At 71.3% G+C, this 56,137-nt stretch carries 53 protein-coding genes and 2 pseudogenes (2 of these 55 running past the window's edge); 28 read left to right on the forward strand and 27 right to left on the reverse strand.

Translation table 11 applies throughout. The features are described 5' to 3' along the window. The 8 genes in view from BLU79_RS15195 to BLU79_RS48235 are tightly spaced (at most 2 nt apart) and all read right to left on the reverse strand, a layout consistent with a single transcriptional unit that may run on beyond the window. Window positions 1-660: the 5' end (the start) of a V-type ATP synthase subunit B gene (locus BLU79_RS15195; RefSeq protein WP_093906270.1), read on the reverse strand. Its footprint begins 759 nt before the window's first position; only the first 660 of its 1,419 coding nucleotides appear in the window; its start codon is at window positions 658-660; the stop codon falls past the left edge of the window. Next, window positions 657-2,429, reverse strand: a complete 1,773-nt coding sequence (locus BLU79_RS15200; RefSeq protein WP_093906271.1) for a V-type ATP synthase subunit A — start codon at window positions 2,427-2,429, stop codon at window positions 657-659. The genes BLU79_RS15195 and BLU79_RS15200 overlap by 4 nt, the downstream gene beginning before the upstream one ends. After that, on the reverse strand, window positions 2,417-2,944 hold the full coding sequence (locus BLU79_RS15205) for a V-type ATP synthase subunit E (RefSeq protein WP_093906272.1): 528 nt from the start codon (window positions 2,942-2,944) through the stop codon (window positions 2,417-2,419). Before BLU79_RS15205 ends, BLU79_RS15200 begins: the two co-directional genes overlap by 13 nt. Further along, entirely contained in the window at window positions 2,941-3,168 is a 228-nt protein-coding gene (locus BLU79_RS15210) for a hypothetical protein (protein WP_256333314.1), read from the reverse strand. Before BLU79_RS15210 ends, BLU79_RS15205 begins: the two co-directional genes overlap by 4 nt. A 2-nt stretch (window positions 3,169-3,170) precedes the next feature. Continuing rightward, on the reverse strand, window positions 3,171-3,587 hold the full coding sequence (locus BLU79_RS15215; protein ID WP_093906274.1) for an ATP synthase subunit C: 417 nt from the start codon (window positions 3,585-3,587) through the stop codon (window positions 3,171-3,173). Next, window positions 3,584-5,080, reverse strand: a complete 1,497-nt coding sequence (locus BLU79_RS15220; RefSeq protein WP_256333315.1) for a V-type ATPase 116kDa subunit family protein — start codon at window positions 5,078-5,080, stop codon at window positions 3,584-3,586. Before BLU79_RS15220 ends, BLU79_RS15215 begins: the two co-directional genes overlap by 4 nt. Further along, entirely contained in the window at window positions 5,067-6,026 is a 960-nt protein-coding gene (locus BLU79_RS15225) for a V-type ATPase subunit (RefSeq protein ID WP_093906275.1), read from the reverse strand. Before BLU79_RS15225 ends, BLU79_RS15220 begins: the two co-directional genes overlap by 14 nt. Next, a complete protein-coding gene (locus BLU79_RS48235) occupies window positions 6,026-6,526 on the reverse strand; it encodes a hypothetical protein (RefSeq protein WP_093906276.1) in 501 nt (166 codons plus the stop codon). Before BLU79_RS48235 ends, BLU79_RS15225 begins: the two co-directional genes overlap by 1 nt. Window positions 6,527-6,701: 175 nt before the next feature. On the opposite strand from BLU79_RS48235, the gene BLU79_RS15235 reads away from it, so the two are divergent. Next, window positions 6,702-7,562 carry a CBS domain-containing protein gene (locus BLU79_RS15235; RefSeq protein ID WP_093906277.1) on the forward strand — a complete coding sequence of 287 codons (861 nt, stop codon included), beginning with the start codon at window positions 6,702-6,704 and terminating at the stop codon, window positions 7,560-7,562. A gap of 25 nt (window positions 7,563-7,587) precedes the next feature. Here the strand turns inward: BLU79_RS15235 and BLU79_RS15240 are convergent, their stop codons facing one another. The 7 genes from BLU79_RS15240 to BLU79_RS15270 form a co-directional block, all read right to left on the reverse strand. Continuing rightward, a complete protein-coding gene (locus BLU79_RS15240) occupies window positions 7,588-7,833 on the reverse strand; it encodes an acyl carrier protein (protein WP_093906278.1) in 246 nt (81 codons plus the stop codon). A gap of 2 nt (window positions 7,834-7,835) precedes the next feature. After that, window positions 7,836-9,236 (reverse strand): dihydrolipoamide acetyltransferase family protein, encoded by a 1,401-nt coding sequence (locus BLU79_RS15245; RefSeq protein WP_093906279.1) that lies wholly within the window; start codon window positions 9,234-9,236, stop codon window positions 7,836-7,838. A gap of 2 nt (window positions 9,237-9,238) precedes the next feature. After that, window positions 9,239-10,234 (reverse strand): alpha-ketoacid dehydrogenase subunit beta, encoded by a 996-nt coding sequence (locus BLU79_RS15250; protein ID WP_093906280.1) that lies wholly within the window; start codon window positions 10,232-10,234, stop codon window positions 9,239-9,241. Window positions 10,235-10,236: 2 nt separating this feature from the next. Beyond that, the gene (gene pdhA / locus BLU79_RS15255; protein WP_093906281.1) at window positions 10,237-11,322 is read right to left on the reverse strand and encodes a pyruvate dehydrogenase (acetyl-transferring) E1 component subunit alpha; all 1,086 of its coding nucleotides are present in this window, start codon (window positions 11,320-11,322) and stop codon (window positions 10,237-10,239) included. Then, the gene (gene acsA / locus BLU79_RS15260; protein ID WP_093906282.1) at window positions 11,319-13,109 is read right to left on the reverse strand and encodes an acetate--CoA ligase; all 1,791 of its coding nucleotides are present in this window, start codon (window positions 13,107-13,109) and stop codon (window positions 11,319-11,321) included. Before acsA ends, pdhA begins: the two co-directional genes overlap by 4 nt. Before the next feature lie 310 nt (window positions 13,110-13,419). Further along, the gene (locus BLU79_RS15265) at window positions 13,420-14,448 is read right to left on the reverse strand and encodes an alcohol dehydrogenase catalytic domain-containing protein (protein ID WP_093906481.1); all 1,029 of its coding nucleotides are present in this window, start codon (window positions 14,446-14,448) and stop codon (window positions 13,420-13,422) included. 123 nt (window positions 14,449-14,571) lie between these two features. Continuing rightward, window positions 14,572-15,441 carry a universal stress protein gene (locus BLU79_RS15270; RefSeq protein WP_093906283.1) on the reverse strand — a complete coding sequence of 290 codons (870 nt, stop codon included), beginning with the start codon at window positions 15,439-15,441 and terminating at the stop codon, window positions 14,572-14,574. A gap of 233 nt (window positions 15,442-15,674) precedes the next feature. On the opposite strand from BLU79_RS15270, the gene BLU79_RS15275 reads away from it, so the two are divergent. The 5 genes from BLU79_RS15275 to BLU79_RS15295 all read left to right on the forward strand — a co-directional run bounded on the left by BLU79_RS15275 (window position 15,675) and on the right by BLU79_RS15295 (window position 19,492). Next, entirely contained in the window at window positions 15,675-16,496 is an 822-nt protein-coding gene (locus tag BLU79_RS15275) for a universal stress protein (protein ID WP_093906284.1), read from the forward strand. Window positions 16,497-16,784: 288 nt separating this feature from the next. Then, a complete protein-coding gene (locus BLU79_RS15280; RefSeq protein ID WP_371131869.1) occupies window positions 16,785-17,264 on the forward strand; it encodes an Rv1733c family protein in 480 nt (159 codons plus the stop codon). Window positions 17,265-17,305: 41 nt separating this feature from the next. After that, on the forward strand, window positions 17,306-18,697 hold the full coding sequence (locus BLU79_RS15285; protein WP_093906286.1) for a nicotinate phosphoribosyltransferase: 1,392 nt from the start codon (window positions 17,306-17,308) through the stop codon (window positions 18,695-18,697). Window positions 18,698-18,707: 10 nt separating this feature from the next. Continuing rightward, window positions 18,708-18,995: a DUF1876 domain-containing protein gene (locus tag BLU79_RS15290; protein ID WP_093906287.1), complete on the forward strand. Its 288-nt coding sequence runs from the start codon at window positions 18,708-18,710 to the stop codon at window positions 18,993-18,995. A gap of 32 nt (window positions 18,996-19,027) precedes the next feature. Beyond that, window positions 19,028-19,492, forward strand: coding sequence for an Hsp20/alpha crystallin family protein (locus tag BLU79_RS15295; protein ID WP_093906288.1), 465 nt, complete (start codon window positions 19,028-19,030; stop codon window positions 19,490-19,492). 133 nt (window positions 19,493-19,625) lie between these two features. On the opposite strand, the gene BLU79_RS15300 is transcribed toward BLU79_RS15295, so the two are convergent. Next, window positions 19,626-20,297, reverse strand: coding sequence for a CBS domain-containing protein (locus BLU79_RS15300; RefSeq protein ID WP_093906289.1), 672 nt, complete (start codon window positions 20,295-20,297; stop codon window positions 19,626-19,628). Window positions 20,298-20,414: 117 nt separating this feature from the next. Between BLU79_RS15300 and BLU79_RS15305 the strand changes: the two genes are divergently transcribed. Continuing rightward, a complete protein-coding gene (locus tag BLU79_RS15305) occupies window positions 20,415-21,338 on the forward strand; it encodes a pyridoxamine 5'-phosphate oxidase family protein (RefSeq protein ID WP_093906290.1) in 924 nt (307 codons plus the stop codon). Between the two features lie 138 nt (window positions 21,339-21,476). Then, the gene (locus BLU79_RS15310; RefSeq protein ID WP_093906482.1) at window positions 21,477-22,400 is read left to right on the forward strand and encodes an Acg family FMN-binding oxidoreductase; all 924 of its coding nucleotides are present in this window, start codon (window positions 21,477-21,479) and stop codon (window positions 22,398-22,400) included. 23 nt (window positions 22,401-22,423) lie between these two features. Here BLU79_RS15310 and BLU79_RS15315 read toward each other — a convergent pair whose 3' ends face one another. After that, complete coding sequence (locus BLU79_RS15315) at window positions 22,424-23,101, reverse strand: CBS domain-containing protein (RefSeq protein WP_177001028.1); 678 nt, start codon at window positions 23,099-23,101, stop codon at window positions 22,424-22,426. Between the two features lie 204 nt (window positions 23,102-23,305). On the opposite strand from BLU79_RS15315, the gene BLU79_RS15320 reads away from it, so the two are divergent. From BLU79_RS15320 to BLU79_RS15335, 4 genes are all read left to right on the forward strand, one after another. Next, window positions 23,306-24,181, forward strand: a complete 876-nt coding sequence (locus tag BLU79_RS15320) for a universal stress protein (protein ID WP_093906484.1) — start codon at window positions 23,306-23,308, stop codon at window positions 24,179-24,181. 58 nt (window positions 24,182-24,239) lie between these two features. Further along, a complete protein-coding gene (locus BLU79_RS15325) occupies window positions 24,240-26,639 on the forward strand; it encodes a glycoside hydrolase family 65 protein (RefSeq protein ID WP_093906291.1) in 2,400 nt (799 codons plus the stop codon). A gap of 112 nt (window positions 26,640-26,751) precedes the next feature. Continuing rightward, window positions 26,752-27,630 (forward strand): potassium channel family protein, encoded by an 879-nt coding sequence (locus BLU79_RS15330; RefSeq protein WP_093906292.1) that lies wholly within the window; start codon window positions 26,752-26,754, stop codon window positions 27,628-27,630. 508 nt (window positions 27,631-28,138) lie between these two features. Beyond that, on the forward strand, window positions 28,139-28,558 hold the full coding sequence (locus BLU79_RS15335; RefSeq protein WP_093906293.1) for a CBS domain-containing protein: 420 nt from the start codon (window positions 28,139-28,141) through the stop codon (window positions 28,556-28,558). Window positions 28,559-28,575: 17 nt separating this feature from the next. Here BLU79_RS15335 and fdhF read toward each other — a convergent pair whose 3' ends face one another. Together fdhF and BLU79_RS15345 are read right to left on the reverse strand one after the other, a co-directional pair. Next, window positions 28,576-31,257 (reverse strand): formate dehydrogenase subunit alpha, encoded by a 2,682-nt coding sequence (fdhF, locus tag BLU79_RS15340; protein WP_256333316.1) that lies wholly within the window; start codon window positions 31,255-31,257, stop codon window positions 28,576-28,578. Next, window positions 31,254-32,939: an NAD(P)H-dependent oxidoreductase subunit E gene (locus tag BLU79_RS15345; protein ID WP_093906295.1), complete on the reverse strand. Its 1,686-nt coding sequence runs from the start codon at window positions 32,937-32,939 to the stop codon at window positions 31,254-31,256. The genes fdhF and BLU79_RS15345 overlap by 4 nt, the downstream gene beginning before the upstream one ends. Before the next feature lie 224 nt (window positions 32,940-33,163). On the opposite strand from BLU79_RS15345, the pseudogene BLU79_RS49995 reads away from it, so the two are divergent. Beyond that, window positions 33,164-33,274: pseudogene (locus BLU79_RS49995) on the forward strand (universal stress protein); the annotation flags it as partial. Between the two features lie 9 nt (window positions 33,275-33,283). Further along, window positions 33,284-33,455: pseudogene (locus BLU79_RS50000) on the forward strand (universal stress protein); the annotation flags it as partial. A 145-nt stretch (window positions 33,456-33,600) separates the two neighbouring features. Here the strand turns inward: BLU79_RS50000 and BLU79_RS15355 are convergent. Then, window positions 33,601-34,524: a hypothetical protein gene (locus BLU79_RS15355; protein ID WP_256333340.1), complete on the reverse strand. Its 924-nt coding sequence runs from the start codon at window positions 34,522-34,524 to the stop codon at window positions 33,601-33,603. 374 nt (window positions 34,525-34,898) lie between these two features. Here BLU79_RS15355 and dhaK point away from each other — a divergent pair, with 374 nt between their 5' ends. From dhaK to BLU79_RS15370, 3 genes are read left to right on the forward strand one after another with little or no spacing between them, the layout of a single operon-like run. Beyond that, entirely contained in the window at window positions 34,899-35,891 is a 993-nt protein-coding gene (dhaK, locus tag BLU79_RS15360; RefSeq protein WP_093906296.1) for a dihydroxyacetone kinase subunit DhaK, read from the forward strand. Window positions 35,892-35,937: 46 nt separating this feature from the next. Then, a complete protein-coding gene (gene dhaL / locus BLU79_RS15365; RefSeq protein ID WP_093906297.1) occupies window positions 35,938-36,537 on the forward strand; it encodes a dihydroxyacetone kinase subunit DhaL in 600 nt (199 codons plus the stop codon). Continuing rightward, a complete protein-coding gene (locus BLU79_RS15370; protein ID WP_256333317.1) occupies window positions 36,530-36,967 on the forward strand; it encodes a PTS-dependent dihydroxyacetone kinase phosphotransferase subunit DhaM in 438 nt (145 codons plus the stop codon). Before dhaL ends, BLU79_RS15370 begins: the two co-directional genes overlap by 8 nt. A gap of 190 nt (window positions 36,968-37,157) precedes the next feature. Here the strand turns inward: BLU79_RS15370 and BLU79_RS15375 are convergent, their stop codons facing one another. Beyond that, window positions 37,158-37,808 (reverse strand): TetR/AcrR family transcriptional regulator, encoded by a 651-nt coding sequence (locus BLU79_RS15375; RefSeq protein WP_093906298.1) that lies wholly within the window; start codon window positions 37,806-37,808, stop codon window positions 37,158-37,160. A gap of 177 nt (window positions 37,809-37,985) precedes the next feature. Between BLU79_RS15375 and BLU79_RS15380 the strand changes: the two genes are divergently transcribed. The 3 genes from BLU79_RS15380 to BLU79_RS15390 all read left to right on the forward strand — a co-directional run bounded on the left by BLU79_RS15380 (window position 37,986) and on the right by BLU79_RS15390 (window position 40,743). Then, window positions 37,986-38,747 (forward strand): SDR family NAD(P)-dependent oxidoreductase, encoded by a 762-nt coding sequence (locus tag BLU79_RS15380; protein ID WP_093906299.1) that lies wholly within the window; start codon window positions 37,986-37,988, stop codon window positions 38,745-38,747. A gap of 314 nt (window positions 38,748-39,061) precedes the next feature. Next, on the forward strand, window positions 39,062-40,036 hold the full coding sequence (locus BLU79_RS15385; protein WP_093906300.1) for a fibronectin type III domain-containing protein: 975 nt from the start codon (window positions 39,062-39,064) through the stop codon (window positions 40,034-40,036). A gap of 167 nt (window positions 40,037-40,203) precedes the next feature. Further along, on the forward strand, window positions 40,204-40,743 hold the full coding sequence (locus BLU79_RS15390; RefSeq protein WP_093906301.1) for a hypothetical protein: 540 nt from the start codon (window positions 40,204-40,206) through the stop codon (window positions 40,741-40,743). 40 nt (window positions 40,744-40,783) lie between these two features. Here the strand turns inward: BLU79_RS15390 and BLU79_RS15395 are convergent, their stop codons facing one another. Beyond that, complete coding sequence (locus tag BLU79_RS15395) at window positions 40,784-41,356, reverse strand: PadR family transcriptional regulator (RefSeq protein ID WP_093906302.1); 573 nt, start codon at window positions 41,354-41,356, stop codon at window positions 40,784-40,786. Between the two features lie 53 nt (window positions 41,357-41,409). Next, window positions 41,410-43,425, reverse strand: coding sequence for an NADPH-dependent 2,4-dienoyl-CoA reductase (locus BLU79_RS15400; RefSeq protein ID WP_093906303.1), 2,016 nt, complete (start codon window positions 43,423-43,425; stop codon window positions 41,410-41,412). Between the two features lie 158 nt (window positions 43,426-43,583). On the opposite strand from BLU79_RS15400, the gene BLU79_RS15405 reads away from it, so the two are divergent. Continuing rightward, window positions 43,584-44,741: a M20 family metallopeptidase gene (locus tag BLU79_RS15405; protein WP_093906304.1), complete on the forward strand. Its 1,158-nt coding sequence runs from the start codon at window positions 43,584-43,586 to the stop codon at window positions 44,739-44,741. 17 nt (window positions 44,742-44,758) lie between these two features. Here BLU79_RS15405 and BLU79_RS15410 read toward each other — a convergent pair whose 3' ends face one another. After that, window positions 44,759-45,139, reverse strand: a complete 381-nt coding sequence (locus BLU79_RS15410) for a hypothetical protein (RefSeq protein ID WP_093906305.1) — start codon at window positions 45,137-45,139, stop codon at window positions 44,759-44,761. A gap of 123 nt (window positions 45,140-45,262) precedes the next feature. Then, window positions 45,263-46,135, reverse strand: a complete 873-nt coding sequence (locus tag BLU79_RS15415) for a hypothetical protein (RefSeq protein ID WP_093906306.1) — start codon at window positions 46,133-46,135, stop codon at window positions 45,263-45,265. Window positions 46,136-46,404: 269 nt separating this feature from the next. Here BLU79_RS15415 and BLU79_RS15420 point away from each other — a divergent pair, with 269 nt between their 5' ends. Continuing rightward, window positions 46,405-48,486, forward strand: a complete 2,082-nt coding sequence (locus tag BLU79_RS15420) for a SpoIIE family protein phosphatase (protein WP_093906307.1) — start codon at window positions 46,405-46,407, stop codon at window positions 48,484-48,486. Between the two features lie 146 nt (window positions 48,487-48,632). Further along, a complete protein-coding gene (locus BLU79_RS15425) occupies window positions 48,633-49,382 on the forward strand; it encodes a hypothetical protein (protein WP_093906308.1) in 750 nt (249 codons plus the stop codon). On the opposite strand, the gene BLU79_RS15430 is transcribed toward BLU79_RS15425, so the two are convergent. Beyond that, window positions 49,347-50,213: a putative protein N(5)-glutamine methyltransferase gene (locus BLU79_RS15430; RefSeq protein ID WP_093906309.1), complete on the reverse strand. Its 867-nt coding sequence runs from the start codon at window positions 50,211-50,213 to the stop codon at window positions 49,347-49,349. The two genes, BLU79_RS15425 and BLU79_RS15430, sit on opposite strands and share 36 nt — an antisense overlap. A gap of 299 nt (window positions 50,214-50,512) precedes the next feature. Between BLU79_RS15430 and BLU79_RS15435 the strand changes: the two genes are divergently transcribed. The 3 genes from BLU79_RS15435 to BLU79_RS15445 all read left to right on the forward strand — a co-directional run bounded on the left by BLU79_RS15435 (window position 50,513) and on the right by BLU79_RS15445 (window position 52,621). Beyond that, window positions 50,513-51,118 (forward strand): sulfite oxidase-like oxidoreductase, encoded by a 606-nt coding sequence (locus tag BLU79_RS15435; protein WP_093906310.1) that lies wholly within the window; start codon window positions 50,513-50,515, stop codon window positions 51,116-51,118. A gap of 28 nt (window positions 51,119-51,146) precedes the next feature. Next, the gene (locus tag BLU79_RS15440) at window positions 51,147-51,935 is read left to right on the forward strand and encodes a ferredoxin reductase (RefSeq protein ID WP_256333318.1); all 789 of its coding nucleotides are present in this window, start codon (window positions 51,147-51,149) and stop codon (window positions 51,933-51,935) included. Window positions 51,936-52,033: 98 nt separating this feature from the next. Next, complete coding sequence (locus BLU79_RS15445; RefSeq protein ID WP_093906311.1) at window positions 52,034-52,621, forward strand: Rv1733c family protein; 588 nt, start codon at window positions 52,034-52,036, stop codon at window positions 52,619-52,621. 64 nt (window positions 52,622-52,685) lie between these two features. On the opposite strand, the gene BLU79_RS15450 is transcribed toward BLU79_RS15445, so the two are convergent. After that, window positions 52,686-54,062: an 8-oxoguanine deaminase gene (locus tag BLU79_RS15450; protein ID WP_093906312.1), complete on the reverse strand. Its 1,377-nt coding sequence runs from the start codon at window positions 54,060-54,062 to the stop codon at window positions 52,686-52,688. A gap of 102 nt (window positions 54,063-54,164) precedes the next feature. On the opposite strand from BLU79_RS15450, the gene BLU79_RS15455 reads away from it, so the two are divergent. Both BLU79_RS15455 and BLU79_RS15460 read left to right on the forward strand, forming a co-directional pair. Further along, the gene (locus BLU79_RS15455; RefSeq protein WP_093906313.1) at window positions 54,165-55,133 is read left to right on the forward strand and encodes an acetylxylan esterase; all 969 of its coding nucleotides are present in this window, start codon (window positions 54,165-54,167) and stop codon (window positions 55,131-55,133) included. 160 nt (window positions 55,134-55,293) lie between these two features. Then, window positions 55,294-56,137: the 5' portion of a serine hydrolase domain-containing protein gene (locus tag BLU79_RS15460; RefSeq protein ID WP_093906314.1), read on the forward strand. Its footprint extends 323 nt past the window's final position; the window shows 844 of its 1,167 coding nt (coding positions 1-844); the start codon lies at window positions 55,294-55,296; the stop codon falls past the right edge of the window.

Consider the following 56,137-nt stretch of genomic DNA (forward strand, 5'->3'; position numbering starts at 1 on the left):
CACCGGGTCGTCGGCCGTGTTCAGCAGCAGGACCAGTTCTCCGGCCGCGGACCGCTCCTCCAGGGCGTCGCGCACGAAGGATGCATCGGCGTGGGTGAGGCCCATGCCCGCGAAGACGACGCTGAACGCCTCTCCCGCCGCGGTGGCCTGGGCGGCGATCTGGGCGGCCAGCTCCAGATGCGGCAGCCCGGCCACGGAGAACACCGGAAGCTTCTGCCCCCGCACCAGCGTGGTCAGGGCGTCGACTGCCCCGACACCGGTGAGTACCGGTTCGGACGGGGGCTCGCGCCGCACCGGGTTGATGGGAGCGCCACCCACCTCGGCGTCGTGGGCGCCGAGGACGGGTGGACCACCATCGAGGGGCTCGCCACGGCCGTTGCAGACGCGACCGAGCCAGTCCGTGCCGACCGGGACGCGCAGCGGACTGCCCGAGAAGGCCGCCCGGACCCCCTCCGGGTCCATGCCCGCGGTGCCCTCCAGCACTTGCACGACCGCCAGGTCGCGGTCGGCGTCCAGAACCACACCGTGGCACCGTTCGCCCGAGGCGAGGGTGATACGGACGTATTCGTCCCAGCCGACCCCCGAAACGCCTTCGACGATCGCGAGCGGACCTCGAAGCTCGCGCACCGCCGTGTACTCGATCCCGCCGGACAGGCTCATGGCCGCACCTCCCCCAACTTGGCGAGCATGGCGTCCCGCCGCACCGCCACCCCGGCGGCGTCGTGCGGGTCGGTGTCCTCGCCGGCACGCAGCAGGGGACCGAAGTCGATCGCCTCGACCGAGGCCGCCGAGACGCCGGAGTCCACCAGCTCGCGGCAGCGGTCGGCGATCGTGAGGACTGCGTCGGCCAGGGCAGCCGTCTTCTCCGGCCCGCAGTACGCGTCCCGCTCGGACAGCGCGCTCTGCTGCAGTACGCCCTCGCGGACCAGCCTCCCCGCCAGCACGCTGATCCGCTCCCGCGCGGGCAGGGCGGCGATCCCGATCAGGTCCACGAGATCGGCCAGCCGGTCGGCCTCCGCCAGGACCGCTCCCACCCTGTCGCGGCGCCCGGCCCACGCCGGATCGCCGGCCGCCCGGTGTCCGGCGGCCAGAACCGGTACGTCCCGGGAGAAGGACCCGGCCCAGGAAACCGCGGGGTAGTGACGGGCGTAGGCGAGGTCGCGGTCGAGGGTCCACAGGCAGCGGACGAAGCGTTCGGTGTGTGCGGTCACCGGTTCGGTCATGTCCCCGCCGGGCGGCGACACCGCGCCGATCACAGTGACCGAGCCCCGGTTGCCGCCGAGCGTGGTCACGGCGGCGGCTCGCTCGTAGAAGGCCGCGATGGCGGAGGCCAGTCCGGCCGGGTAGCCCTCCTCGGCGGGCAGCGCACCGGTACGGGAGGCGAACTCGCGCAGTGCCTCGGCCCACCGGGAGGTCGAGTCGGCAATGACGACCACATCCAGGCCCATGTCCCGGAAGTACTCGGCGACCGTCATCCCCGTGTAGACGCTCGCCTCCCGGGCCATCATCGGCATGTTGGAGGTGTTGGCGATCGTCACCGTGCGGTCCGCCAGGCGCCCGCCCGAGCGCGGGTCCCGAAGCTCCGACAGTTCGGTGATGACGTCGGCCATCTCGTTGCCGCGCTCCCCGCAGCCGACGTAGACGATGACGTCCGCGTCGCTCCACTTGGCGATCTGCTGGAGCAGCACCGTCTTGCCGGTGCCGAAGCCACCGGGCACCGCCACCGTGCTGCCCCGGGCCACGGGGAAGAGCAGGTCGATCACGCGCTGCCCGGTGTTCAGGGCCTCGTGGCTGTCGACGCGCTCCCGCACCGGACGCGGTCGGCGCACCGGCCACAGAGCGCCGACCGTCACCTCGGTGCCGCCCACCACAGCCACCACAGCGTCTCGCGGGCGGCCCCCGGCCACGGCGATCTCCTCGACCATGCCCCCGCAGCCGGGCGGCACGAGGACCCGCACCCGCGCCGCTCCGGCGTCCCGGATCTCCCCGAGTGCCGCCCCCTCGGCCACCTGCTCGCCCTCCGCCACAGACGGGGAGAAGTTCCAAGTGCGTTCCTCGGCAGCGTGCCGCCCCGCCCCGGGCAGCAGCCAGTCGCCGGCGCCGGACAGGGGGCGCAGCAGGCCGTCGAAGATCCCGCCGAGCAGCTCGGGGCCGAGGCGCACCGACAGCGGACGGCCCTGGGGCAGCGCCGTCTGCCCCGGAGCGAGTCCACCGGTGTACTCGTACGCCTGGACGGTCACCACGTCACCGCTGATGGCCACAACCTCACCGGGCAGCCCGGCCGGGCCGATCGAGACCAGGTCGTACATCGCGATGCCGCCCGTGTACTCCATCTCCACCAGCGGTCCGGTCACGCGCAGGATCCGGGAGACCGGCTCCCGCGCAGTCGCCCGGTGACGCGTCCCGGCAGCTTCCGTCACGGCTCCCACAGGCTCCGCACCGCCCCTCCCATACGATCCAGCGCGCGGTCGGCCAGCGCGGTCAGCGACAGATCGACCCGCCTGCCCGGCGCCTGCGCCAGCACACCCCCGTCGGCGTGCTCGGTCACCTCGGCGGCGGCACCGAGGAGGACACGCGCCCGGTGTTCCAACCGCTCTCGCAGGGACGGGTAGTCATCGGTCCGGCGCAGCTCCCGGACCCGCTCGTCGGCCTCGCGGCGCAGCTCCTCGTACGACTCCCGGCGAGCGGTGAGCGTGCGGGACCTGGCTTCCCGCCTCGCCCTGACGAGGAGGTCGCGGGCGGCGTCCGCACCGTCGGCCTCGCCCTGGCGCCGGGCTTCGTCGAGGATCGTCCGGGCCTCGGTGCGGGCCTGGTCGAGCAGTGCGACGGCCTCCCGCTCGGCACCGGCCAGGAGCGCTTCCGCATCCGTGTGCGCGGCTCGCAGCAGCCCCGCCCGGACCGGCGAGAGTGCGTCGGACGTCTGCTCGGGAGCCGGGGTCGTCATGGCGGCATCACAGCCGTCAGCGGGCGACGCCCCCCGGGCGCCGCAGGGGCCGACTCCAGTGCCTCGGCCGCGGCACGGGTAAGGATCACCAGGTCTACGCCGTCCGGCAGAGTCCGCCACATCCGGCGTACGGCCGTGGGGTCGTCGGCGACGAGCACGACCGCTCCGGCCAGCGCCAGACCGGCCACACGGGACCGCTCTCCGAGGGCGGCGACGCGGCCCATGGTCACGCCTTGCCGATGAGGATGACCGCGACGACCAGCCCGTAGATGGCGATGCCCTCGGCCAGGCCGACGATGACCATGGCACGGCCGAAGAGTTCGGGCCGTTCACTGAGAGCCGCGAGGGCCGCCGCTCCGGTGTAGGCGACGGCGATGCCCGCGCCGATCGTCGCGCCGGCCACCGCGATCGCGGCGCCGATCAGGGCGGCGGAGCCGGAGCCGGACTCCTGCGCCACCGTGGTCGCGGCTTGCGCATTTCCGCCGCCGAGCGCCAGGGTGAGGACCACGGCGGCGGCCACCAGGAGCACGGCGTCAGCTGCGACCATCCACCACAGGGCCGTCCGGCCGGAGCGGCGCAGGACAAGGCGTACGGCGACGAATCCCGCCACGATGACGGGCAGGGCCAAAAACCAGGTGATCACGCTTCCTCCTTCGCCGGGCCGCGCACCACGGCCTGAGCCGCTGCGGGCGGCCAGGCACCGGCGTCCGCCCCCTTGAAGTGCTGCACGGGCAGGTGCCAGGGCCTGAAGGGGCGGCCCTCGCCCTCGAAGAGCCGGGAGAACAGTTCGTAGAACTCCAGCCGCAGCGCCTGGACACCGGCCACCAGGGCCTCCAGCGCGAAGGCCAGGGCATTGCCTACGAGAAACACGAGCACCGCTGCGACGACGCCCACCGGGCCCCGACTCGCCAGAGCCGTCGTGCCATCCCAGACGATCGCCCCCAGCGCCGCATGGGTGAGGCCGAAGGCCGCCAGCCGCGCGAACGACACGACATTCGAGCCGATCCGCACCACCGCGTCGAACAGCTGAATACCGGTCTGCACGGCACCGCCCGGACCACCCGCGGTGGTGGCGTACAGCCCCACCCCTGCCAGCGCCAGCCCGACGGCCGCGATCACGGCGCCCACGACCCCGTACGCAGCCTGGCCGAGCCACACGTACCCCGCAACGGCAGCGAGACCGAGATAGAGCGCCGCCCCGGCTATCCCGGTCGTCGCGTACAGGGCTGCCGCAGGTCCGCCCTCCCGCCACCGGTTCACGATCCCCGCGGCATAGGCGACGGCCAGCAGCACGGCGCCGAGTCCGACGGCGGTGGCCAGCAGCCGCATGGGCTCCTCCAGCGGTTCCAGCCACAGCACGGGCACCACGCCGGTCGGGCCGAAGAACTCGCCGTACGCCACCCCGGCCGAGGTGGCGGCGAGCCCAGCGCCGGCGACGAAGGGCCACAGCATGCGCAGCGCCGCCACTCGTCGCGGCCGGCCCGCTCGCAACATGAGGGCGACGACGACCAGCAGCAACCCGTGCCCGGCGTCGCCGAACATCAAGCCGAACATCACCACGTAGATGATCCCGGCCGGCATGGTGGGGTCAAGATCGGCGTAAGGCACGGTTCCGTACGTGTTGACCAGGGGCGTGAAGGAATGGCGCAGGGTCCTCGTCGGGTAGGCCGGGTGTGTGGTGTCCGCTCCGATCAGCAAGGTCGGCGGATCAACGCCGCGCGGGGTCCGCAACGGCACCAGCGCGCCCCCGACACCGGCGATGCGAGCGGCCGTGACGCCCATCTCCGCTTCGGGGCACCAACCGGCCAGTGCCGCGACCGCGCCGTGGCGGACCGCGCTGCCGAGCCGCTCCTCCAACTGCGCCTCGCCCGCCAACAGGTCCGTCCGGCCCTCACGCTCCAGGCCGTCCAGGTCAGGGGGTGCGTCGCTGAGAACGGGTTGCGCCGGCTCGGTGCGCAACCGCTGGAGGCACGTGGCCGCCGGCCCACGGACATCCGGCCCTCCGTCCCCGGCCAGGTCGATCTCGACGCAGCCCGCCTCGGCGATCCGCACCAGGCTCTCCCGCAGCGCCTTCTCCGGGGCCACGATGGCCACCCTGCGCATCCGGACCGGGGCCGCCGCCTCAGCCCGGAGCATCGAGCACCTCCGCCTGCCAGTCCCCGGGGCCACCGCCCCGGGCGGCCAGTTCCAGCGCGCCGCGGGTCCGCCACGCGTCGACGGACAGCAGTGCCACGGCCCCGACTACCGGCTGCGGCCCGAAACGGGACCGGCGCAGCAGTTCCCGGCCGTCCCGCTCGACCGCGTTCCACCAGCGCGCCTCCGCCCGCCACAGGTCCGCCGCCTCGTCGATGTCGTCCAGCAGCCACCTCGCGGTGGCCGGCAGCGCCTGCCGGAAGTCGGCGTACGACCCCGCGCCCACGGCTCGCGGGCCGAGCAGGCGAGCCGCCCGGCGGACGGAGACGTCCGGCATCCGGCGGCCGACGACGAACGCCTCACGGCCGAACAGCAGGGCAAGTCGGGCCGCCGCCCAGCGCGCCGCGTCGGGAACGGTGGTGGCGAGCCGCAGGGCGGCGGAGACGCGCATACCGGTGGCGACCGCTGCCAGGGAGTCGCCCCCGGGGTCGCCCCAGACGGAGGCCGCCAGGGCGGTACGCAGCTCCGACGGCGTACGGGTGCGGGCGAGCCGTGTCCAGGCCGTCGCCAGCGCGCCCAGGCGGTAGGGCGGGAGGGCGGGGCGTTCGGAGCCCGGCTGTCGCGGGTCGGCTGCGAGTGCCCTGAGGTGACGCTGGGTGTTGGAGAACTCGAACCCGGCAGCGAGCGCCCGGACGGCGTCGGCGCCGGTGGCCGGTTGCCAGCCGGCGAGGACCCGCAGATGCCACAGCAATGTCGCCGAGACCGCGCGCTGGGCCTCGGCCGGCGTCGCCCCCGGGGTGACGTCGTGCCGGTACGGCGTGGCCGCCAAGTAGCGCAGTGCGTCATCAAGGGTGGTGGACGCGGCCACCTCCCCGATACCCTCGGCTCCCAGGCACCTGGTCCGCAGAGCGCGCGCCCGGGTCACGCCGGCCACCCATCCGGCGCCCATCACGGACCACCTCCATGTGGCCTCTCCCGGCCTGGAGCCAGTTGGTCCTCCGGTACGGGTGGCGCCCCCTCCCCCGCCGCGAGGTCCTCGCGCACCAGCACGAGCACACGGTCGGCGAGCGCGGGCGTCCGGCTCCTGGCCCGGTCGCGTACGTCGACTGCCTCCCGTTCCGCCTCTGCGAGGAGCGCCGCCGCCTCGCCCTCGGCCACACGCAACGCCTCCTCGGCGGCGCGTTCCCGCACCCGGTCGGCCTCCGCTCGCGCCGCGGCGACGATCGCCTCGGCCTGCCGTTCGGCACGCTGCCGACGAACCGCGGCGGCTGCCTCGGCCCGCTTGCGTACGGTCCGGGCTTCCGCCTCCGCTTGTTCGAGCAGGGCGAGGGGCGGTGCGAGCTCCGCGCGGAGTTCGGCGGAGCGGTCCGCGGGGACACCGCTCGGTGCGGCCCGGCCGGGCGATGCCGCCGGCCGGAACCGTGTCAGAAAGTCCCGGAAACCCGTCACGAACTCTCCTCCTGGTGGGCCAAGGCCCTGCTTCCCAGTCTCCTTGGTAGGGGATGGCGTGTCGCGCCGCACCGGCCCATCTGTCCCGCAGGCAGGGCCGTTCGGCCCGGAGGCCGCGCCTGCCGATCGATGCGAAACTGACCGCGTAGGTGGACGGCGTCCTCGGGAGGCAGCCGTGAGCGACATCGAGCACAGCTCCACGGAGAAGGAAGTCCGCCGCACCACGCCGGGCCGCGCGTGGACACCCCAGGAGGAACCGCGCCGGGACGCGTTGGGCCGCTACCTCGCGGCAGTCGCCGCCGCCGCGTCGGCGAGGAGCACAGAGGCTACGGAGCAGGCTCCCGGCGGGGAGATACCCCAGCCGCCCGCCACTTCCGCACCGGGACCGTCCGACCGGGAACCTGCCGTACTCCGGGTGAGAGACGTCATGCAGGTGCCGGCGGCCTCCGTCCCCGGCGACCTGCCGTTCCTGGAGGTAGCCCACGCGCTCGCCCGCGAGCAGCTGAGCGCCGTGCCGGTGGTCGACGCCGACGACCACGTGATCGGTGTCGTCTCGGAGTCGGATCTGCTGGCCAAGGCCGCCGTCATGGCGGAACCGCACCGGCACGGGCCTGTCGGCAGGATGTGGATGCACCGCCTGTACGAGAAGAGCCACGGCGACACGGCGGCCACGTTGATGACCTTCCCGCCGGTCACCGTCTATCCGGCGCAGCGAGTGGCGGACGCCGCGTGGACCGCCGCCCACGCCCGGCTGAAGCGGCTCCCCGTGACCGACTATCGCGGCCGCCTCGTCGGTGTGGTGAGCCGGCGCGACCTGCTGCGAGCCCTGATCCGGGACGACGCCGAGATCCGGGCCGAGGCCGAATCCCTGCTCGGTCGGCACCTGCTGGATCCGCGCGTCGTCCAAGTCGCCGTGGAGAACGGCGTGGTGACGATGACGGGGAGACTGGACAAGGCTGTGGTCCCCGAACTGCTGGCATCGGTACGGGGCATCGACGACGTGGTGGATGTCGTCGACGACATCGAAGCGGTCTGAGCCGTGTCCGTCCACGGGGCGCAAGTCACTGCGCATGGGCGACAAGGAAGTCGGCGCTTGCGGACAGCGTGGTGAGCCGGGGCGTGTCCTCGTCCTCGATGCGCACGCCGGACCGCTCGCTGAGGACCTCCACGAAGCTCAGGACGTCCAGCGAGTCCATCTCCAGCACGTCACGGAACGCGTCGTCGGGCCCCAGAGCAGCGATGTCGGCGCCGGGGATGACGCGCGAGATCGATTCCCTGACCATGTCGAGTGCCTCGGTTCGATTCATGTTCACAGCTGCTCCGGGTTCTGCAGGAGGCGGGAGACCGCCGTGAGGTAGCGGGCACCGACGGCACCGTCCGTCGCCCGGTGGTCGGCGGAGAGGGTCGCCGTGACCATGGGTCGCACGCCCAGCAGGCCGTCGACGGCGCACGGCCGGTCGACCACCCGTCCGTAGCCGACCAGGGCCACCTGGGGCGGGTAGATCACACCGAAGACCGTCTCCACGCCCTGGTCGCCGAGGTTGGTGACGGTGATCGTCGCGTCGGACACCTCGGAACCGCGCAGCCTGCCCGCGCGGGCCCGGGTGACCAGGTTCTTCAGGGAGTTCATCAGCTGCGGGAGTGCAAGGGTGTCGGCGTGGTGCAGAGCGGGGGCGACGAGCCCTCCGCCGCGCAGGGACACGGCCACGCCGAGGTGTATGCCCTCGCCCGCCGTGAAGTGGTCCTCGGTCCAGAAGCCGTTGAGTTCGGGGACGTCCCTGGCTGCCAGGGCCGCTGCCTTGAGCAACAGAGCTGCGGGGAGCAGCCGTTCACCAACTGGGCTGCGCCGGTTGTGCTCGTGCAGCCAGGCCATAGCGGCGGCCATGTCCACGGTGGTGGAGAGGTAGTAGTGGGGAATGTCCCGGTTGGCGCGAGTCATCAGGCCGGCGATCGCCCGGCGCATGGCTGCGGCCCGCTCTTCGGACGGGCGGGTAGCAGAAGGCCGTTGAGCGGAAGGACGTCCCGCGGTGGCGCCGGTGGGCGCGGGTGGGGTCGGGGCCGCCGGGCCGGGAGCTGCCTGGCGTACGTCCGCGGCACGGACGGTCGACTCCCTGCCCGTCCCCGTCACCGTGGCCAGGTCGACGCCCAGTTCGGCGGCGAGCCGCCGGGCGAGGGGCGTGGCGCGCACGCGTGGTGGCCGAGGAGCGGCTCGGGCGGCCACCGCTGCCTCGACGTCGGTCCGGGTGACGCGCCCTCCTGGTCCGGAGCCGTGCAGCGTCTCCAGGTCGACGCCGCTGTGCTCGGCGAGATGCCGGGCCAAGGGGCCGGCCTCGAGGTGGCCGGGCTGCCCAGCGACGGACGGTGCCGACGCCGGGACAGGGGCGGGTTCGGGTGGCGGGGAGGGGGGCTCGGTGGGCGCGGAGGGCTCAGTGGTCCTGCCCTTCTTCGGTGCCCGACGGACCGGTCGTCGCTCCTCGGTCGGCCCGATCAGCGCGAGCGGCGTGCCTACCGGGACCGTCGTGCCGGGCTCGACGAGCAGCTCGGTCATGGTCCCGGTTTCGAAGCACTCCACCTCGATCGTCGACTTCGCCGTTTCGACGACCGCGACCGGATCGCCTTTGTGGACGGGGTCACCGGGTCCCACCAGCCATTCCAGCAGTGTGCCCTCGTCCATGTCGGCGCCGAGGGACGGCATGGTGAACTCGGCCATGATCAGTTCACCGCCCGGTGGGCGGCCGCGACGATGTCGGCGGTCTGCGGCAGGGCGGCCTCCTCCAGCCGCCGGGCGTACGGCATGGGCACCTCGGCGCTGCACACCCGCTCGACGGGAGCGTCCAGTTCGTAGAACGACTCTTCGGCGATGCGGGCGGACACCTCGGCGGCGAGGCTTCCCGTCCGCCATGCCTCGTCGATGACCACCGCCCGGTGGGTACGGGCGACCGAAGCGGTGATGGCCACGGCGTCGAGGGGGCGGAGCGTGCGGAGGTCGATCACCTCGGCGCTGATGCCCTCGGCAGCCAGATCGTCCGCCGCCGCGAGGGCCTTGGGCAGCGAACCGCCGTACGTGATCAGGGAGATGTCGGTGCCGGGGCGACGGATCGCGGCGTGGTCCAGGTTCACGGGTGCGGTGGTCGGGAGGAGTTCGCCGGAGACGTTGTAGAGGCTTCCGTGCTCGAAGATCAATACGGGGTCGGGGTCGGCGAGCGCCGGGGCCAGCATGTGGCGCGCGTCCTCGAGGGTGGCGGGGGCGAGGACGCGGATGCCGGGGATGTGCGCGTACCAGCCTTCCAGGCTGTGCGAGTGCTGGGCGGCGAGTTGCCGTCCGGCGCCCGTGGTCATGCGGATGACCAGCGGTACGGGCAGTTGGCCGCCCGACATGTGCAGCAGGGTGGCGGCGTTGTTGAGGATCTGGTCGAGGGCGAGCAGGCTGAAGTTGACGGTCATGATCTCGACGATGGGCCGCATCCCGGCGAGGGCGGCCCCGATTCCGGCACCGACGAACGCGGACTCGGACAGCGGGGTGTCGCGGACGCGTTCGGGGCCGAACTCCTCCAGCAGTCCGAGGCTGACGCCGAAGCATCCGCCGTACCTCCCCACGTCCTCGCCCATGAGGAAGACACGGTCGTCGGAGCACAGGGCCTCCCGGAGTGCCTCGCGCATCGCCTCCCGGTAGGTGGTCTTCGCCTCGTGCGTCCCGTCGGCGCCCATGGTCAACTCACCGCCTCCGCCGAGGAACTGGTGACGTGGCGGAGCAGGTTCTCGACCGGCTCCTCGGGTGCCAGTTCGGCCGCTTCGACGGCGTGGTCGATCTCGCCGGCGATCCGCTGCTCGATCGTGGCGACGTCCTTGTCCCCCAGCTCACCGTTCTCGCGCATGCGGTCCGTGAGCAGGCTGATCGGGTCGCGGGACTTCCACTGCTCGATCTCCGCCTTGTCGCGGTAGCGGTCCGGGTCGTACATCGAGTGGGCGCGGAAGCGGTAGGTGCGCAATTCCAGGAAGTGCGGCCCACTGCCGGCCCGGATGCCCTCGACGGCCCGCCGTGCGGCCTGTTCGACGACTTCGACGTCCATGCCGTCCACGGCCCAGGCGACCATGCCGTAGGAGGCGGCGCGCATGGCCAGATCGGTCTGTGCCTCGTGCCGTTCCAGCGCCGTGCCCATGGCGTAGCGGTTGTTCTCACAGACGAGCAGCAAGGGCAGCTTCCACAACGCCGCCAGGTTCGCGGTCTCGTGGAACTCGCCCTCGGCGAAGGCTCCGTCGCCGAAGAAGCAGCACGTGACGTTCATCCGTCCGCGCATCCGGTCGGCCAGCGCGAGGCCAGCGGCCAACGGGAGTCCGCCCGCGACGATGGCGTTGCCGCCGTAGAAGCGGCGGCTCGCGTCGAACAGGTGCATCGAACCGCCCCGGCCACCGCTGCACCCTGTCGTCCTGCCGTACATCTCGGCCATGACGGCTTCGGCGGTGATTCCGCGGGCCAGCGCGTGGCCGTGTTCGCGGTAGGTGGAGACGACCGCGTCCTCGGGTGTCAGTGCCTCGTTGACGCCGACGGCGACGGCCTCCTCGCCTATGTAGAGGTGTACGAAGCCGCGGATCTTCGCGGCGCTGTACAGCTCGACGCACCGCTCCTCGAAGTGCCGGATGCGCAGCATCGACTCCAGCAGGTCCGTCCGGTGCCCGGTGGCCCCGCGCCCGGACGGAGGTCCGGCACCCGTTTCCCCTTTGGCCGTCTTGGTCTTTTTTCCGGACTTCGGCGGCGCCGAGTCCTTCCGCGTACGGGTGGGGCGGGCCACATTCATGCCGTTCCCTCCAAGGTCGACAAATCGCCCGTGGGCAGGCCGAGTTCCCGCGCACGCAGCACACGGCGCATCACTTTCCCGCTACGGGTCTTGGGCAGGTTCTGGTCGAACGCGATCTCCCTCGGCGCGACGGCGGGGCCCAGCTTTCGGCGGCCAAAGGCCAGCAGTTCCCGCTCCAGATCCGCAGTTGGCTCGACACCGGGACGCAGCGACACGAACGCCTTGACGACGTTCCCGGCGACCGGGTCCGGCCGTCCGATCACCCCGGACTCGGCCACCGCCGGGTGCTCCATCAGCGCGCTCTCCACCTCGAAGGGGCCGATCAGATGTCCCGCCGACTTGATGACGTCGTCGGCGCGCCCCACGAACCAGTACCAGCCGTCCGCGTCCCGTCTGACCAGGTCCCCGGTCAGGTACCAGCCGCCCGCGAACGCGGCGTCGTAGCGCTTTTTGTCGTGCAGATAGCCGCGGAACATCGACGGCCAGCCTGGACGTATCGCCAACTCACCCTCGCCATCGGGGCGTTGAACCTCGGTGACCCGACCGCCGATGACCAGCGCCCGGCCGTCCTCGCCCTGCTCCAGCACCGTCGCGACGACGCCGGGCAGCGGCCTTCCCATCGAGCCGGGACGGATCTCGCTGGCGGCGAAGTTCGCGATCATGATGCAGCCGGTCTCCGTCTGCCACCAGTTGTCGTGAATCGGCAGGCCCAGCACGTCCCGGCCCCACACCACAGCCTCCGGATTGAGGGGCTCGCCGACAGAGGCGATGAACCGCAGCGCCGAGAGGTCGTAGGAACGCGGCAGGTCGTACGGGCCCTGGCGTGGTGTGGCGCGCATGAGCATGCGCAGGGCCGTGGGGGCCGTGTACCAGACGGTGACCCGCTGTTCACCGAGGATCCGGTACCAGCGCCGGGCGTCGTAGTCGCCCTCGTCGACGACCACAGTCACGCCGTGGACGAGCGGGGCGATGATGCCGTACGACATGCCGGTGACCCAGCCGGGGTCGGCGGTGCACCAATACACGTCCTCGGGGTGCAGATCGAGCGCGTACGAGGCCGTGGCGTAGTGCGCGACGACAGCCTCGTGGACATGGACCGCGCCCTTGGGGGTGCCCGTGGTGCCGCTCGTGAAGTGCAGCAGGGCCATGTCGTCGGGCGCGGTCGGCGGGATGGTGAAGGTGTCCGGCGCGGCGGACATCAGGTCGTCGAAGGACACGGTGCCGGGCAGCTCCTCGGCACCGGGGCCGACGATCAGGACGTGTTTCAGTCCAGGAACCGACGCCCGGCGCTCGGCGGCCTTGCGCCGGTACAGGACCGCGGTGGTGACCAGGACCTGAGCGTCGCCGAGCCGCAGCCGCTGCGCCACCGGGTCGGGGCCGAAGGCGGCGAAGAGCGGGCAGAGCACGCTGGTGTTCTTCAGCGTGCCGAGCACCGTGGTGTAGAGCTCGGGGCAGCGGCCCAGCAGGGTGAACACCCGGTCTCCGAGGCCGATGCCGAGTGACCGCAGGACGTTCGCGAAGCGGGCGGTACGACGTGCCAGTTCCGCGTAGGTGACGGTCGAGACGGAGCCGTCGCGGGCGACGCATCGCAGTGCGGCCTTGTCCGCGAGGTCCGACGCCGCGTGCCGGTCGACCGCCTCGTGGGCCATGTTGAGCCCTCCGTCGGGCAGCCCGGCCAGTGCGGTGCGCGCCTGCGACCAGGTGAAGGCGGAGCGGGACTGGTCGTAGTCGGTGAGTCGGGGTGGGACGACCGGTGTGGTGTCCTTGTGGATCGTTTCCCAGTGCATGGGCTGCTCCTCCCGGCACTGCCCCCTGATCTCCAGAGTCGCCGAGCCCGGCCCTGGCTGCATGTCGGCCGGAGGACCGGGCACGATCGGACTGGCGGCGGCGCACCGCGGGCGTCGATGGAGCCGAGGGGGCCGCCCACTTCTTGCGGGCCCGAATCGCACGGTGTGCGGCTGCCGTTCCGCTGCTCCGTGTCTCCTTGCAGCCCTCGGCTCAATTCCATGGCACCGCCGCTCGCCGGCGAGTTGTAGGGCCGGACGGCCCTGACCGAGGGTCCGATCGGCCCGTTCGGCCCCTCTCGGGCCGGGCGGTTCACTCGCGGTGCAGCACGACTTTGAGGGCGCCCGTGGTGGTGCCGTGTGAGAACACCTCGTAGGCGTCCTCCATCCGATCGAGGCCGAAGGTGTGGGTGACCAGCTGGGAGACGGGCAGGCGTCCGAACCTCACCAGCTCCAGCAACCAGGGGGTGGAGGACGTGTCCACCTGGCCGGTGCTGATCGTCACGTTCTTGCGCCACAGGGACTCGAGATGCAGGGTGACCGGTTTGCCGTGCGTGCCGATGTTGGCGATATGCCCGCCTGTGCGGACGGCGCGAGTGCACAGGACGAAGCCTTCCGGTTCACCCGATGCCTCGATGACCACGTCCGCTCCCGGCTCCTCGGAGAGATCGGCGATCATCTGCCCCGGCAGTTCGGCGGCATCCGCGCCCAGGTGGGCGGCGGCTTCCAGCCGGGCGGTGGACAGGTCCACGACGATGATCCGGCGGGGCGAGTAAAGACGCGCGATGGCGACCGTGGCGAGACCGACGGGCCCCGCTCCCACCACCACGACGATGTCTCCCGGGCTCACATGTCCGTTCCGCACTCCGACCTCGTAGGCGGTGGGGAGGACTTCGGCGAGCAGGACGGCATCGCTCAGCGGGAGAGCGGAAGGACGTCGGTGCGTGGAGTATTCGGCGAACGGCACCCGCACGAACTCGGCCTGGGTCCCGTTGATCAGACTCCCCAGGATCCAGCCACCGCCCCCGCGGCATTGTCCGCCCATGTTGTCGCGGCACGCCCGGCAGTGGCCGCAGGCCGAGACGGACGACACGATCACCTGGCTCCCTGGGCTCAGGTCGTGGACGTCGCTGCCGACCTCCACGACCTCGCCCACGGCCTCGTGGCCGAGGATCGTCCCCGGTTTCACCTCGGGGAGGTCTCCTCGCAGGATGTGCAGGTCACTGCCGCAGACGGTGGTGGCGTCGACGCGCACGATCGCGTCGGTCGCCTCCTCGATCGCAGGGTCCGGGACGGTGTCCCAGGAGGTCTGGTCCGGACCGTGGTAGACGAGCGCTCGCACGGTGTTCACTCCCTCGTTCCCTCACCTCCACGGTCACGCCCGCAGGGCTCCCGGGCAACACGGCCGCCCATGCGCCTCAGTCGGATCACCGCGGAGATCCGGTTTCAGTCGTGGAGGTCGGGCTCAGTCATGAGGAACGACAGCGACGGGGCAGTTCCCGTGATGGATGGCGGCCTGGGCCACGGGACCCAGGTGAGGTGCCAGGCCGTGCCGGTGTGCGCGTCGGCCGACGACCAGTAGCGCGGCGCCTTCGGCAACCCGTACCACGGCTTTGGCCGGGCTTGCGAGATGGATGCTGTCGGCTACGTCCACCTGCGGGTACTTCTCGCGCCAGGGACGGAGCGCTTTGCTCAGTTCCTTCTGCGCATCCCGCCTCATCTCTTCGGTGACGTCATGATCCACACCCCAGGGCACGCGGGCATGGAGCGGCACGCTACGTCCGTGGACGGCAAGGAGAGGAACGCCCCTGGCCGCGGCGGTGTGGAAGGCGAAGTCGAGCAGGTCGTCGGAGGATCCGTGCAGTTTCAGGGCCACGACCACGCGGCTCGCCGGTGCCGGGGGTGCCTCCTCCTCCGGGGCCTCGGCGCGGACCAGTACGACCGGCCGCTCGGCCCGTGCCACGACGGGCATGCTGACGTCGCCCAGGAAGTAGCTCTCGACAGGCTCCAGCCCCCGTGAACCGAGCACGATCATCTCGGACTCCGACGCGGCTTGGAGCAGGGCGTTCTGGGCATCTTCGGCGACCAGGTCCCCGACGATGGACAGGCCCGGGTGGTGTGCTTGGAGCTCCGCCTGCGCGGTGTGGACGAGACGCTTCGCCCAGTAGTTCTGATCGACTTCCGAGGGGACGCTGGTCGGTTCCGGTGCCAGCAGTGGCCATGCGTGCAGCAGGCGCAGGGTGAGTTTGCGCTTCTCGGCCTCGTCGGCGGCCCAGCGGGCAGCGGCAAGGCTTTCGGGTGAGCCGTCAAGGCCCACGGTGACGACTGGTTGCATGGCGGCGGCCTCCGTCTCGTACGAAGCTGGAATTGACGGTGAATGACGGTGAACGAGTCCGATGGTCTGAATGCTCCGGACGTCGCCGGCATGCCGAGCGTGATGTGTTCTCACCTTCGAAGCGTGATGTGTTCTCTCCTTCGAGGAGTACCTCAATCTCCTCCGCGGCGCATGTGGACCTGTGGAGGAATGGGCCGGAGAAGTGGAGTCCGGCACGAGAGGAGACAGGGGCGGTGTCGATTCCCCTGGTGGTCGGCGTCGACGGGTCCGAGGCGAGCCTGGAGGCGGTGGACTGGGCCGCCGCCGAGGCGGTCCTGCACGACGTGGCGATCCACCTCCTGCACGCGGCCGCGAGGAACCACGAGGCATCCGAAGTGATCGGCGCTGCCGCGCAACGTGCCAGGAAGGGCGCTCCCGCAGCACGCCTGTCGAGCGAGGTGCTGCATGAGGACGCGGCATCCGCCCTGGTCGACAAGGGACGCAACGCCTTCGCGCTGGTGCTCGGACCCCGCGGGCTCGGAGACCTCGCCGGCATGCTCCTGGGCTCGGTCAGCCTGGCCGTGGCGGCACGAGCGGACTGCCCGGTAGTCGTGGTGCGCGGTGCGGCGGAGCACCGGGGTGCCCGGTTCGGGAGCGTCGTGGTCGGTGTCGAGGACGGGGACGGCAGCGGTACGGCTGTGCAGTTCGCGCTCCGCGAGGCTCGTGCGCGGGGCTGTCGGCTGGTGGCGGTGCACGCTTGGAGCACTCCGTTCGGTGCCCTCACCACACCTCAAGCCCCGCCCTGGTACGCCTTGGAGGCCCATCGACGACCGCCGGAGCAGGTGCTCGACGACGCCCTGCGCGGCGCCGCGGAGCGATACGCGGATGCCCCGGTGGCCCGAAGGGTGATCGAGGGACCGGCACGCCAGGCGCTGCTGGTGGCGGCGTCAGGAGCGGATCTGCTGGTCGTCGGCGCCCGCAGACGACAAGGGCACTTGGGTTTGCAGCTGGGCCTGATCAATCATGCGGTACTGCATCATGCGCCATGCCCGGTCGTGGTCGTTCCCCAGATATGACCGCGCACACCCGGCGGAGACGGATCATGTCGGCGGCCGACCCTTGCGGGGCCGGACGTCCCCCCTGCGGGGACTTTCGGCCCAGTGACCGCACTCCGCTGCCGTTCCATGGTGGGACGGAGAGACGGGGGAACGGACCAGCGACCTGCTGGAGGCCGACTCATGAGTGCACAAGGTTCGCCGTCCGCGTCCGGCCCACCCCCGCCGCACCAGGAGCACGCCCCAAAGGGGGCGAATCCCCTGAGGCGTACGTCCGACAGGGTCGAATCCTGGCTCCGCCGCTTCTTGATGCTCGTGTTCCTCCTCGGCCTGCCGGTGGCCGCGCTCAGTGCCGGGCTGACGGCGTACGAGTCGTCGATGCGTACTGTGCAGACCCAATCGGCGCAGCGGCAGGAGGTCACCGCCCGGCTGACGTCGGACGTCAGGGGCAATGCCGAAGAAGCGAAGCGACAGGCGCAGGTCCGCTGGACCGATGGCAATGGCACGGTGCGGACGGGAACCGCCTGGGTAGAGCCGGGAACGCCCAAGGGCGCGACCGTGCGGGTGTGGGTGGATCTGGACGGAACCATCACTGGTCCTCCGATGAACGCACTCAACGCCAGGACCACGGGATGGTTCGTGGGCGGTATGACGACGATCGGCGTGACCGCCGGGTTCTTCGCGGCGCGGGCAGGCATGCGCCACGTGTTGGACCGCAGAAGGTACGCGCAGTGGGAGGCCGAGTGGGATCTGGTGGAGCCCCTGTGGTCCGCGCGCTTCCGCAGGTGACGGACGGGTAGCTCGGGTGGAGGCTGGAGGAGGTGACCCCGATGTCCGATGCGATGACCACCGATCTGTACGAAGTCACGATGGCCATGTCCTATCTGCAGGAGGGCATGACCGGCCCGGCGACCTTCAGCCTCTTCGTCCGCGACCTGCCGCATGAGCGGGGCTTCCTGGTCGCGGCGGGGATGGAGTCGGCCCTGGACTACCTGTCCAGCCTCCGTGTCGACCCCGAGGACGTCGACGCCTTCGCTTCCGCCCTGCACCGGCCGCCCCGGGATCTTCGGGCCCTGCTCGGCCTGGAGTTCACGGGTGACGTGCGGGCCGTGCCGGAAGGGCGGATCGTGCTGGCGGGAGAGCCGCTGCTGGAGGTGACCGCGCCGCTTCCGCAGGCCCAGTTGGCCGAAACGTACGTGCTCAACCAGGTCAGCCATCAGACCGCGCTCGCCTCGAAGGCCGCGCGCTGCACTCTCGCCGCGGCCGGGCATCCCGTCGTGGACTTCTCCCTGCGGCGGGCCCACGGCCCGCAGTCCGGGTTCCAGGCCGCCCGCCTCGGTGCGATGGTCGGCTTCGCCGGGACCAGCAACGTGGCCGCAGCCACCGCTGTCGGCATACCTGCCGTCGGTACGATGGCGCATTCCTTCGTGGAGGCATTCGCCACCGAGGAGGGAGCGTTCCGCTCCTTCGCACGGTCCCACCCCGGGCCGGTGACCTTGCTGGTGGACACCTATGACACCGAGCAGGGCGTCCGCGTCGCGGCGCGCGTCCTGCGGGACCTGGACCGCGGGCCGGGCTCGGCCGTACGGCTGGACAGCGGCGACCTCGGGGCCCTGGCGGCGCGGGCACGGGCCATCCTCGACGGCGCGGGCATGCGGGACGTGCGAATCGTCGCGAGCGGCGGTCTCGACGAGTACGCCGTGGACGACCTGGTCCGCTCCGGCGCGCCGATCGACACGTACGCCGTCGGTACCCGCGTCGGGGTCTCGGCCGACGCCCCCTTCCTGGACTCCGCCTACAAGATGGTGCAGTACGACGGCCGACCGGTGATGAAGCTCTCCTCCGCGAAGGTCACGGCGCCCGGCCCCAAGCAGGTGTTCCGCCGTCCCGGGTACGCCGACGTGATCGGTCTGGCCGACGAGCAGCCACCTGACGACGGCAGGCCGTTGCTGGAGACGGTGATGCGGGGCGGGCGGCGAACCGGAGACAAGCCCACGCTCGACGCGTGCCGGGCAACGTTCTCCGCGGACCTGGGCGAACTGCCGTCGGCGGCCCGTCGGATCCGTGGGCCGGACGCGCCTCGCGCGACGGTGTCCGAGCTGCTGAGCGCACTCACCGCCCGAGTCCGACGCCGCATCGAGGAGGGTGCGTCGGCCCCCGCCCCACAGCCCTCGGACGCAGAACGTACCGCGTCCGGATCGCATCGGTTCGTACCGAGGTGAGGAGGCAGCGATGCCGCATACGGCTGAATGGAAGGTTCGTCTCCACCTCTTCGAGGACGACGAGGGGACGACGAAGGCACGCGTGGTGCTGGACACCGGCAGCACGACGCTCACCGGCCACGGTTCCGCGCACTGCAATCCGGCGGACATGAACGTGCCTGAGATCGGCGACGAGCTGGCGGCGAGCCGGGCTATGAACGACCTCGCCCAGCAGCTGCTGAACGTCGCCGAGCGCGACATCGAAGGCGTGGGCACGTCCCGGCCGAGCACCCGTGAGATCGCTGGATGGCCCATGTGAGCCCCTGGATCGGAAGGCAAGGAGGACCAGCCATGACACATCCCGTACGACGCAGCAGGGGCGCCCATCCCATGTGGGACCCCTTCCATGAGATCGAGGATCTCCGCACCCGCATGGACCGGCTCATGCATGCGACCTTCCCCATCGCCGGCTTCCCCGAGTTCGGCACCGCCGAGGCATGGGCGCCGCTGACCGACATCGAGGACACCGAGGACGCCTACCTGGTGGAGCTGGAGCTTCCCGGTCTGGACAAGGACCAGATCACCGTGGAGGTCGTCGAAGGCGAACTGGAGGTCCACGGTGAGATCAAGGAGAAGGAACGCGCCGGGGTGGTCCGCAGGCACACCCGCCACATCGGGCAGTTCGACTACCGCACCACTCTGCCGCCGAACGCGGACACCGAGCACGTCAGCGCGGATCTGACCAACGGAGTGCTCACGGTGCGCGTCCCCAAGACCGAGAGGGGAAAATCGCAGCGCGTCGAGATCACCGGCTGAGCCGAGGCCGGGCCGCCCGCTGTTCCGTACCGGGTTCGGCAGGCCGGCGCTCGTTTCCATGAAGGGCCGACGGTTCCGTCGCCGTCGGCCCTCACGCGACCACGGTCCTCTCAGCTGCCGCGTGGACTGCCCCTCAGATGGTCGGCGAACGCCGGGAGTCGTCCGTCCGGTACCCGACGTGCTCGGCGACCGACACCACGCCGTCGACGCTCCGGCACAGCCGCTCGATGACGGGGATCAGGCTCCTGAACTCGACGGAGCCACGGAGGCCGACGTGGCCCTCGTGCACCTCGACGGTCACCTCCGAGGTATCAAGCCCCATCGTCCGGCGCAGCACGTCCTCGGCGATCTCGTCACGGATGGCGTCGTCACGGCGCAGGAAGATCCGCAGCAGGTCGCCGCGGCTGACGATGCCCAGGAGCCGGTCCGCCTCGTCCACCACAGGCAGCCGCTTGACGTGGTGGGTCTCCATCAGACGGGCGGCCTCGACCACGTTCCACTCCGGACGTGCGCAGAGCGCCGGAGCCGACATCAGTTCCTCGGCGCGGGACCCCTCGGCCTTGGCCCGCTCCCATGCCTCCAGACGCGGAACCGGGGTCCGACCGGACGGGTCTGCCTGATCGGCGCTCTTGCGCAGCAGGTCGGCCTCGGACACCACGCCGACGGGATGGTCCCGATCGTCCACCACGGGTACGGCGGTGACGTCGTTCTCCGTCAGCAGCCTGACGATCTCTTTGAACGGCATGTCACGCCGCGCCCTGACGACGTCCCGGGTCATGAGCTCAGCGACCGTTCGGTGGTGCATGTTGCCTCCCGGATACGGGCCGCCTGCCTCGCGGATTCGGGGCTTTCGGCCCCATGCGGCGGCGTGTCGCACGTGGCACGTTGGATACAGCACCATTCTGAGGAGAGGGCGGCAATCATGCGAGCTCACCTCGGCGACCAGCTCGTCATCGAGAGCCCGGCGACCGGCGCCGGCAGGCGTGACGGCGAGATCGTCGGACTCCACCACGAGGACGGAACACCTCCCTACGACGTGCGCTGGTCGGACACGGACGAAGTGACACTCGTGTTCCCCGGGCCCGACGCGCACATCCACCATGTCGGGCATGGACAGCCCGTCACCGCTCACGAACCTTCCCGGCCGTACACGGGTGAGGCGGAGGCCGTCTCCGCGGCCGCCCAGCCGACCGGGACACCCAACCCCGGCGACATCGGCCGGCGCGTGGCCGTCGAACGCCGGAGGCAGAAGCTCAGCCGGGAGGAAACCGCCCGCCGCGCACGAATGTCTCCCGCCTATCTGGCGTACCTGGAGGAACGGCCCGCCGACCCGACTGTGACGACTCTCATCAGGCTGGCCGACGCGCTGGGTACCACCGTCAGCGCCCTGCGCGGAGGAGGGATCGATCTCCCGCCCGGTCAAGGCCACGCCCTGCTGCACCCTCAACTCCGCGACCTCGGCCCGGAGGAATGCCGCACCCTGCTCTCCACACACGGGGTGGGGCGTATCGCGGTGTCGACGTCCGACGGACGCCCTGCGGTCGTCCCGGTCAACTACGAGGTCGTCGACGACACGATCATGTTCCGGACCGCGCCCGACTCCGTGCCCGCGGCGGCTGTGGGAACAGATGTCGCCTTCGAGGTCGACCACCTCGACGAGGCTCTGAGCCAAGGCTGGAGCGTACTCGCGGTCGGCCCGGCAAGCGTCGTGACGGAGCCCGACGCCGTACAGAGGCTCTCGCAACGCGCCCACACCACGCCGTGGCCGGGCGGTCAACGCGAAATGTGGGTGTCGATCCGGCCTACGAGTCTCACAGGCCGCCGCATCACTCCGGCCGGTCAGTAGGCAGCCAGAGGCAGTGGCCTCGTCCCGGCTGTCGCCGACTCGCGAGGGGAGGCTCCGGTGAGCCGACAAGTGCGCCAACACACACCGTCCGACGAACAGGTGGCGGCCCTGGTCCACGACGCCGCGGCCGCCCCGTCGATGCACAACGCGCAGCCCTGGCGCTTCCGCTATTTCCGGGGCACCCGCACGTTCGAGCTGCGTGCCGACTTCGAGCGCGCCATGCCGCACTCCGACCCCGAGACCCGCGGCCTTCATCTCGGCTGCGGCGCTGCCCTGTTGAACCTGAGGATCGCCGTGGTCCACGAGGGCTGGCACCCGGAAACCCGGCTGCTACCCGACCCCACCGACCGGGCGCTGCTCGCGAGCGTGCAGTTGACCGGCTCCGCGGGCGACGAGGGCGATCTCGGCGCGCTGTATCCGGCGATCCATCAACGGCACAGCAGCCGCTACCCGTTCGAGGAGACGGAGATCCCCGAGACCGTGCGGGAAGCTCTCGGTACGGCCGCTCAAGATGAGGGAGCAGACCTGTCGTTCCCCAGTTCATGGCATCTGCAGGACGTACTGGAACTGGTCCAGGAAGCCGAAGCGCGAAACATCACCGATCCCGGCAGCGACCAGGACCTGGCGCAGTGGACCCAGACCGATGCCCCCTCGGTGAACACCGCCGACGACGGAGTCCCGCAGTACGCCTTCGGTCCGCGCAAGCGCGGGGGCAGGGCCCCCATGCGCGACTTCGCCGGCGCCCGGCAAGTGGCGGGACGAGACGCCGCGGACTTCGAACGCAACCCTCAACTGGCCCTCGTCAGCACGGTCCACGACCGCCCGGAGGACTGGCTCCGCGCCGGCCAGGCCATGGAACGCGTCCTGCTGCTGGCCACCCTCAGGGGTCTGTCCAGTTCCTTCGCCACCCAGCCCTTCGAATGGACGGACCTGCGCTGGCCGCTGCGCGACCCGGCGTCCGGTACGGGCTACCAGCAGTTGCTGCTGCGTCTGGGATACGGGCCCAAGGGCCCCCGCACACCGCGCCGCCCGGTGACGGAGGTACTCGACATCCAGCCCTGACCATGCCCAACCACGTGCTCAGATCACCGCGCGGTCTCCGGTCGGTCCGGGGCGGTGTCCTCGCCTCTGAGCCGGGATTCGACGTCCACCACGCCCTCCACAGCGCGGACGAGGCGCTCGGCAACCCAGACCAGCGAGGTGTCCTGGACCCGTCCGCGAAGCGTGACGACCCCGTCGTGCACGGACACGTGGATGGTGTGACTGAGTGCGGGGAACAGGTACGACACCACGGTGCGGCGGACTTCCTCCGCAATGTCCTCGTCAGACCGCAGAAAGACCTTCAGCAGGTCGGCACGGCCGACGATGCCCTGCAGCCGGTCCTCGTCATCGACCACGGGCAGCCGTTTGAGGCGCTTCACGGCCATGATCCGGCTTGCCTGGGCCAGGGTGACGTCGGGATGGACCGTGACCGCGGGAGTGCTCATGAGTTCCTCAGCGGTCACCGCACCCGCCTTGGCGAAATCGGACGGGCGCCGGACCTGTTCGGAGCGGGTGAGGTCGCCCTCCCGGAACTCCTCCTTGAGCAGCAGGTCGGCCTCGGAGACCACACCGATGACCCGCCCGTCGCCCTCCACGACCGGTACGGCACTGACCTTCCACTGCTCCATCGCCCGCACGATCTCCTTGAACCGCGCGTCCCGTCCGACGGCCACCACGGGCAGGGTCATCACATCACTCACGATGTGCGGAGTGTCAGGCATGTCCTGGGTCCTTCGGGGGCGCACCGGAGGAGGTGGTTCGGCTGTATGTCTCCAGCATCACCGCATCTCGGTGTACCGCAATCCGACCGAGGGCCGCCCGGGCCGAGAGCTGGTCCGTATCCGTATGTCGCGGCGGTCCGCGGCCGGTGCGACGGTAGTCACAGGGGGTCTCTCAGCAGCCGGACGGATAAGGCGGTGGCGGCGATGGAACTCCCGCTGGTCGTGGGCGTCGACGGATCGGACTCAAGTCTGCTGGCGGTCGACTGGGCGGTGGACGAAGCGGCACGCCACGGGCTGCCGCTGCGCTTGCTCTACGCCTCCCTCTGGGAGCGTTACGAGGGAAGCCGGCCGTCCCTCAGCACCGATCGTCCTGCTGAGGAGGTCATGGTGCAGCACATCATCGCCTCCTGCACGGAACGTGCCCGGCTTCGCAATCCCGAGGTGAAGGCGTCGGGCGAGGCACTTCCCGACGATGCCGTGTCCGTGCTGCTGGGGGCAGGGCACGAGGCGTTCGCCCTGGTCACGGGCTCCCGCGGGCGCGGCGAGTTCGCCGGGCTGCTGCTGGGGTCGGTCAGCCTCGCGGTGGCGGCTCGCGCAGTGTGCCCGGTCATCGTGGTCCGTGGCTCGGAGCGGAACCTTCGAGGATCCTTCGGCAGGGTCGTGGTGGGCGTCGGCGACTCGACCGACGGCGAGGGCGCCGTACGGTTCGCCGCCCGCGAGGCCAAGGCGCGCGGCTGTGCCCTGACGGCCGTACGGACCTGGCGCAGCCCGGCTCACGAGCACGCAGACCTTCCCCTGATCGCGGACGACGCCACAGGGGCGCATGAGGAGCAGGCTTCCAACCGCCTCACCGACGCGCTCCGAGAGACCGTACAAGAGCACCCCGAGGTCGAAGTACACCGTCGGCCGGTCGAAGGCCCCGCCCACCGCGTCCTGCTGAAGGCATCGACCGATGCCGACCTGATCGTCGTCGGCGCACTGCGCCGCCACGGTCACTTCGGTCTGCAACTCGGCAGGGTCGCTCACGCCTTGCTGCACCACTCCGAGTGCCCGGTCGCCGTCATTCCGCAAAGAGTCTGAGGTTTCGCCGCGCGGGCCAGGGCTCCCACGGTTTCTCAAGGAGAGAGCAGGGCGGCGGATGTCGGAGTGGACGTGGCAGTGGGAGGGCTACGACCCCGTGGCCGAGCGGTTGCGTGAATCGCTCTGCACGCTCGGCAACGGCTACTTCGCCACGCGGGGCGCCGTGCCCGAGTGCCGGGCGGGTTTGGTGCACTGCCCGGGAACCTATGCGGCCGGGTGCTACGACCGCCTGGAGTCGACCGTGGCGGGGCGACAAGTGGTGAACGAGGACCTGGTCAACCTCCCGAACTGGCTGCCCCTGCGGTTCCGTCTGCGCCGCGCCGCGGGGCCGTGGGGCCCGTGGTTCTCCCCCGACGCGCACGCCCTCCTGGACCACCGGCACACCCTGGACCTGTGTCACGCCACACTCACCCGCTCATTCCGCCACCGGGACGACCAGCGGGGCATGCTCGGCGTTGAGCAGACCCGCCTGGTGCACATGGGGGACCCACACCTGTCTGCGCTGCAGACGGTCTTCACGGCCGAGGACTGGTCGGGAGAGATCGAGATAGAGTCCTGTCTCGACGGCGAGGTGATCAACAGCAATGTTCACCGCTACCGCGCCCTCAACCGGCGCCATGTGACCCGTGTACGGACAGGGACACAGGAGCCCCACACGGTCTGGCTGAGCTGCCGGACCAGTACTTCGGACATCGGTGTCGCCATGGCCGCCCGGACGGTCGCCGTCGGCCGGCCGACGGCCTTGTCGGAGCTTCGACCGGCCCGCCGCCGTGCCGTCCACCGCCTGGTGGCCCCGATCGCTCCCGGCCGACCCGTCGCCGTGGAGAAGACCGTGGCGCTGCACACCTCACGCGACACGGCGATCAGCGACCCGCTCGGCGAAGCGGTCGACCGGGTGTCCACCGCGGCGGGCTTCCCGGCCCTGCTGGACTCCCACGTCGCCGCTTGGGAGCGGCTGTGGCGGCACGCGGACATCCAGGTGCCGGACCAGGCCGGTCGCATACTGCGCTTCCACCTCTTTCACGTCCTGCAGACGCTGTCACCGCACACCGCGGATCTCGACGTGGGCGTACCGGCGCGCGGGCTGCACGGCGAGGCGTACCGGGGGCATGTCTTCTGGGACGAGCTGTTCGTCCTGCCGTATCTCAACCTGCACTTCCCGGAGGTCTCCCGGGCGCTGCTGAACTACCGCCACCGGCGGCTTCCGCGGGCCTGCCGGGCGGCTGCCGCGATCGGCCGGGCCGGGGCGATGTATCCGTGGCAGAGCGGCAGCGACGGCCGCGAGGAATCCCAGGGGTGGCATCTCAACCCCCGCTCCGGGCGCTGGCTGCCGGACCACTCCCGGCTCCAGCACCACGTGGGCTCGGCGATCGCCTACAACGTGTGGCAGTACTGCGAGGCCACCGGCGACACCGAGTTCCTGCACACCAAGGGCGCCGAGATGCTGTTGCAGATCGCCCGCTTCTGGGCGGACAAGGCCGTCTACGACGACAGCCTCGGACGGCACCGCATCAGGGGCGTGGTCGGCCCCGACGAGTACCACGACGCCTACCCGGGTGCCGCGCGGCCGGGACTGGACGACAACGCGTACACCAACGTCACCGCCGCCTGGGTCCTCACCCGCGCCCTGGACCTGCTGCGCCGCCTCCCCGCCTGGCGCCGGGAGGAACTGTTCGATCGCATCCGGCTGGACGGCGACGAACTCCCGAAGTGGGAGGAGATCTCCCGGCGGCTGCGAGTGCCGTTCCACCAGGGCGTCATCAGCCAGTTCGAGGGCTACGACGACCTCGCAGAGCTCGACTGGGCCGCCTACCGGGCGCGCCACACCAGCATCCGGCGGCTGGACCGGATCCTCGAGGCCGAGGGCGACACGGTCAACCGCTACAAGGCGTCCAAACAGGCCGATGTCCTCATGCTCGGCCACCTGTTCTCGCCCGCCGAGCTGCGGACCCTGTTCCGGCGCCTCGGGTACGACCTGGACGATGAGGTCTGGCGCCGGACCGTCGACTACTACCTGCAGCGCACAAGCCACGGCTCCACACTCAGCGGGCTCGTTCACGGCCTGGTCCTCGCCAGGGCCAGGCGAGCGGAGGCGTGGAGTTACGTCCAGGAGGCCCTGGAGGCAGACATCGCCGACATCCAGGGAGGCACAACCGGCGAAGGCATCCACCTTGGGGCGATGGCCGGAACCCTCGACCTGGTCCAGCGGGGTCTGACGGGACTGGGGACACGCGAGGACGCCCTGTGGCTGGACCCGGTGCCTCTTCCGGCGCTCTCCGAGTACGGATTCTCGCTGCGTTACCGCGGTCACTGGGGTGTCGGCATACGGCGCCGGAGCGGACAGCTGGAGATCAGCGTGCCCGACTCGGAAGAGTCACCGATCCGCGTGGTGCTGGCCGACCGGGCGGTCACCATCGCGCCCGGGGAGACCTGCACGCTCATGCTGCCGACGAGTTGATCCACGGCGGTGGGCGTGCCGGGCTCCGCGTCTGCCGCGTGATCCGTCAGTTTGGGGCCTGGGCTCCGAAAGCGGGGCTCCGCGCCGGGTGACAGTGCTGTGGGAGACGTGCATGAAGTGGTTGGTCTCGCTGGTCGGTGCCGGGCTCGTCATGGTCAGCCTGCGGGACCTTTTCCACACTCTTTGGCACCCCACCCGCCACGGCGGCCTGAGCCGCCTCGTGATGACAGCGATGTGGCGGCTGGCCCGGCGCTTTCGTGCGCGCAGACGAGTGGTCGGGCTTGTCGGACCGCTCGCCATGGTGACGGTGGTGGGCATGTGGGCCGGGACCGTCATCATCGGCTGGGCCGTCGTCTACTGGCCACACATGCCGGAGTCGTTCACTTTCTCTCCCGGTTCCAAAGCGGCACGGGAGCCGGCAATGCTCGACTCCCTGTACCTCTCCCTCGTCACGGTGGCCACCCTGGGCCTGGGAGACATCGCACCCGACGAGGGCTGGCTGCGCCTGGTCTCACCGCTGGAAGCGCTCATCGGCTTCGCCCTCCTGACGGCTACAGTCTCCTGGGTGCTGGAGATCTACCCCGCGCTGACCCGCAGGAGGGTCCTCGCCATCCGGCTGGCGCTGCTGCGCGACGCAGGCCCGACGACCGGACAACTCGACTCCACCGCGGGAGCCCTGCTCCTGGACAGCCTGGCCACCGAAGTCGTACGCGTCCGCATCGACTTCACCCAGTACGCCGAGGCGTACTACTTCCATGACGGCGAGGACCACTCGTCACTGGCGGCCATGGTGGGCTACGCCACCGCCCTCGCCGAGCGCGGACAAGCCGCGCGACGGTCAGAGGTACGACTGGCCGGTGACCTGCTCGCCGGTGCGCTGGCAGACCTCGCCGCCATCCTTGACCAGCGTTTCCTCCACACGGGAGGACCACCGGCGGAAGTGTTCGCCGCGTACGCCGCCGACCATGGCCGCGGCCGTGCGCAGCCCTGAGCGAGGGTGCCCTCTGCGATGGCGGGATCCGTCGTCCACGGGGTATCCGGGTTCACCCGGGAGCGGTTGATGGCGCCCGGAGCACAGAACCGTTCGGACATGGCTCTGCCATGGCACGTCACGGCGCTGATCCTCGGCCCCACCCAGCTGGGCGTGACACTTGGCTCCCAGGCTCGTCCTGGCGCCTCACCAACCCGTTCGTGCTGGTAGCCGGCTGCCCGGCACTGCGCCTCCAGGCAGCCGGAGTCTGTCTCCCGCTGCAACAAGACTTGTTGGCACGGAGCCACTTCCGCCCACCGACCTGGCATTCGCACCGCGCTGTCGGGCCTCGGCCCCATGTCGACATGCAGCCATGGAGCCCGCCACCGCTCGGGTGACGTGCCCGCCTGTCCCCCGGCATGCGCGCAGGAGGCGAAGAACCCAAACTGTTCTGGAGGAGTACCGGTCGGGGCGAGCCAGGCTCCCAGGGCTCTCCCCGCGCGGACAACGACGCTCGAAGGAGACGGCCATGCCCACTGCCCGGGAGATCATGCACAGCGGTGCCACCTGCATCCGGGAGAACGAGACGCTTCAGGACGCGGCACTCAGGATGAAGGAACTGGACGTCGGAGCCCTCCCGATCTGCGGCGAGGACGACAGACTCCACGGGATCATCACGGACCGCGACATAGTGGTGAAGTGCCTCGCCAAGGGCAAGGACCCCCGGACGGTGACCGCGGGCATGCTCGAACAGGGCAAGCCGATCACGATCGACGCCGGGGCCAATGCCGACCAGGTCCTCCATGCAATGGAAGAGCACAGGATCAGGCGGTTGCCCGTCATCGACAACCGTCGCCTCGTCGGCATGATCAGCGAGGCGGACCTCGCACGTCACCTGCCCGAGGACCAGGTGGGCCACTTCGTCGAGGTCGTCTGCGCGACCGCCTGACCGACCGGCGGACGCGATCATCCCGCCGTCACTCGTACCGCCGTGACCTTGTACTCGGGACAGGATGTGACGGTGTCCGCGTGTTCGGAGGTCAGGCGGTTCACCCCACTCGCGGGGAAATGGAACGAGCAGAACACCTGCCCTGGAGCTGTTTGTTCGCCGACCCTGGCGATGAGCCGGGCTTGGCCGTGCCGACTCTCCACGGTGACCTGCGCCCCGTCTCGGACGCCGTATCGGACGGCGTCGTCGAGGTGCAGGTCGAGGAAGTCGACCGGGTCGAGCGCGAGGTTGGCGCCGCGGCGGGTCATGCTGCCGGAGTTGTAGTGCGCCCAGCGCCGCCCGGTGACCAGGACGAGCGGATAGGCGTCGTCGGGGTTTTCCCCGGGTGGGAGATAGGGCGCCGCGGCGAGGTGGGCCCGCCCGTCCGGCGTGGCGAACTGTTCCTCGTAGAGCTTGGCCTGCCCCGGCCGACCGGGGTCCGGGCAGGGCCACGGCACCGCGCCCTCCCGGTCCAGCCGCTCGTGCGAGAGACCCGCGAAGACGGGTGCGACCCGACCCGACTCGGCCAGGGCGTCAGCCGGAGCCGAGCAGCCCAGGTCAGCTCCCATCAGCACGGCGAGGGCGCGTACGACGTCGAAGTCGCTGCGTGCCTCGCCCGGCGGGTTCACGGCCGGGCGGACCCGCTGGAACCGGCGGTCGAAGTTGACGAATGTGCCGTCCTTCTCCAGCCAGGACGCGACCGGCAGCACGATGTCGGCGTGGCGGGCGGTCTCGGACAGGAACAGTTCGTTGCACACCACGAGTGGGCACGCGTCCAGGGCCTCGGCCACCCGGTTCGCGTCGGGATCGGTGGCGCAGACGTCCTCTCCGATGACCCACAGCGCCCGCAGCTCCCCCGCCCGTGCCGCGGCGAACATGTCCGGGATCCGCATGCCGGGCCGTTCGGGGACCCGTACACCCCACACCGCCTCGGCCCGCGACCGCACCGCGGCGTCGGTCACCTTCCCGTAGCCGGGCAGCAAGTCGGGCAGCGCCCCCATGTCGGAGGCGCCCTGGACGTTGTTCTGGCCGCGCAGCGGGTTGACGCCGTGCCCGCGGTGGGTGCCCACGGCACCCCGCAGGATCGCCAGGTTGGCCAGTGACCGCACCCCGTCCGTGCCGTGCAGGTGCTCGGTGACGCCCAGACCGTAGACGATCGCGGGCTGCCGGGCACGGCCGTACAGTCGGGCGGCGGCGATCAGGTCCGCGGCGGGCACCCCGGTGATGTCCGCGACCCGGTCGGGCGGGTAGTCGTCCAGGAGGTGGGCGAGCTCTGGCAGGCCGGTGGCCCGCTCGCGCAGGAACTCCTCGTCGGTCAGTCCTTCGGCGAGCAGGACGTGGGCGAGACCGTGGAAGAGCGCCACGTTGGTGCCGGGGCGGGGCCGCAGGTGTACGTCGGCGTGCAGAGCGAGGCCCACGGCACGGGGATCGGCGACGACCAACTTGGCCCCGCGCAGGACCTGCCGGATCAGGCGTGCTCCGACCACCGGGTGGGCTTCGACGGGATTGGCCCCTACCACCAGCAGGCAGTCCGACCGCTCGACGTCGTCGAAGCTGTCGGTGCCGCCGGACAGCCCGAAGGAGGCGGTCAGGCCAGCGGCGGACGGGGAGTGGCACAGTCGCGAGCAGTTGTCGACGTTGTTCGTGCCGATGACGACCCGCATGAACTTCTGGACGAGGTAGTTCTCCTCGTTGGTGGCACGGGCCGAGGAGATCGCCGCCACGGCGTCCGGCCCGCCGGTGTCAGCGGCCTCGCTCAGGCCCCTGGCCACATGGCCGAGCGCCTCATCCCAGCCGACGGGTTCCAGGCGGCCGTTGCGGCGCAACAGGGGCCGGGTGAGGCGGTCGGGAGAGGTGAGATAGCCGTGGGCGAAGCGGCCCTTGACGCAGGCGTGGCCCTGGTTGACCGGGCCGTCCCGGGCCGGCAGGACCGCCGTGACTTGGCCGTCGGACGTGATGACGTCCAGGGCACAGCCGACACCGCAGTATCCGCACGTCGTGCGGATGGCGGCCGGCAAATGGGCGGAGGTGAGCCCACGCCCCGGTCCGGGCTCGGTGATCGCGCCGGTGGGGCAGGTATCGATGCAGCCGCCGCAGGCCACGCAGTCCGACTCGGCCCACGGCCCGCCGGTGCCGGGAGCAACGACGGTGTCACCGCCCCGGCCGGTCAGGGTCAGGGCAAAGGTGCCCTGCACCTCGGCGCACATGCGGACGCACCGACCGCAGGCGATGCACAGGTCCCGGTCCAGGTGCACATACGGGTGGGAGTCGTCCCCACCCCGCCCTCCCGCGCCCTGGGCCGTCTCGGGGCCCAAGCCCATCGACCGGCAGGCCTGCGCCAGCTCGCTGAGGTTGTCCTGGCTGAGCGCGCGGGGCGGCAGGGCGGAGGCGATGAGCGCCACCGCGTCCCGGCGCAACTGCCGGAGCTCCTCGGTGTCTGCTTCGATGCGCACGCCTGACACGGCCGGGGTCACACAGGCCGCCACGATCTGGCCATCGGCCCTTACGAGACATGTACGGCAGGAGCCGGCGGGGCTCAGCCGGTCGTCGAAGCAGAGAGCAGGCAGCGCGGCGCCGGCCACCCGCACGGCCGAGAGCAGTGAGGCACCCGCGGGGACTTCGACATCCGCCCCGTCGACCTCGATCTCGATCTCGATCACGACCCCCATCCCCGCAGCCGATCGCCGTAGGCGCGGGTGAGACTGTGCACCGCTGAAGGAATGCGCCGCCCGAAGCCACACAGACTCGCCTCGGCCAGCACACGACCGAGCCGTCCCCATTCCGGTCCGGGCGGGGCCCCGGCGGACGCAAGCTCCAGGCCACGTCGCGAGCCCACGCGGCAGGGCGAGCAGGCACCACAGCTCTCCGCCGCGGCGAACTGCCAGATGTGCCGGAGTAGTTCCTCGGGAGTCACACGCTGGTCGAAGGCGACCAGTCCGGCGTGGCCGAGTGCGGCGCCCCGGGCCGTGAGGTCGGCACTGGTCAGCGGGACATCCAGCGCGTTTGCGGCGAGGAAGCCGCCCAGCGGTCCGCCGACCTGCACGGAACTCAACTCGGCGCCCTCCTTCAGGCCGCCGCCCAGCTCGTTGACGATCCGAACCAGTGGGGTGCCCAGTTCCACCTCGTACGCCCCCGGCCGGGCGAACCGCTCGGACAGGCAGACCAGCTTCGTCCCGGTCTCGCCCGGAACCCCGCGCTCGGCGTATACCTCTCCGCCGCGGGAGACGATCCACGGGACGGAGGCAAGGGTCTCGACGTTGTTCACCACCGTCGGCACGTCCCACAGCCCGCGCCGGGTCGGGTAGGGCGGACGCGGCCGTGCGCAGCCACGGTCCCCCTCCAGGCTCGCGATCAGGGCGGTCTCCTCGCCCGCGACATACGACCCGGCGCCCTGCACCACCTGCACCTCCAAGGCGATGTCCGTGCCGTGAACGGACGGCCCCAAGTGCCCGTCCGCGTAAGCCCGCCCGACCGCTTCCCGCATCCGCGCCAGCGCCCGCGGATACTCCGAGCGCACCAGGATCACACCCCGTTCTGCCCCGCACGCGAAGCAGGCCAGGGCCAGGCCCTCCAGGACCCGCTCCGGCTCCGCCTCCATGAGCAGCCGGTCGGCGTAGGAACCGGGGTCGCCCTCGTCTCCGTTGGCCACCACCACGGTGCCGGGAGCCCGGCCGGCCGCCTCCCATTTCGCGGCCACCCGGAACCCCGCTCCGCCACGGCCTCGCAGTCCCGATGCGGCGACCTCCGACTGGACCGTGTCGGCGGAACCGGTCGTCACCATCCGCGGCCACACCTGCCACGTGGGCTCCCCGGCCACCACTCCGCCCAGGAGCACTGGGTTGCCCGTCTCGTCGGCCACCGGAATCTCGGGCACCCGAGGAGGCTCACGTCCCGCGAGCTGACCGGCCAGCGTCGGGCCCGTGCAGGGCTTGTCGCCATCGAGCGCGGCGGGACCTGCGTAGCAGTACCCCAGACAGCGGACGGCCTGCAGTGACGTCGCCCCGTCCGGTGAGACCGCGTCCGCGTCGACACCCAGCTCGCGTTCCACATCGTCGAGATGCCGTCCGGCCTGCGCGGCGAAGCACGCCGTCGCAGCGCAGATGCGCACATGACGGCGGCCATGCGGAGCGGCAAGGTCCGCGTAGTAGCTGGCTGGTCCCAGGGCGGCGGCAGCGGGCAGACCAACAGCGGCGGCTGCCGCCGGAGCCCAGGCCTCTGGGCTGTCCGCCGTATCGGCCCTGACCGCGGCCAGCGACTCGATCAGCCGGCCTCCTGGCCGCCCACGCCGATCGTCCAAGGCTCGGAACGCGTCGAAACGGTCCATGGGACCAACGGGAGCCATGTCCTCATCGTGGCGGCGGCCAGACGTGGCCGCAATTCCGGCATTGGCGCTTGCGTGCGACCGCAGCAGCGGCAGTGGGGCCACGGGGGCGGGGTAGCGGGGCCTGCCACATGGCTCCGAGTGCTGTCGCTGCATCCCATGGCAGCGGGGTGTCTCCGGAGTGAACCCGGAGATGGAGGCAATGGCGTGCGGACGCGGGAGGCCTGGTGGGTGGTCTGGTGGTCGTGGGCGTGGGCGTGGACGGGTCGGCGTCGAGTCTTGCCGCGGTGGACGCGGCGGCGCGGGAGGCGCGGTTGCGCGGGGCCCGGTTGCGGGTGGTCCATGCGTTCATGTGGTGTCATGTCGTCGTGACCGGTGAACCGTTGACGGCACTGGAGTCGCAGTCATGTGCCGCGGGGCTGGTGGTGGATTCAAGGGGCATGGGCGAGTTGGTCGGGCTGCTCGTGGGGTCGACGGTTGTGTATCTGGCGGCGCACGGCCGGTGTCCGCTGCTCGTGGCGCGCGAGCAGCAGGGCGACGGTCCGAGCGGAGCCGAGGAGACATCCCTGCCCGTCACCATCTTGTTGGGTCGCACAAGGGATAGGCGGACCCCCATGAAGACCACCCGGGTCCTTGCGGCCTACCGTCTGCCCTCGCGCCGCAGGGGCGCGTGGATGGTTGATCATTTCCTTCGTTTGTCAGGGCACTGCGGGCAGGGGCGGGCCGACACCGAATCTGATGGCAGCTCGTTGGGACAGGGCACTGTGATCTCGCCACCGGCCACGATGAAGGCGTGATCGACAAGCACTCGCCTGTTGGTCTCGGGATCGAAGATCTCGTGGGCGAGCATCATGAGCGCCTGGTGATGGATTTCGGCGATATCGGCGTTTCCTGCCCTGGCCATCCCGGCGGCATCGAGTTTCCCCCGCTTCACCTGGATCTCGAAGTACAGGAAGTGCTGCGTGGGCAATGTGTAGCGCATCCAGATGTCTTTCCCGTACTCCAGCGCCTTGTCCCTGTGGCCGGCTGCAGTGATCCTTTGGAACCCGAACTGCCGGAACAACGGAAGCAGCACTTCCTCGATCAGCTCGTCCTCCCTGCACTTGTCCAGGTATGCAGCAAGGTCGGCGCGGCGGCGGACTTCTGCGGCGCTGAGGGGACGGTGCGGATTCATCGCCACGGCAGAGACCGCGTCTGTCCCCAGATGGCGGAGATGGCAGCGCCTGTCATCTCCGTAGAACGCTTCGAAACCTTCCCTGACGAGTACGTGGTTGAGTTGACGAAGCGTGTTCGGCCGGTCAAGTCCTTCATTAAGGGCGTCAGCGGGACTCATGAGATGATCGATGAGTCTGCAGAAGGACTCCGGCGGCTGGGCGGGACCATCATGCGGCTCGGCGAGCATCGCTTCAAGAACGCCGGCCACCCAACGGTGCCGAGTGGAGCCGTCATGCACCCAGTCCGTGCCGAGCTCGGCAAAAAAATCTGTGATGTACGCGCTGGATCGGTACGGAAAGTACTTCGGCTCGGACGCGGCGTTCGGATCGTCCGAGCCGAGATTTCCACAAACCAGGTCGCCGAGCGCTTCGAGCGTTCTCTTCCTGAACATCACGACAGGCCCCTCCCCCTCAGTGCCGCACAGAGGCGGCCGCATGCCCGCGACGTTCCCTTCATGGTGGCCCGCCACGCTGCTCAACCATCCGGACCGACGTATGAGACCGACGCTCGCCCACGGGCGTCCGCGCACGTGACCTTCGTTACCGCAAGGTCGATACTGCCGACAGCAGCGTTCGGCCGACCCGCCTCCGACCAGTCCGAGATACCTGACGCCCCGTCATCAAAGTCAGCACCAAGTCAGCATCAGTACCGCCAGAACCCGCTTCCGACCGCCATGGAACGCAAAGATCAACTACTGACCTGCCCCGTCCTGACCTGCTAAAACGCAGGTCAGGAGCCCATCTACCAGCCCACCAGGAGGTACCCATGAGGATGTTGATCAACGTCGCGGAGACCGTGGTCGCGGACGCCTTGCGCGGGATGGCGGCCGCTCATCCCGAGCTGGTCGTCGATGTGGAGAACCGGGTGATCGTGCGCCGGGACGCGCCGGTGGCGGGGAAGGTCGCCCTCATCTCCGGCGGCGGCTCGGGGCACGAGCCGCTGCACGGTGGATTCGTCGGTCCGGGGATGTTGTCGGCCGCATGTCCGGGCGAGGTGTTCACCTCGCCGGTCCCGGACCAGATGGCGCGGGCCGCCGCCGCGGTGGACAGCGGGGCGGGTGTGCTGTTCATCGTGAAGAACTACACGGGGGACGTCCTCAACTTCGACATGGCCGCCGAGCTCGCCGAGGACGAGGGCATCCAGGTCGCGAAGGTGCTCGTCAACGACGACGTCGCGGTCACCGACAGCCTCTACACGGCCGGGCGGCGCGGCACGGGTGCGACGCTGTTCGTGGAGAAGATCGCCGGCGCCGCCGCGGACGAGGGGCAGTCGCTGGAGCGGGTGGAAGCGATCGGGCGTCAGGTCAACGAGAACGCCCGCAGCTTCGGCGTCGCCCTCAGCGCCTGCACCACACCCGCCAAGGGCAGCCCCACCTTCGATCTGCCGCCCGGCGAGCTGGAGTTGGGTATCGGCATCCACGGCGAGCCCGGCCGGGAGCGGCGGGCGATGATGACGTCGGGCGAGATCGCCGACTTCGCCGTCGGCGCGATCCTGGACGACATGACCCCGCGCAATCCCGTCCTCGTCCTGGTCAACGGCATGGGTGCGACACCACTGTTGGAGCTGTACGGCTTCAACGCCGAGGTCCAGCGGGTACTCGCGCAGCGCGGTGTCACAGTCGCCCACACCCTCGTCGGCAACTACGTCACCTCGCTCGACATGGCCGGCGCCTCGGTCACCCTGTGCCAGGTCGACGAGGAGCTGCTGCGGCTGTGGAACGCGCCGGTGCGGACGCCGGGGCTGCGCTGGGGTATGTGATCCGGAGCCGGACGACCGCAACGCACCTGCCACACAAGGAGATCCAGTGCTCGACGCCGAGTTCTTCCGCCGTTGGATGACGGCGACCGCCACTGCCGTCGACCGCGAGGCGGAACGGCTCACCGCCCTCGACTCGCCCATCGGGGACGCCGACCACGGCAGCAACCTGCAACGCGGGTTCCGCGCCGTCACAGCCACGCTGGAGAAGGAGGCCCCGCAGACGCCCGGCGCGGTTCTGACCCTCGCCGGGCGGCAGCTCATCTCGACGGTCGGCGGGGCGTCGGGGCCGCTGTACGGGACGCTGCTGCGGCGGGCCGGCAAGGCGCTCGGGGACGCCGGCGAGGTGAGCAAGGACGAGTTCGCCCGGGCGCTGCGCACGGGGGTGGACGCGGTCATGGTGCTCGGTGGCGCGGCGCCGGGCGACAAGACCATGATCGACGCACTGGTGCCGGCCGTGGACGCGCTCGGCGACGGGTTCGTCGCGGCGCGGGCCGCCGCCGAGGAGGGCGCCCTGGCGACCACGCCGTTGCAGGCCCGCAAGGGGCGGGCGAGTTATCTCGGGGAGCGCAGCATCGGGCACCAGGATCCGGGGGCCACGTCCTCGGCGCTGCTGATCGCGGGGCTGGTGGAGGCGAGCGGTGAGTGACGAGGCGGTGAGCAACGAGAAGGAGGGCGAGCGGCTCGTCGGCATCGTGCTGGTCTCGCACAGCGCGCAGGTGGCCGCCTCGGTGGCCGAGCTGGCGCAGGGGCTCGCGGGCGCCGGCACGGCCGTCCCCGTGGCCCCGGCGGGCGGCACCGAGGGCGGCGACCTCGGCACCAGCGCCGAGCTGATCGCCGCGGCGGCCGCCTCCGTGGACCGCGGCGCCGGGGTCGCGGTCCTGACCGACCTGGGCAGCGCCGTCCTCACCGTGAAGGCCCTGCTCGCGGAGGGCGACGAACTCCCCGACCGCACCCGCCTGGTGGACGCCCCGTTCGTCGAGGGCGCGGTGGCCGCGGTCGTCACAGCGGCCACCGGCGCCGACCTCGCGGCGGTGGAGGCGGCGGCAGCGGAGGCGTACGACTACCGGAAGGTGTAGCGGACCGGACCAGCCCCCCCCCCGCTGCGGACGCCGGCACCCCCGCCACTGACGCCCACGCGTGCCGCTGCGGACGCCGGCACGCGCCACGCCAGGGCCCCTCGGCCGCGCTACCCGATTTCCGGGCAGTGCACCGCGAGGCCCTGGCGGCCACTCCCCGCGAACCCGGTGGCCGAGGTCTCCCCCACGTCTACACCACCCCTTCCGTCACGACCTCCATCGCCGAGCGCAGCGTCGCCATCAGCTGGGCCTGTGCCGTCTCCGGGTCGGGGGCGGTGTCGGTGGTGTGCCAGGCGTGGTACTCGACGGCCGCGCGCAGCGCCGCGTTGAACATCGCCGCCTGGATCGCCGGGCGCAGGTCGTCGGCGGGCAGCCCGGCGCGTTCGGCGAGGGCGCCGGCGAACGCCGGTTCGGCCTCGTCGTACGTCTGGAGCCAGATCGCGCGCAGGCCCGGTTCGGTACGGGTCAGCCGTACCAGCGCCCCCACGGTCGACCGGTCGGGTCCGGCCTGCAGGTGCCCCTCGACCACGAACTCCCGGTCGATGACCTCCTCCAGGGCCTCACCGGGGCGCCACTGCCGCAGACAGTCGGCGATCAGGTCGATACCGGCCGAGAACAGCGGCCGTACGCAGCTCTCCTTGCTCGGGAAGTAGCGCCACACCGTCCGCGCGGAGACGCCGACCGCCGCTCCGATCTGCTCGCCCGTGGTCGCCGCCACGCCCTGGGTGACGAACAGGTCCACCGCCGCCCGCGCGATCTCCAGCCGGATCTCGGCCTTGCGCTCCTCGGTCAGGGGCGGTCGTCCCGTGGGTCGTCTGATGTCTCCGCGGGCTGCGGTCATGGTCTCCTCCGGCCGGGCGCTGATCGCTCTCCCGGAATTCTCCCCGAAGAGTTTATGTCACTCAGAGACATTAAGTCGTATGGTTGGCCCTCGGACATCGACCATCAGCCATCGACCATCGGCTATCGGCTATCGGCTATCGGCTATCGGCTATCGGCCTTACGGATGGAGCACCTCATGAGCAGCGGACTGGACGGACGCAGCGTCATCGTCACCGGAGCGGGATCGGGCATCGGGCGCGCGGCCGCTCTGGCCTTCGCCAAGGAGGGCGCCAGGGTCGTGGCGGCGGATCTCAATGCCGAGGGCGCCCAGTCCGTCGTCAAGGAGATCGAGCAGGCGGGCGGCGCCGCGGTCGCCGTCGTCGGCGACCTGAGTGAGCAGGCCGTCGTGGACCGGGTGGTCGAGACCGCCGTCGAGCGTTTCGGCGGCGTGGACGTCCTGGTGAACAACGCCGGGATCATGGACCGCATGTCGGCGCCGGCGGACGTCACCGACGCCGAGTGGGAGCGGGTGATCCGGGTCAACCTCACCGCCCCGTTCCTGCTCACCCGGGCGGCGCTGCCGCACATGCTCGAGGCGGGCCGAGGCGCGATCGTGAACACGGCGTCCGAGGCCGGCCTGCGCGGCAGCGCAGCGGGCGCCGCGTACACGGCGTCGAAGCACGGCGTGGTGGGGCTGACGAAGTCCCTGGCGGTGATGTACCGCAAGCAGGGGATACGGGCGAACGCCATCGCCCCGGGCGGCACTCAGACCGGGATCGTCGTGGAGGCCGCACAGGATGCCCACGGACCGGCGGCCCTCGGCCCGCACTTCGTCAACATCGGCAAGCTGGCCCAGCCCGAGGAGCAGGCCGCCGCGATCGTGTTCCTGGCCTCGGACGCGGCGAGCAACATCAACGGTGTTGTCCTGCCGGTCGACGACGGCTGGTCGGCGGTCTGACGCCTACTCGACGAGCGTACGGGGATCACCCGGATCGCCTGCCCTCGCAGGTGATCCGGCAGGGGCCGGGGGCCCGAGTCCGCGACGGACGCCGACCCCCCGGCCACCCGCGTCCGGCACGGGATCAGCGACGACAGCAGCCCGTGCCGACGGCATGAACTCCCGCATCCTCATGGAGAGTTCAGCCGCGAGGAACTTCAGCATACGTAACTCCCGGGGCGGGTCACCAACGACCGCCCTCTTGATGTGATCGCGTCAGCGGCGTCATATTGGTCCGGACCATTGCCGTGAGGCCGCTCCCGGGAGGCAGTGTCGTGCGACGTGTTCCCGTTCCCCTTTCGACCTTCTGCGCGGTCGCGTTGCTCTCGTCCTGCGCCTGGGGCGGGGCTAACGAGGACGGCGGCCGACCGCCCGGGGCGCCCACGGGCGTCACGGCCGCCGCCGGAAGCGCGACCAGCGTGCACGTCATGTGGAACGCCGTCTCCGCGGACCGCGGCGTCCGCGTCTACGAGGTGTATCGGGGCCCCACGAAGGTCAAGGAAGTGCCGGGTTCCGCACACATGGTGGACGTCACCATGCTCAAGCCGTCCACTGCGTATGCCTTCACCGTGCGGGCCCGCGACACCGACGGACGGCTCGGTCCGCCGAGCAAGGAGGTCCGGGCGAGGACTCCCGAAGCCGTGGCCGCCGACCGCTCCGCCCCGACCCGTCCGGGGAAGGTCCATGGTCGGGCGGTCGGCAGCCGCGCGGTTCAGCTGTCATGGTCGCAGGCCACGGACGACCGGGATGTGGTGTCGTACGACATCCATCAGGGCGGTGCGAAGATCCACAGTGTGGGCGGGAACCAGACGGCGACCGTGGTCACCGGTCTTCGGCCCGGCACCCACTATTCCTTCACCGTCCGCGCCCGGGACGCGGCCGACAACCTCTCCCCCGCCACGGCGACGGTCCGCGTCACCACGCCCGGCACCGACGACGGGCGCGGTACCGCACCGACCGACTTCCGCGCGACGACCCATCGTGAGGACGGGGCGTACTACCTCGACCTGAGCTGGGTACCACCGCGCGCGGACGGCGTGGTCGCGGAGTACCAGGTGCAGCTCGACGGCCGTACGGCCACCTCGCTGGTGTACGGCGGGAACGCGCCGCGCGAGACGGCCACGTACAGCTTCTACCTGGGCCCGGAGAAGGGAGCCGGTCACCGGGTACGGATCCGGGGCAGGCTGCCGGACGGCACCTGGGGCGGCTTCTCGGCGGAGCGGAGGGTGACGACCGGCGCGCAGGGCTGAGGCCAGGTCCGGAGTCCCCCGAATGCAGCAGTCCGTCACCTGACCGGAGGCGGCCCGCATGCGGTCGGGACCGGGGGCGCGTTGGCTGCCCCTGAGGCAGCACGGGCGTTCCCGACCCTCGGCGGCGCCAGGGATGTACCGCCGACCGTGCCGCCGGAGGGAACCCCATGCGCAACTCATCGCTACTCCTCCGCTCGGGCCTGACCTTGGCAGCCGCCTCCGTCCTTCCCCTCGCCGCAGTCGCCGCTCCGGCCGCCGCGGTCTCGGGGATCTCCGTGAGCACCACCGGGTCCACGGTCTCCGTCACGACCAGCGCGTGCACCAACGTCAACGGCAGCTGGGGCACCACCTCGCTGCTGAACAGCAGGCAGGCGAACTTCGCCCAAGGGCGCCAGGTCTCCCTGTCCGGGACGTCCGCGCTGCAGTCGGCGGCCTGGTCGACCGTGAGCGCGGGCACCTACACCGTCATCGTCGTGTGCTCCAACGGCGTGACGGCGGGCACCCAGTCGGTCATCGTCTCGGGCGCCACCCCCACCCGCACGATCTCCGCCACGGCCTCCCCGTCGCGCGGCGTCATGGGCGGCATGGGCGGTTCCTCGACGGACTACGGCACCCTGACGCTGGTCGGCGGCGGGGTCCTGGTGGTCGCGGGCGGCCTGGCCACGGCCTGGTTCCTGCGCCGCAAGTCGAAGCCGTACCGGCTCTGAGGCCGAGGGCAAAAGCCCTGCCCGTTCCACGGGCCCCGCGTCACGCCCTTTCGTGCCCCGGCAGTTCCGCTTCGCGCCCCGGCAGTTCGGCGAACTCCTCCAGGGCGTGCGTGAGCCACTGCGTCCAGAAGGTCTCCAGGTCGATGCCGGCCCGCAGCACCAGGTGCCGCAGCCGGTCCTGGGAACTGTCCTTGCCGGGCGGGAAGTCGCGCTTCTCGATCTCCTCGTACTCGGCCAACTGCCGCCGGTGCAGGTCGAGATGGCGGCGCAGATCGGCTTCGATACCGCCGGTCCCCACGACGGCCGCGGCACGCATCCGCAGCAGCAGGGAGTCGCGGTGCGGCCGCGGGTCCTGGGACGCGGAGGTCCAGCGGGCCAGTTCGGCGCGGCCCGCCGGCAGGACCTCGTAGCTCTTCTTCTGCCCGCGGGCCGGCTGGTCGCTGGGCAGCGTGCGGATGAACCCCTCGGTCTCCAGTTTTCCCAGCTCGCGATAGATCTGCTGGTGCGTCGCCGACCAGAAGTAGCCGATCGACTTGTCGAACCGGCGGGTCAGCTCCAGCCCCGAGGACGGCCTTTCGACCAGGGCGGTGAGGATCGCGTGCGGGAGTGACATGGACTCATCCTAGGGACGCGAGGAGGTCGTCCTACGCATGCGCCCACTCGCCCCTACAGGCTCGCCGCCAGCTCCGTGCCCTGCTTGATGGCGCGCTTGGCGTCCAGTTCGGCCGCCACGTCCGCACCGCCGATGAGGTGCGCGCTGGCGCCCGCGGCGAGCAGCGCCTCGTACAGGTCGCGACGCGGCTCCTGCCCGGTGCACAGCACGATCGTGTCGACCGTGAGGACCGTGCTCTCCTCGCCGACGGTGACGTGCAGTCCGGCGTCGTCGATACGGTCGTAGCGCACGCCCGGGACCATGGTGACGCCCCGGTGCTTGAGCTCGGTGCGGTGGATCCAGCCGGTGGTCTTGCCGAGGCCCGCGCCGACCTTGGTGGTCTTGCGCTGGAGCAGGTGGACCGTGCGGGGCGGGGCGGGGCGCTCGGGGGCAGCGAGGCCGCCGGGGGCCGTGTAGTCCATGTCCACGCCCCACTGGCGGAAGTACGTCTGAGGGTCCTCGCTCGCCTTGTCGCCGCCGTCGGTGAGGAACTCGGCGACGTCGAAGCCGATGCCACCCGCACCGAGGACGGCGACGCGCTCGCCAACAGGGGCGCCGTCGCGCAGCACGTCGAGGTAGCCGACGACGCTCGGGTGGTCGACGCCTGGGATGTCGGGGGTGCGCGGGGTGACGCCGGTGGCGACCACGACCTCGTCGTAGTCGGCGAGGTCCTCCGCCGACACCCAGGTGTTCAGCCGTATGTCCACGCCCTGCCAGTCGAGTTGGTGGCGGAAGTAGCGCAGCGTCTCGTCGAACTCCTGCTTGCCGGGGACCTTCCGGGCGACGTTCAGCTGGCCGCCGATCTCGCTCGCGGCGTCGAACAGCGTGACCTCGTGGCCGCGTTCGGCCGCGCTCACGGCACAGGCGAGCCCCGCCGGTCCCGCGCCGACGACCGCGACGCGCTTGCGCAGCCGGGTCGGGGACAGGGTCAGCTCGGTCTCGTGGCAGGCGCGCGGGTTGACCAGGCAGGACGTGATCTTGCCGCTGAAGGTGTGGTCGAGGCAGGCCTGGTTGCAGCCGATGCAGGTGTTGATGGCCTCAGGCTTGCCCGCTGCGGCCTTGGCGACGAAGTCAGGGTCGGCGAGCATCGGGCGGGCCATCGAGACCATGTCCGCGCAGCCGTCCGCCAGCAACTCCTCGGCCAGCTCGGGGGTGTTGATGCGGTTGGTGGTGACGAGCGGCACCGACACCTCGCCCATCAGCCGCTTCGTGACCCAGGTGTACGCGCCGCGCGGCACCGAGGTGGCGATGGTCGGGATGCGCGCCTCGTGCCAGCCGATACCGGTGTTGATGATCGTCGCCCCGGCGGCCTCGACGGCCTTGGCGAGCGTGATCACCTCGTCGAGCGTGGAGCCGCCCGGGACGAGGTCCAGCATGGACAGCCGGTAGACGATGATGAAGTCCTCGCCGACGGCCTCGCGCACGCGCCGGACGATCTCGACCGGGAAGCGCATGCGGTTCTCGTACGAGCCGCCCCAGCGGTCGGTGCGCTGGTTGGTCTGCGTGGCGATGAACTCGTTGATGAGGTAGCCCTCGGAGCCCATGATCTCCACGCCGTCGTAGCCGGCCTGCCGGGCGAGACGGGCGGCGCGGGCGTAGTCGTCGATGGTCCGCTCGACGTCTGCGTCGGTGAGCTCGCGCGGCGGGAACGGGCTGATCGGCGCCTGGAGCGGGCTCGGCGCGACGAGATCCTGGTGGTAGGCGTACCGGCCGAAGTGCAGGATCTGCATGGCGATCCGGCCGCCCTCACGGTGCACGGCCTCGGTGATGACCCGGTGCTGCTCGGCCTCGGCGTCGGTGGTGAGCTTGGCGCCGCCCTCGTACGGGCGCCCCTCGTCGTTGGGCGCGATGCCACCGGTGACGATCAGGCCCACTCCCCCGCGCGCCCGCTCCGCGTAGAAGGCCGCCATGCGCTCGAAGCCGCGCTCGGCCTCCTCCAGGCCGACGTGCATGGAGCCCATCAGGACGCGGTTGGGCAGCGTGGTGAAGCCCAGGTCGAGCGGGCTCAGCAGGTGCGGGTAACGGCTCATCGGGCCCCTCCGTGCGGTGTCGTGCCTGACGTAGTTGTAGAGGACCGCGGAGCCTTTATGCAACTAGTTGCACAACCAGGGAGGGGTGACACCGGCCACTGACACCGGCCGCCTCGCCACGACCACCGGCACAGACCGCCTTCGGGCACAGTGACCCCATGACCCCACAAGCCGACGTGATCGACCTCGCCCAGCGACTGATCCGCCTCCCCAGCCGCGCCGGCATCGACGACTACGGCCCCGTCCTGGGGGTCCTGGAGGACTGGCTCGCCGGGCGCGGGCTGCCGTATCACCGCCTCCACGGCGACACGGGCGCCGTCGGCCTGCTGATCGAGGTCGCGGGTGGCCGGCCCGGCCCCTGGTGGGCCCTGGACGCCTGCGTCGACACCGCGCCCTACGGTGACGAGGCCGCGTGGTCGTTCGCCCCCGACTCCGGCGAGGTCGTCGACGGCTGGCTGTGCGGCAGGGGCGCGGCGGACTCCAAGCTCGCCGCGGCGATGTTCTGCGGCATCGCGGCCGAGCTGCACGGCCGGGCGGGCGATCTGCGCGGCGGGCTCGCGGTACTGCTCGACGTCGACGAACACACGGGCGGCTTCGGGGGTGCCCGCGCCTACCTGGCCGACCCGGAGGCGGTCCGGCCGGCCGGGGTGATGATCGGCTACCCGGGGCTCGACGAGGTCGTGGTCGGCGGGCGGGGACTGTGGCGGGCCACGATCGCGGTGCACGCTGCCTCGGGCCACTCGGGGTCGCGCCGTACGACGCCGGGGGCCGTCTCCCGCGCGGCCCATCTCGTACGGCTCCTGGAAGAGGCCGAACTCCCTGACGCCGAGGGCGAGTTCCCCCTGCCACCGAAGCTGACGGTGACCTCCTGCCATGGCGGCCAGGGCTTCTCGGTCGTGCCCGGCCTGTGCGAGCTGGGCGTCGACATCCGCACGACGCCGAACTTCGACGCCCGCGACGCCGAGCGGCTGGTCCGTGCGGCGGTGGGCGAGCTGGACGCAGCGGTTCCCGCGCCCCGGCCGACCGCGATCACCACGGTGGCCGCCTGGCCGCCGTATCAGCTCGGTGAGGGCCGACAGCCCGCCGCCGCCCTGCTGGAGGCCGCCGCGCAGGAGGGTCTGGCCGTCCGGCCGAAGACCGCCGGCCCCTCGAACATCGGCAACCTGCTGGCGGGCGAGGGCATCCCGGCCACGGCGGGCTTCGGGGTGCGGTACGAGGGGCTGCACGGCGTGGACGAGAGGGCCTGCCTCAAGGACCTGCCCGCCGTCCACGCCGTCTACCGGCGTGCCGTACTCGGTCTGCTCGGCTCGTCATGAGCGGCCGGGTGCTCTCGTCACGCGACACCGGGCCGGCTCTTCAGCACCACGTGCAGCTCCCGCTCCTGGTCGCCCGAGACCGAGGTGAGGTCGTGCACCGTGAACAGGGAGTCCAGCGTCGTACGGAGCCGTTCGATGGCCCAGTAGCCGCCCTGCGCGTCGGCCTCGACGGTCGACGAGAGCCGCGCGGGCGGCGGGCACTCGTGCGTGTCCGTGACCTCGAAGGTGCCGAGCCACACCATGGGGCGCGTCTCATGGAGCTGCTGCGGTACGTCCTCGGGGCCCCGGTCGGACTCGAAGCACGTGCACAGCGTGTCGAAGACGATCCGGGCGTCCTCCTTGCTGCATCCGCTGATCTCGACGGAGACGGGTTCCTCGTGCATTCGTTCACGATCCATCGTGATCGCTCCTCTCGTGGCCGCGCCGCGGTGCCACGGGTAGCCCGCGGAACCGGACCCCAACCCCAAGAAAAGCACCAGGTGCGCCGTAGCACTACCGGCGGAACCCGTCCCGTCCGTTCCTCAGCTCCGCGTGAACCGGTACGTCTTGCTGTCGGTCAGCACGCAGAAGCCCGGCGAGACGACGATCACGCGCAGGGTGCCGGTACGGCGGTCGTAGTCGATGCCCTCGGTCTCGAACTCGCCCGAGCAGGAGCTGCGCAGCGGCAGCTGGCGCAGTGCCGTGACACGGCCGGTCACGTCGGAGCTGCCCGGCTCGGCGGAGAGGTCGATCTGGAGCAGCGGCTTGGTCATGCCGAAGAGGGTGCCCGCGGGGTCGTCGGAGGAGCACAGCAGGGTCGTGGCGCCGAGGAAGTCACAGCCCTGGATGTCGCGTACGGCGCGGTCCAGGCGGATGCTGGACGTCCAGGGGAGGTTCGCGGAGGGGGACGTGCCCGGGTTGACGCCGGGCGTCGGGTGGACCAGGAGGCGGGTCATGGTGCCCCACTCGCCCGAGACCATCCACTGGCCGCCGGGCGTGATGGCGACGAAGGAGTTGTTCAGCGCCTCCCCGGAGCCCAGCGTGTGGACGTACTCCGACCAGGTCCCGTCCGGCGCCTGCACCCGGAACATCTTCGCGCTGCCCGAATCCGCCTGGTACGGCTCGACGTAGTAGCCGTTGTAGGAGGCGTCGGGGTCACCCACGTGGTTCCAGCCGCGGCTGCTGACCGAGGTCGGGATGGTGCCGATGCCGGTGTAGCGGTTGGCGCTGTTCGCCGGGACCTCGACGGAGGTCAGGCCCTGGCTCTCGGTCAGCGGGTCGGCACGGTCGGATCCCACCTCCGTCCAGGTGTCGGCGGCCTGCGCGGGCGTCGCGGTGGTCAGCACGGCGGCGGAGGCGAGGGCGACGAGGCCGGTGAGAACGGCATGACAACGTTGCCGGGCGCGCAGGGCCATGGGAGCGACTCCTTGGGGGGTGGGAGCTTGTCGGCGGACAGTCTGGCGGGGTGATGTGGTCATGTACAGACCAAGGAGGCGAACGTGCGCTGTCTGATCGGCCACAGTCACGTGGCCTCGTGACCGCTTCGGCGGACGTTCCCCGTCGTGTTGAGGGATGGTGGAGGTGAACGACCAAGGGGGCCCGAATCCGGTTGAACGCGGTAGAACAAGGGGAGTCGGCACGGGGGAACGGCGTGCCGCGAGGAGGATGGGCGAAGGCGGTGCGGATGTCAGCAGCCGAACGTCCCGTGGCCGAGGGCGACGAGCCGGTGCGCGGGCCGGTAGGGCCGAGCGGGCTGCTCGACGTGCTCGGCGTGGCCTCGGTCGTGCTGGACATCGAGGGCCGCATCGTGCTGTGGAGCCCCCAGGCCGAGGAGCTGTTCGGCTATCCGGCACATGAGGCGCTGGGCGAGTACGCCGCCCGGATCATGGTCCACGAGCAGTACCTGGACCTGGTCGTCAAGCTGTTCGCCGACGTCATGGAGACCGGTCAGGGCTGGGCCGGGGCGTTCCCGATCCGGCGCAAGGACGGCAGCACGCGGCTGGTGGAGTTCCGCAACATGCGGCTGCTGGACGACCAGGGGGACGTCTACGCGCTGGGCCTGTGCGCCGACCAGTCGACGGTCCGCCAGGTGGAGCGGGACGTGGCGCTGTCGACACGGACGATCGCCCAGGCTCCGGTCGGGCTGGCCGTCCTGGACACCGAGCTGCGCTACGTCTCCGTCAACCCGGCGCTGGCCCTGCTCAACGGCGTCGCCGCCGAGGACCACATCGGCCTTACGCCACGTGAGCTGCTGCCCGATCCCGACGCCGCCGAAGCCATCGAAGCGGCTTTGCGCGAGGTGCTGCGGACCGGTGATCCGATCGTCAACCAGCGCATCATGGGCCGGACCAAGGCCGATCCGGACCTGGAGCACGTCTGGTCCATCTCGCTCTACCGGCTGGAGGACACGGCCGGGACGGTGCTCGGCGTGGCGGGCATGGCGGTGGACATCACCGAACAGCATCAGGCCGCCGTCGAGGCCGAGACGGCACGGCGGCGCCTGGCTCTGATCGCCGACGCCTCCGCGCGGATCGGCACCACGCTGGAGCTGGACCGCACGGCACGCGAACTCGCGGATGTCGCCGTGCCGGAGCTCGCCGATGTGGCGGCCGTGGATCTGCTGGACGCCGTGATGGAGGGCAGACGCAGCACCCTCGGCCCCGCCGAGTCGGCCGTGATCCGGGCCCTGGCCGTCCGGGCCGCGCACGACACGGAGGCCCTGGACGCCGCCGACCCGCCCGGGCAGGTCGCCCGCTACGGCCCGGACCGCCTGGTCACCGAGTGCGTGCGCACCGGCAGCCCCGTCATGGTCGCCCACGTCGAGGAGGAGGACCTCCCGCGTATCGCCCGCTCCCCCGAGGCCGCCATGCAGCTGGTGCGCGCGGGCGTGCACTCCTATCTGGCGGTGCCGCTGATCGCGCGCGGCGAGGTGCTCGGCGCCCTCGATCTCAAGCGCACCCGCAATCCGCTGCCGTTCAGCGAGGACGACCTGCTGCTCGCCCGTGAGCTGGCGGCCCGCGCGGCCGTGCAGATCGACAACGCACGCTGGTACCAGAACGCCCGCGACACCGCCCTGACCCTCCAGCGCAGTCTGCTGCCCAGCCACCCGCCGGTGACCGGCGGTCTGGAGGTCGCCTCTCGCTACCAGCCGGCGGGCGCCATCGCCGAGGTCGGCGGCGACTGGTTCGACGTGATCCCCTTGGAGGGCGGCAAGACCGCGCTCGTCGTCGGCGACGTGATGGGCAGCGGCATCGACGCCGCCACGACCATGGGCCGACTGCGCACCGCGACCCACACCCTGGCCTCCCTCGACCTCGAACCGACCCGGCTCCTGGAACACCTCGACAAGATCACCGAGGGCCTCGACCACTCCATCGCCACCTGCGTCTACGCCGTCCACGACCCGCGCATGAGGCAGTGCCGGATCGCCAACGCGGGGCATCTGCCACCCGTCCGGGTCCGCCACGGCCACCCCCCGGAGCTCCTCGACCTGCCCACCGGGGCACCGCTGGGCGTGGGCGGTGTCGCCTTCTCGACGACGACCGTCGACCTCGAACCCGGCGACCAGCTGGTGTTCTACACGGACGGGCTGGTCGAGACCCGGCAGCACCCCCTCGACGAGCGCCTCGACGCGCTCCTGGAGCTCCTCGACGACCCCGACCGCCCCCTGGAGGAGTGCTGCGACCTCCTCCTGCGCACCCTGCACCAGCCCGACAACTCCGACGACGTGGCACTGCTCATCGCCCGTGTGCTGCCGCCGAGTTGAGAGGTACGGCGCCGACTAGCGGTTTCCACGAGCACCCGCGCCCCGTTTTCACAGGAACTGATTACTCGTTCCTTACCGCCCGCAACCCACAATCACAGCAAGGCATGGCAGGGGATGCCGGTGGCTGTGACCGATGGGAGCGAGCCGTGACACACGATCCGGATCAGGGACACCACACCGGCGCTGAGCCGGACGGCACCGCATCGGAAGTCCTCACGGGACCGGGCGGTCCGGTGCGGGAGCACACCCGGGGTGCGGCGCTGAGCGGGCTGTGGCAGCGCCAGTCCGTCCGTGCCCGGGCGGTGACGGCAGCGGCCACGGTCGCCGTACTGGCGCTCGGCGGTACCGTCGCCTACGCCGCGACCTCGTCGGGCTCCGGCAGCGGGACCTCGTCGGCTGCCTCCGGGGCGGCCTCGCCGTCACCTGACACGCCCCGCGAACGGCACGGGCACGGCGGCCCGGGGTTCGGCTTCGGCGGAGGCGGCGTGCACGGTGAGGCCACCGTGAAGGACCCCGACACCGACGAGTGGGTCGTACGGATCTGGCAGCGCGGCACCATCGAGAAGGTGGACGGCGACCAGGTCACCGTCAAGAGCGAGGACGGCACCGAGTGGACGTGGACCGTCGGCTCGGACACGACGGTGCGCCACGACGGGGACAAGGGCTCCGGCACCGCTGACCTCAAGAAGGGCGAGGACGCCTTGGTCGTCGGCACCCGGTCCGACGACGACACCCGGACGGCCTCGCGCGTACGCGCGGGCGACTGGGACGAGTGGCGGAAGGACCGGGACCGGGGGCCGGGTGACTGGCGGGGCAAGCTCCCCGGGCCGCGCCACTGGGACGGGAACGACTCCGGCCCCTCAAAGAGCCCTTCGAAGAGCGGCACCACGACCTGACCCGGCCCTCCGGCCCGGTCGGTCGAGGCCGACGACGACCGTCGCGTGCAGCTCCTCGGAGGCGATCAGACGCGCCGACAGTCCGCTGCGGGTGAAGGCCTCCAGGGCAGTCGGCGCCTGGTGTTCGCTCGTCTCGATCAGCAGACAGCCGCCGGGCGCGAGCCAGCGGGGCGCCTCGGTGGCTACCCGGCGCAGAACGTCAAGCCCGTCCGGGCCGCCGTCCAGCGCGACGCGCGGCTCGTGGTCGCGTGCCTCCGCGGGCAGGAGGCCGACCTCGGCGGACGGGACATACGGCACGTTCGCCGCGAGGATGCCGACACGGCCGCGCAGGGCGCCGGGCAGCGCCTCGAACAGATCGCCCGCGTGGACCCGCCCGCCAAAGGGGGCGACGTTACGGCGGGCGCAGCGCACCGCCGCCGGGTCGATGTCGGCGGCGTGCAGCTCGGCATCGGCCAGTGCGGCGGCCAGTGCCGCGCCGACCGCGCCCGAGCCGCAGCACAGGTCCACCACGACGGATGCGTCCGGGGCGTGGGCGAGGGCCTGGTCGACCAGGAACTCGGTGCGGCGGCGGGGCACGAAGACGCCGGGTTCCACCTCGATGCGCAGGCCGCGGAACTCGGCCCAGCCGACGACGAGTTCGAGGGGCAGGCCGGTGACTCGGCGGTCCACCATGGCGGCCAGCTCGTCCGGGGTCCGGGCGGCGGCCAGGATCAACCGGGCCTCGTCCTCGGCGAAGACACAGCCGGCGGCGCGGAGTGCGGTCACGACGGCGTCGCGCGAGAGCGGCGACGGGGACGACGGCGAGGACGAGGAAGAAGACAGAGGGGGCATGGATGCCGAGAGCCTTTCGGAAGCCGAAGGGCGCTCTCGCGGTCGTCTACTGGCGGTGATCCGCGCCGGTTCGACCGATTCGAGGTGAGAGCACCCGAGCTGACACAGCGGTAATGGGTCTCACCTCCCGTGCTCCGCATGCCGGGACTCCCCCGGCCGGACGGCCACACTACCCCAACGATCACGAACGGTCCCCGGGCATCGAGCAAGGTGCCCGAACGCGTACGGTTGAATGAACCACTACTGATCACGCTCGACCCGCGGGCCGTCGTCCACGTCGGCCTGGAGGCACCACCCCCATGAATGTCACCCGAGGCTTCACCGGACGCCCGCGCGTCGACAACGCCGGACTGCCCCCCGGCCAGTACGACGCGGGCGACGACTGGCCCGTCCTCTCCGCCGAGGTCACGCCCGAGCTCGCGCCCGCCGACTGGTCCTTCCGTGTCGACGGTCTCGTCGAGGAGCCGCGCACCTGGAGCTGGGAGGAAGCGCACGAGCTGCCGGTGTCGGCGTACGAGGGCGACATCCACTGTGTGACGAGCTGGTCGAAGTTCGGCGTGCGCTTCGCGGGCGTGTCGCTGGACGCCTTCCTCGATTTGGCCCGGCCCCATGGGTCCGCCACACATGCCGTCGCCTACGCGCACACCGGGTACACCACGAACCTGCCGCTCGCCGACCTCACCGGCGGGCGGGCCTGGATCGCCTGGGAGTACGACGGGGAGCCGCTCACTCCGGAGCACGGTGGCCCGGCGCGGCTGCTGGTGCCGCACCTGTACTTCTGGAAGAGCGCCAAATGGATCGCGGGCCTGCGGATCCTCGACCACGACGAGCCGGGGTTCTGGGAGCAGAACGGCTACCACGCCCGGGGCAACCCCTGGGAGGAACAGCGGTACTCCGGTGACTGAGGTAACCGACATGACGGAGGTGGCCGACATGCCAGGGGTGGCAGACATGCCTGGGGTGGCCGAAGCCGAAACGTTCACTCCCGCGACCCGGTTCGCCGTGCCCGGCCGGATCGCCGTCAGCAACCGGGCCGCCGCGCGGTGGCAGACCGCCACGATCACCGAGATCCGCCGGGAGACCCCGCACGCCGCCACATTCCGCCTGGCGGTGCCCGCGTGGGCGGGCCATCTGCCCGGCCAGCACCTGATGCTGCGGCTGACCGCCGAGGACGGCTATGTGGCCCAGCGCCACTACTCGATCGCGTCCGCGCCGGACGACCCCGGGCACATCGAGCTGACCCTCGACCATGTCGAGGGCGGTGAGGTGTCCGGCTGGTTCCACACGCTGGCCGCCCCCGGTGACATGGTGGAGGTACGCGGCCCGCTCAGCGGCTTCTTCGCCTGGCCCGGCGACCGCCCCGCGCTGCTGATCGGCGCCGGCTCCGGCGTCGTACCGCTGATGTCGATGGTGCGGCACCACCGGGGTCGTGAGCTCGACGTGCCGCTGCGGCTGCTGGTGTCGGCACGCAGCCCCGAGGAGCTGATCTACGCGCGGGAGTACGGCTCGGAGACGACGCCTGTGTTCACCCGGAGCGCGCCGGAAGGTGTGCCCGTGGGACGTATGGCCGCCGCACATGTGGCGCCACTCCTGGCCGACCAGCCTCCCGGCGGGTGGGAGGCCTATGTGTGCGGCTCCAACGCATTCGCGGAGCACGCCTCACGGCTGCTCGTGGCGGCAGGTCAGCCGGTGGACCGTATCCGGATCGAGCGCTTCGGCTGATCATCGAGCCCTTCGGCTGATCAGCGACCGGGCACGGGGACGTGAGTCTGTCCGGGATCGTCAGGAAGGGTGTCCGGGGCGCGGGGTACCCGGACGGCATGCGACGAAGCCGGGTACGTGGCTGGCGCAGGCGGCCGAATCCGCTGCGGCGCCGGTCGGATGTCGTGGCGGCGTGGAGCTTTCGGGCCGTAGCCGTCCTGTTGGTCGTCGTGGCGCCCCTGGTCGGGGTGGTCGCGGGCTGGTGGGCCCATGACGACGCCCGGACCACCGCCCGGGAGCAGCGCGCCGACCGCCGTCACCTCCGTGCCGAGGCGGTCGGGGGGACGTCGGACGCGCTGCCCACTGTGCACGGCGGACGGCAGCCGTCCACGGAGGTGACCGTCCGCTGGACGGAGCCCGGGAACGGTCTACGTACGGCCACCGCACTTGTGCCGGCCGGCACACGGGCCGGTGAGACGGTCGACGTGTGGTTGGACTATCGGGGCCGGAGCGTGGCCCCGCCGCCGGACGGCACGGCGGTCTGGCAGCACACGGTCACCCTCGGCGTGTGCGCGGCGGCCGGCGCGGTCACGGTGATCCTCCTCGGCCACGCCGTCGTACGGCACACGGCAATGCGCCGTCGCCTGGCGGAGTGGGAGCGGGAGTGGGCCCGCACGGAGCCGGACTGGACGGGCCGTCGGGCGTGAGCCATGGCGTGCTGCTGGTCTGCCCCTCGGACGCGCCCAGGCCGAGTGCTTCGCCCGCCGTCGGCTACGCCCCCTGCATCCGGCGCGCGATCCTGCCGTGTCCCCGCAGGACGTCCGCCAGCCCGGTCAACCGGGGTTCACCGCGGTCGACCAGAATCCGGCCGGCGACCACCGTGGTCCAGGCCCGGGCGGGACCGCAACGCAGCCATGCCTCCACGGGGTCACTCACCGCGCCGGCCAGCGCGACCTCGTGCAGGTCCCAGACGACGAGGTCGGCGCAGGCCCCTGGCCGCAGATGGCCCAGCTCGTCGTCCCGGCCCAGGCAGCGCGCCGAACCACTCGTGGCGATGTCGAGGGCGTCACGGGCGGTCATCGCGCCCGGGCCGCCTCGGTAGCGGCCCAGCAGCAGCGCCGTCCTGGTCTCCATCCAGAGAGAGGCGTGGTCCGTGGAGGCGGAGCCGTCGCAGCCGATGCCGACGGGCAGGCCCAGTTCGCGCATCTCGCGCACGCGCGCGGTGCCGCCGCCGATGAGCATGTTGGAGCTGGGGCAGTGCGCCACGCCTACCCCGGCGGCAGCGAGGCGGCGCAGTTCGGCGTCGTTCGGGTAGATGCAGTGCGCGACCCAGCTGCGGTCGCTCATCCACCCCGTCTCCTCGAAGTACTCGACGGGACGACAGCCGTAGGTCTCCAGGCAGTAGGTGTCCTCGTCGTGGTCCTCGGCGAGGTGCGTGTGCAGACGTACGTCGTACCGCTCGGCGAGTTCGGCGGTCGCGGTCATCAGTGACTTGGTCACCGAGAACGGCGAACACGGCGCCAGGGCGACCCGCACCAACGCGCCCGGCCCGGGGTCGTGGTACGTCCGGATCAGACGCTCGCTGTCGGCGAGCACCTCCTCCTCGGTCTGCGTGACGCTCCTCGGCGGCAGCCCTCCGTCGTCGACGGAGCGGGTCATCGAGCCGCGGGTGGCGTGGAAGCGGAAGCCGATGTCGCGGGCCGCGCGGATCTCGGCGTCGACGAGGCGCGGGCGGGGATGGACGTAGAGGTGGTCGGACGACGTGGTGCAGCCGCCCATGAGCAGTTCGGCCATGCCGACGTACGCCGACACGTACGCGGCCTCCTCGTCGAGGCCGGCCCAGAGTGGGTAGAGGGTCGTCAGCCAGTCGAACAGGGAGCCGTTCACGGCGGGCGCGTAGGAGCGGGTGAGGTTCTGGTAGATGTGATGGTGCGTGTTGACCAGGCCCGGCGTGACGAGCCGTCCGGCCGCGGAGACGGTCGTGCGGGCCTCGGGCTCGCTCCCGGCGGCACCGACGCCGGTCACCCGACCATCGGTGATGGCCAGCCAGCCGCCGGGGATCTCCCGCCCCGCATCCACGACTAGCAGTTCGGCATCCCTGACCAGCAGTTCCGCGGTCCGGACCGGAGGAGCGACGGCAGACGTCATGGCGCCATCGTAGGGCTCGACGCGGGAAAGATCTGGTCAGTCGTCCGATCACCCACGTACGGTGTGATCACCCGCAGTCACTCTTCGCAAAGGCGGTCTTCCATGGCCCTGTTCGACCTTCCGCTCGACGAACTGCGCGAGTACCGCAGCAAGTCCGTCGAGCCCGAGGGCTTCGACGCGTTCTGGTCCAAGACCCTTGACGTGGCGCGCGGGCACGATCTGGACGTCCGCTTCGAGCCGGTCGACACGGGGCTGTCCACGGTGCAGGTGTACGACGTGACGTTCGCCGGGTTCGGCGGTCACCCGGTGAAGGGCTGGCTGCGGCTGCCCGCCGGGGCCACGCAGCCGCTTCCGCTGGTCGTGGAGTTCATCGGCTACGGCGGTGGGCGCGGCCTGCCGCACGAGAACCTGCTGTGGGCGTCCACGGGCCGCGCGCACTTCATGATGGACACGCGCGGCCAGGGCAGCGCGTGGGGCGCCGGCGGTGGAACCCCTGACCCGGTGGGGGCGGCGCCGGCCTACCCCGGCTTCATGACCCGTGGCATCGACGCGCCCGAGAACTACTACTACCGCCGGGTGTTCACGGACGCGGTCCGGGCCGTGGAGGCCGCCCGCTCGCACCCCCTGACCGATGCCTCGCGCACGGTCGCACTGGGTTCGAGCCAGGGCGGCGGCATCACGATCGCCGTCGGCGGCCTGGTGCCGGACCTGGCGGCGATCGCGCCGGACGTGCCGTTCCTGTGCGACTACCCGCGCGCGACGACCCTGACCGACCGCAACCCGTACCGCGAGATCGGCCTCTACCTCAAGACGCACCGGGGCCGCACCGAGGACGTCCTGAGCACCCTGTCCTACTTCGACGGCGTTCACTTCGCCGCCCGCGGCCGGGCACCCGCCCTCTTCTCGGCGGCCCTGGAGGACCAGACGTGCCCGCCGTCCACCGTCTTCGCGGCCTTCAACGCCTGGGCGCACGACGAGAAGGCCATCGAGGTGTACGACTTCAACGACCACGAGGGCGGCGGCCCGTTCCACGAGGCGGCCAAGCTGGACTGGCTGCGCCCGCACGCCTGAGCGCGTCCCGGCCGACCATGGCGAGGACGCGCTGCCCGGCGCTTCCGGTGATTTCGAGGTGCCCGGCACCTTCCGCCCAGTCCGACCAGTCGGTACGTTCAGGGCGGCCCGGGTCGCAGTGGAGCGGCCCGGGTTTCCGGCGAACGACGAAGGATGGCCCATGACGGAGCACGAGGCGCAGGTGCACGGGCACTGCGATCCGCGGTACGCGGCGGTGCTGACGGCGTTCGAGGCGAACTTCCGGGAGCGCGGGGAGCTGGGCGCCGCGGTCGCCGTCACGATCGACGGCGAGACCGTCGTCGACCTGTGGGGCGGGTGGGCCGACCCGGCACGCAGCCACCCCTGGGAGCGCGACACGCTGGTCAACGTGTGGTCCACGTCCAAGGGTCCGACGGCCCTGTGCGCGCACATCCTCGCCGACCGGGGACTGCTCGACCTCGACGCACCGGTGGCCGCGTACTGGCCGGAGTTCGCCGCCGCGGGCAAGGACCAGATCCTCGTACGGCATCTGCTGTCGCACCGTGCCGGTCTGTCCGGCCTGCGGGAACCGCACTCGCTTCAGCAGCTCTGCGACTGGGAGTTGACGACACAGCGGCTGGCGGCGATGGAGCCGTGGTGGACGCCGGGGACGGTCTCCGGGTATCACGCCCTCACGTTCGGCTTCCTGGTCGGGGAGGTCGTGCGGCGGGTGTCGGGGCTGCTGCCCGGGGCCTTTCTGGAGCGGGAGGTGACCGGGCCGCTCGGGATCGACTTCGCGATCGGGTTGCCGGAGAAGGACTCCGGGCGGGTGGCCGAGCTGATACATCCCCCCACCGCGGCGAGCAGTGAACAGGCCGCGATCTTCAGCCAGTTGACCCCCGCCGCCCTGGCCGCACTGACGAACCCGGTCGTGGGGGCGGCCCAGGCCAACTCGCCCGAGTGGCGGGCCGCCGAGATCCCCGCCGCGAACGGACACGGCACGGCGCGGGCGGTCGCCGCACTGTACGGGATCTTCGCGGGCCGCG

Source organism: Streptomyces sp. cf386 (assembly GCF_900103585.1).
Classification (GTDB): Bacteria; Actinomycetota; Actinomycetes; order Streptomycetales; family Streptomycetaceae; genus Streptomyces.

Coding starts and splice junctions, on each gene's coding strand:
- BLU79_RS15205 (WP_093906272.1), bottom strand. CDS start 2,944: ATGACGACCCCGGCTCCCGAGCAGACGTCCGACGCACTCTCGCCGGTC.
- BLU79_RS15210 (WP_256333314.1), bottom strand. CDS start 3,168: ATGGGCCGCGTCGCCGCCCTCGGAGAGCGGTCCCGTGTGGCCGGTCTG.
- BLU79_RS15220 (WP_256333315.1), bottom strand. CDS start 5,080: ATGCTCCGGGCTGAGGCGGCGGCCCCGGTCCGGATGCGCAGGGTGGCC.
- BLU79_RS15225 (WP_093906275.1), bottom strand. CDS start 6,026: ATGGGCGCCGGATGGGTGGCCGGCGTGACCCGGGCGCGCGCTCTGCGG.
- BLU79_RS15240 (WP_093906278.1), bottom strand. CDS start 7,833: ATGAATCGAACCGAGGCACTCGACATGGTCAGGGAATCGATCTCGCGC.
- BLU79_RS15245 (WP_093906279.1), bottom strand. CDS start 9,236: ATGGCCGAGTTCACCATGCCGTCCCTCGGCGCCGACATGGACGAGGGC.
- BLU79_RS15250 (WP_093906280.1), bottom strand. CDS start 10,234: ATGGGCGCCGACGGGACGCACGAGGCGAAGACCACCTACCGGGAGGCG.
- pdhA (WP_093906281.1), bottom strand. CDS start 11,322: ATGAATGTGGCCCGCCCCACCCGTACGCGGAAGGACTCGGCGCCGCCG.
- acsA (WP_093906282.1), bottom strand. CDS start 13,109: ATGCACTGGGAAACGATCCACAAGGACACCACACCGGTCGTCCCACCC.
- BLU79_RS15270 (WP_093906283.1), bottom strand. CDS start 15,441: ATGCAACCAGTCGTCACCGTGGGCCTTGACGGCTCACCCGAAAGCCTT.
- BLU79_RS15280 (WP_371131869.1), top strand. CDS start 16,785: ATGCTCGTGTTCCTCCTCGGCCTGCCGGTGGCCGCGCTCAGTGCCGGG.
- BLU79_RS15285 (WP_093906286.1), top strand. CDS start 17,306: ATGTCCGATGCGATGACCACCGATCTGTACGAAGTCACGATGGCCATG.
- BLU79_RS15290 (WP_093906287.1), top strand. CDS start 18,708: ATGCCGCATACGGCTGAATGGAAGGTTCGTCTCCACCTCTTCGAGGAC.
- BLU79_RS15295 (WP_093906288.1), top strand. CDS start 19,028: ATGACACATCCCGTACGACGCAGCAGGGGCGCCCATCCCATGTGGGAC.
- BLU79_RS15300 (WP_093906289.1), bottom strand. CDS start 20,297: ATGCACCACCGAACGGTCGCTGAGCTCATGACCCGGGACGTCGTCAGG.
- BLU79_RS15305 (WP_093906290.1), top strand. CDS start 20,415: ATGCGAGCTCACCTCGGCGACCAGCTCGTCATCGAGAGCCCGGCGACC.
- BLU79_RS15310 (WP_093906482.1), top strand. CDS start 21,477: ATGCACAACGCGCAGCCCTGGCGCTTCCGCTATTTCCGGGGCACCCGC.
- BLU79_RS15315 (WP_177001028.1), bottom strand. CDS start 23,101: ATGCCTGACACTCCGCACATCGTGAGTGATGTGATGACCCTGCCCGTG.
- BLU79_RS15320 (WP_093906484.1), top strand. CDS start 23,306: ATGGAACTCCCGCTGGTCGTGGGCGTCGACGGATCGGACTCAAGTCTG.
- BLU79_RS15325 (WP_093906291.1), top strand. CDS start 24,240: ATGTCGGAGTGGACGTGGCAGTGGGAGGGCTACGACCCCGTGGCCGAG.
- BLU79_RS15330 (WP_093906292.1), top strand. CDS start 26,752: ATGAAGTGGTTGGTCTCGCTGGTCGGTGCCGGGCTCGTCATGGTCAGC.
- BLU79_RS15335 (WP_093906293.1), top strand. CDS start 28,139: ATGCCCACTGCCCGGGAGATCATGCACAGCGGTGCCACCTGCATCCGG.
- BLU79_RS15345 (WP_093906295.1), bottom strand. CDS start 32,939: ATGGCTCCCGTTGGTCCCATGGACCGTTTCGACGCGTTCCGAGCCTTG.
- BLU79_RS15355 (WP_256333340.1), bottom strand. CDS start 34,524: ATGTTCAGGAAGAGAACGCTCGAAGCGCTCGGCGACCTGGTTTGTGGA.
- dhaK (WP_093906296.1), top strand. CDS start 34,899: ATGAGGATGTTGATCAACGTCGCGGAGACCGTGGTCGCGGACGCCTTG.
- BLU79_RS15375 (WP_093906298.1), bottom strand. CDS start 37,808: ATGACCGCAGCCCGCGGAGACATCAGACGACCCACGGGACGACCGCCC.
- BLU79_RS15380 (WP_093906299.1), top strand. CDS start 37,986: ATGAGCAGCGGACTGGACGGACGCAGCGTCATCGTCACCGGAGCGGGA.
- BLU79_RS15390 (WP_093906301.1), top strand. CDS start 40,204: ATGCGCAACTCATCGCTACTCCTCCGCTCGGGCCTGACCTTGGCAGCC.
- BLU79_RS15395 (WP_093906302.1), bottom strand. CDS start 41,356: ATGTCACTCCCGCACGCGATCCTCACCGCCCTGGTCGAAAGGCCGTCC.
- BLU79_RS15400 (WP_093906303.1), bottom strand. CDS start 43,425: ATGAGCCGTTACCCGCACCTGCTGAGCCCGCTCGACCTGGGCTTCACC.
- BLU79_RS15405 (WP_093906304.1), top strand. CDS start 43,584: ATGACCCCACAAGCCGACGTGATCGACCTCGCCCAGCGACTGATCCGC.
- BLU79_RS15410 (WP_093906305.1), bottom strand. CDS start 45,139: ATGGATCGTGAACGAATGCACGAGGAACCCGTCTCCGTCGAGATCAGC.
- BLU79_RS15415 (WP_093906306.1), bottom strand. CDS start 46,135: ATGGCCCTGCGCGCCCGGCAACGTTGTCATGCCGTTCTCACCGGCCTC.
- BLU79_RS15420 (WP_093906307.1), top strand. CDS start 46,405: ATGTCAGCAGCCGAACGTCCCGTGGCCGAGGGCGACGAGCCGGTGCGC.
- BLU79_RS15430 (WP_093906309.1), bottom strand. CDS start 50,213: ATGCCCCCTCTGTCTTCTTCCTCGTCCTCGCCGTCGTCCCCGTCGCCG.
- BLU79_RS15435 (WP_093906310.1), top strand. CDS start 50,513: ATGAATGTCACCCGAGGCTTCACCGGACGCCCGCGCGTCGACAACGCC.
- BLU79_RS15440 (WP_256333318.1), top strand. CDS start 51,147: ATGCCAGGGGTGGCAGACATGCCTGGGGTGGCCGAAGCCGAAACGTTC.
- BLU79_RS15445 (WP_093906311.1), top strand. CDS start 52,034: ATGCGACGAAGCCGGGTACGTGGCTGGCGCAGGCGGCCGAATCCGCTG.
- BLU79_RS15450 (WP_093906312.1), bottom strand. CDS start 54,062: ATGACGTCTGCCGTCGCTCCTCCGGTCCGGACCGCGGAACTGCTGGTC.
- BLU79_RS15455 (WP_093906313.1), top strand. CDS start 54,165: ATGGCCCTGTTCGACCTTCCGCTCGACGAACTGCGCGAGTACCGCAGC.